The organism is Micromonospora sp. RV43, from assembly GCF_001029515.1.
In the GTDB taxonomy this organism is placed as follows: Bacteria; Actinomycetota; Actinomycetes; order Mycobacteriales; family Micromonosporaceae; genus Micromonospora; species Micromonospora aurantiaca.
This window is the reverse complement of the sequence record NZ_LEKG01000051.1, coordinates 1-40585: the sequence shown is the minus strand read 5'-3', so window position 1 is coordinate 40585 and position 40585 is coordinate 1. Positions and strand designations below refer to the sequence as shown.

General features: G+C 74.7%; 31 protein-coding genes and 1 pseudogene. 12 read left to right on the top strand and 20 right to left on the bottom strand.

Annotated elements, in window-relative coordinates:
• Positions 1-108: 108 nt before the first annotated feature.
• The gene (locus tag ABD52_RS15095) at positions 109-888 is read right to left on the bottom strand and encodes a hypothetical protein (RefSeq protein ID WP_047892225.1); all 780 of its coding nucleotides are present in this window, start codon (positions 886-888) and stop codon (positions 109-111) included.
• Complete coding sequence (locus tag ABD52_RS15090) at positions 885-3401, bottom strand: FtsK/SpoIIIE domain-containing protein (RefSeq protein ID WP_082171299.1); 2517 nt, start codon at positions 3399-3401, stop codon at positions 885-887. The genes ABD52_RS15095 and ABD52_RS15090 overlap by 4 nt, the downstream gene beginning before the upstream one ends.
• Positions 3402-3584: 183 nt before the next feature.
• On the opposite strand from ABD52_RS15090, the gene ABD52_RS15085 reads away from it, so the two are divergent.
• Positions 3585-4997: an alkaline phosphatase PhoX gene (locus tag ABD52_RS15085; protein ID WP_013475829.1), complete on the top strand. Its 1413-nt coding sequence runs from the start codon at positions 3585-3587 to the stop codon at positions 4995-4997.
• Between the two features lie 271 nt (positions 4998-5268).
• Here the strand turns inward: ABD52_RS15085 and ABD52_RS15080 are convergent, their stop codons facing one another.
• Positions 5269-5850, bottom strand: a complete 582-nt coding sequence (locus ABD52_RS15080; protein ID WP_030271987.1) for a TetR/AcrR family transcriptional regulator — start codon at positions 5848-5850, stop codon at positions 5269-5271.
• 274 nt (positions 5851-6124) lie between these two features.
• On the opposite strand from ABD52_RS15080, the gene ABD52_RS15075 reads away from it, so the two are divergent.
• Complete coding sequence (locus ABD52_RS15075) at positions 6125-7585, top strand: MFS transporter (RefSeq protein WP_013287541.1); 1461 nt, start codon at positions 6125-6127, stop codon at positions 7583-7585.
• A gap of 175 nt (positions 7586-7760) precedes the next feature.
• Here the strand turns inward: ABD52_RS15075 and ABD52_RS15070 are convergent, their stop codons facing one another.
• Both ABD52_RS15070 and ABD52_RS15065 read right to left on the bottom strand, forming a co-directional pair.
• Entirely contained in the window at positions 7761-10439 is a 2679-nt protein-coding gene (locus ABD52_RS15070) for a hypothetical protein (protein WP_047892224.1), read from the bottom strand.
• A 113-nt stretch (positions 10440-10552) separates the two neighbouring features.
• Positions 10553-11338, bottom strand: a complete 786-nt coding sequence (locus ABD52_RS15065; protein ID WP_013287543.1) for an SGNH/GDSL hydrolase family protein — start codon at positions 11336-11338, stop codon at positions 10553-10555.
• 197 nt (positions 11339-11535) lie between these two features.
• Between ABD52_RS15065 and ABD52_RS15060 the strand changes: the two genes are divergently transcribed.
• On the top strand, positions 11536-13071 hold the full coding sequence (locus ABD52_RS15060; protein WP_047892223.1) for a M1 family metallopeptidase: 1536 nt from the start codon (positions 11536-11538) through the stop codon (positions 13069-13071).
• A 108-nt stretch (positions 13072-13179) separates the two neighbouring features.
• Here ABD52_RS15060 and ABD52_RS15055 read toward each other — a convergent pair whose 3' ends face one another.
• A complete protein-coding gene (locus tag ABD52_RS15055; protein WP_047892222.1) occupies positions 13180-14685 on the bottom strand; it encodes a glutamate synthase subunit beta in 1506 nt (501 codons plus the stop codon).
• Complete coding sequence (gltB, locus tag ABD52_RS15050) at positions 14678-19345, bottom strand: glutamate synthase large subunit (RefSeq protein ID WP_047892221.1); 4668 nt, start codon at positions 19343-19345, stop codon at positions 14678-14680. Before gltB ends, ABD52_RS15055 begins: the two co-directional genes overlap by 8 nt.
• Before the next feature lie 145 nt (positions 19346-19490).
• On the opposite strand from gltB, the gene ABD52_RS15045 reads away from it, so the two are divergent.
• Positions 19491-20333 carry a GNAT family N-acetyltransferase gene (locus ABD52_RS15045; protein WP_047892220.1) on the top strand — a complete coding sequence of 281 codons (843 nt, stop codon included), beginning with the start codon at positions 19491-19493 and terminating at the stop codon, positions 20331-20333.
• 121 nt (positions 20334-20454) lie between these two features.
• Here ABD52_RS15045 and ABD52_RS15040 read toward each other — a convergent pair whose 3' ends face one another.
• Both ABD52_RS15040 and lgt read right to left on the bottom strand, forming a co-directional pair.
• On the bottom strand, positions 20455-21642 hold the full coding sequence (locus tag ABD52_RS15040; RefSeq protein ID WP_013287548.1) for an NAD(P)/FAD-dependent oxidoreductase: 1188 nt from the start codon (positions 21640-21642) through the stop codon (positions 20455-20457).
• A gap of 11 nt (positions 21643-21653) precedes the next feature.
• On the bottom strand, positions 21654-22895 hold the full coding sequence (lgt, locus tag ABD52_RS15035; RefSeq protein WP_047892219.1) for a prolipoprotein diacylglyceryl transferase: 1242 nt from the start codon (positions 22893-22895) through the stop codon (positions 21654-21656).
• 102 nt (positions 22896-22997) lie between these two features.
• Between lgt and ABD52_RS15030 the strand changes: the two genes are divergently transcribed.
• Complete coding sequence (locus ABD52_RS15030) at positions 22998-23558, top strand: NUDIX hydrolase (RefSeq protein ID WP_235437471.1); 561 nt, start codon at positions 22998-23000, stop codon at positions 23556-23558.
• A 32-nt stretch (positions 23559-23590) separates the two neighbouring features.
• Here ABD52_RS15030 and trpA read toward each other — a convergent pair whose 3' ends face one another.
• Genes trpA through trpC form a run of 3 tightly spaced genes read right to left on the bottom strand, consistent with a single transcriptional unit; the run spans position 23591 to position 26463 of the window.
• Positions 23591-24394: a tryptophan synthase subunit alpha gene (gene trpA / locus ABD52_RS15025; protein ID WP_013287551.1), complete on the bottom strand. Its 804-nt coding sequence runs from the start codon at positions 24392-24394 to the stop codon at positions 23591-23593.
• A 4-nt stretch (positions 24395-24398) separates the two neighbouring features.
• Positions 24399-25625, bottom strand: coding sequence for a tryptophan synthase subunit beta (gene trpB / locus ABD52_RS15020; RefSeq protein ID WP_013475819.1), 1227 nt, complete (start codon positions 25623-25625; stop codon positions 24399-24401).
• 34 nt (positions 25626-25659) lie between these two features.
• Entirely contained in the window at positions 25660-26463 is an 804-nt protein-coding gene (gene trpC, locus ABD52_RS15015; protein ID WP_030271968.1) for an indole-3-glycerol phosphate synthase TrpC, read from the bottom strand.
• Between the two features lie 445 nt (positions 26464-26908).
• Here trpC and ABD52_RS15010 point away from each other — a divergent pair, with 445 nt between their 5' ends.
• Positions 26909-27184, top strand: coding sequence for a hypothetical protein (locus tag ABD52_RS15010; RefSeq protein WP_013287554.1), 276 nt, complete (start codon positions 26909-26911; stop codon positions 27182-27184).
• On the opposite strand, the gene ABD52_RS15005 is transcribed toward ABD52_RS15010, so the two are convergent.
• From ABD52_RS15005 to ABD52_RS14990, 5 genes and pseudogenes are all read right to left on the bottom strand, one after another.
• Entirely contained in the window at positions 27177-27734 is a 558-nt protein-coding gene (locus ABD52_RS15005; RefSeq protein ID WP_013287555.1) for a Trp biosynthesis-associated membrane protein, read from the bottom strand. The genes ABD52_RS15010 and ABD52_RS15005 overlap by 8 nt on opposite strands.
• Positions 27731-29284 carry an anthranilate synthase component I gene (locus ABD52_RS15000; RefSeq protein WP_047892218.1) on the bottom strand — a complete coding sequence of 518 codons (1554 nt, stop codon included), beginning with the start codon at positions 29282-29284 and terminating at the stop codon, positions 27731-27733. The genes ABD52_RS15005 and ABD52_RS15000 overlap by 4 nt, the downstream gene beginning before the upstream one ends.
• Positions 29281-29694 carry a phosphoribosyl-AMP cyclohydrolase gene (gene hisI, locus ABD52_RS40815; protein ID WP_047892227.1) on the bottom strand — a complete coding sequence of 138 codons (414 nt, stop codon included), beginning with the start codon at positions 29692-29694 and terminating at the stop codon, positions 29281-29283. The genes ABD52_RS15000 and hisI overlap by 4 nt, the downstream gene beginning before the upstream one ends.
• Positions 29695-29874: 180 nt before the next feature.
• A pseudogene (locus ABD52_RS40810) lies at positions 29875-30525 on the bottom strand (phosphoribosyl-AMP cyclohydrolase); the annotation flags it as partial.
• A 162-nt stretch (positions 30526-30687) separates the two neighbouring features.
• A complete protein-coding gene (locus tag ABD52_RS14990) occupies positions 30688-31077 on the bottom strand; it encodes a MerR family transcriptional regulator (protein WP_053065389.1) in 390 nt (129 codons plus the stop codon).
• A 110-nt stretch (positions 31078-31187) separates the two neighbouring features.
• Here ABD52_RS14990 and ABD52_RS14985 point away from each other — a divergent pair, with 110 nt between their 5' ends.
• Genes ABD52_RS14985 through ABD52_RS14975 form a run of 3 tightly spaced genes read left to right on the top strand, consistent with a single transcriptional unit; the run spans position 31188 to position 33255 of the window.
• Positions 31188-31910 (top strand): ABC transporter ATP-binding protein, encoded by a 723-nt coding sequence (locus ABD52_RS14985; RefSeq protein WP_013287559.1) that lies wholly within the window; start codon positions 31188-31190, stop codon positions 31908-31910.
• On the top strand, positions 31907-32662 hold the full coding sequence (locus ABD52_RS14980) for an ABC transporter permease (RefSeq protein WP_013287560.1): 756 nt from the start codon (positions 31907-31909) through the stop codon (positions 32660-32662). The genes ABD52_RS14985 and ABD52_RS14980 overlap by 4 nt, the downstream gene beginning before the upstream one ends.
• Positions 32659-33255 (top strand): TetR family transcriptional regulator, encoded by a 597-nt coding sequence (locus ABD52_RS14975; protein ID WP_047892217.1) that lies wholly within the window; start codon positions 32659-32661, stop codon positions 33253-33255. Before ABD52_RS14980 ends, ABD52_RS14975 begins: the two co-directional genes overlap by 4 nt.
• Positions 33256-33319: 64 nt before the next feature.
• On the opposite strand, the gene ABD52_RS14970 is transcribed toward ABD52_RS14975, so the two are convergent.
• On the bottom strand, positions 33320-34051 hold the full coding sequence (locus tag ABD52_RS14970; protein WP_030271961.1) for a DUF2470 domain-containing protein: 732 nt from the start codon (positions 34049-34051) through the stop codon (positions 33320-33322).
• Positions 34052-34118: 67 nt separating this feature from the next.
• On the opposite strand from ABD52_RS14970, the gene rpsD reads away from it, so the two are divergent.
• Complete coding sequence (rpsD, locus tag ABD52_RS14965; protein WP_047892216.1) at positions 34119-34727, top strand: 30S ribosomal protein S4; 609 nt, start codon at positions 34119-34121, stop codon at positions 34725-34727.
• 28 nt (positions 34728-34755) lie between these two features.
• On the opposite strand, the gene ABD52_RS14960 is transcribed toward rpsD, so the two are convergent.
• Together ABD52_RS14960 and ABD52_RS14955 are read right to left on the bottom strand one after the other, a co-directional pair.
• Positions 34756-36537 (bottom strand): ABC transporter ATP-binding protein, encoded by a 1782-nt coding sequence (locus ABD52_RS14960; RefSeq protein WP_047892215.1) that lies wholly within the window; start codon positions 36535-36537, stop codon positions 34756-34758.
• A gap of 55 nt (positions 36538-36592) precedes the next feature.
• Positions 36593-38461: an ABC transporter ATP-binding protein gene (locus ABD52_RS14955; protein ID WP_225319626.1), complete on the bottom strand. Its 1869-nt coding sequence runs from the start codon at positions 38459-38461 to the stop codon at positions 36593-36595.
• 193 nt (positions 38462-38654) lie between these two features.
• Between ABD52_RS14955 and ABD52_RS14950 the strand changes: the two genes are divergently transcribed.
• Together ABD52_RS14950 and ABD52_RS14945 are read left to right on the top strand one after the other, a co-directional pair.
• On the top strand, positions 38655-39284 hold the full coding sequence (locus ABD52_RS14950) for a TIGR03085 family metal-binding protein (RefSeq protein WP_047892214.1): 630 nt from the start codon (positions 38655-38657) through the stop codon (positions 39282-39284).
• Positions 39285-39412: 128 nt separating this feature from the next.
• Positions 39413-40363, top strand: coding sequence for a terpene synthase (locus tag ABD52_RS14945; protein WP_047892213.1), 951 nt, complete (start codon positions 39413-39415; stop codon positions 40361-40363).
• Positions 40364-40585 lie beyond the last annotated feature (222 nt).

Here is a 40585-nt window from a genome sequence, read left to right as displayed (position 1 = left end):
CCCCTCCCTCCCACCTTCGCGATCTTGCAGTTTCCGCCCGTCCAAAAGCCACCAATGCCGCACCTCGGGGGCCGAAACTCCATCATCGACGGACCGGTAGGGGCGAGGTCAGCGGAGGAGGCGGAACAGGAGGAGGTAGAGGCAGAAGAAGGACGGGGAGACCAGCGCGCAGATCACGAAACCCAGCGGCACGTACCGTCCGGCCGAGGGCGCGTCGCCCTCCACCGCCGGGCGGCCCCAGCGGGCGAGCACCACCTGACCGGCCACGAAGGACATCAACGGCACGCCCGCGCAGCTCAGCGCCGCCACCAGGTCCAGCCCGCTCACCGGCAGCGACGAACCCACTATCGCGATCAGCATCAGCAGCGAACCGGCGAGCGCGCAGCCCGCGTACACCACCACCGCCCGCGCCGGCGCGGACCAGGTGGGCAGCAGCACCGGCGTGCGGGCCAGCGCGTCGGCCTGCTGCCCGAACACGTCGGCCTCCTCGGCGAGCCGCCCCGCCGCCGCCAGCTCCCCCGCCGGGTCGCCGGCCCGCGGCGCCGGAACACCACCCGATGGGTACGCCCCGACCTCCGGCCGCCCCGGCGCGTCGGCTACGCCGCCGGTCACCCCGTCCCCCGGTCCGGGCGCGGGACCTGGTGCTCCCCCACCGGCCACCATCGCCGGTGCCGGCTCCTCCGCCGGGACCGAGGTCATCGGCACACCGATCGCCTGCCCGAGCCGGTCGAGGTGCTGCCCCTGGGCGGCGAGCCGCTGCCCGACCGAGTCGACGGCGGCCTGGAGGCCGCGGCGGCGCTCCGCCTCGGCGGCGATCTCCCGCTCCCCGCCCCGCTGCCGGGTGGACAGCTCCCGCAGCAGCGCCGCGTACTCGTCGAACCCGCTCATGGAACATCACTCCCGGCGGCGAACGGCACGATCAGCGCGGTGCGGTGCTCGTGCCGGTCGACGAGCAGGGCGCGTCCCTCGCGCGGGACGTACGCGAGGTCGTGCACGCCGAGGTGCAGGCCCAGGTCGGCGGCGGGGACGTTCAGCGCGACCAGGCCGGTCACGTCGTCGCGGTGCCCACTGCCGCCCAGGTCGTCGGCGAGCCGGCGCAGCCCGCGCCACCAGCCGAGCACGTGCACACCGCGCGACGGTCCCTGGCGCAGCACGGCGCGCAGGTCGTCGTACCCGGATCGGAACGTCGCCGGGTCGGAGGCGGCGAGCGTCGTGGCGGCGGCGTCCATCCCGAACACCACGAGGTAGGTGCGCCCGGCCGCCGGGGCGTCCCCGGCGGCGGCCTCGGCGAGCTGGGCGCGCAGCGCGCCGGCGTCGAGGCGCCGGACCGGATGCCCGGCGGCGGCCAGTGTCATGGCCAGGTCGTCGGCGGCGTCGGTAGTGCCCGGTGCCAGCGGCGCGAACAGGAACCGGGCGGTGCCGGGGGCGTGCTGGCGGGCCAGGGACAGGGTCGCCGACCGGAGCACGTCCGCGCCGGCCGCGGCGGTGCCGACCACCGCCAGGTGCCGGCCGGGGCTGGCGTCGAGCGCGAACCCGGCCGGGCTGCCGGGGACGTCGACCACGCGGCCGACGAGCGCGTACGGCGGGTCGGCGCCCGGCGTCAGCGCCGCCCAGGCGGGGTCGTCGGTGAGCCGGGGCGTCTCGTGTCCCCGGAAGACGGCAGGCGGGCGTGACCCGGCCGGGCGGGCCGCGTGCAGCTCGTGGCGCAGCGCCGCGAGGTCGGCCGAGGCGGCGTGCGCGTCCGGGAACCGCACCTCGGCGTCCGAGCCGGGCGCGCCCGCGCCGGTGTTCACCACTGCGGTGCCGACGGTGAGCCCGCGTGCGGCGTCGTTGCGCGGATCCAGCACGGCGTCGCCGCCGGGCAGCGCGATCCGCAGCGGGAACTGCCCGAAGATCGCCTCGGCCCGGCCGTAGAGCGCCTCGATGCCGGTGGTGCTCTGGCTCGCCAGCACCAGGTGCAGGCCGTACGAGCGGCCCTTGCGGGCCAGTTCCTCGATCAGGTCGACGGCCTGCCGGGCCAGCGCGTCGTTGCCGGCGAACAGCACGTGGAACTCGTCGACGACTGTGACGATCCGGGGCGGCCGGGCGTTCGGCGGCAGGTCGGCCAGGCGGCTGACGCCGTGCCGCTTCAGCAGGTCGGCGCGGCGGCCCAGTTCGGCGCGCAGCTCGCGCAGCACCGCCACGCCGTACTCGCGGTCGGACTCGATGCCCACCGCGTCGGCGTGCGGCAGCCAGGTGGGGTCGCGGTCGGTGGGCACGAACTCGGTGAAGCTGACGCCCTCCTTGAAGTCGAGCAGCATCAGCCGCAGCTCGGCCGGGGAGTAGCGGGCGGCCAGCCCGTACAGCACGTCGAGCAGCAGCACCGTCTTGCCGGCGCCGGTCCGCCCGCCGATCAGCCAGTGCGGGGTGGCGTCGTCGAACGCCACGCTCAGCGGACGGCGGCCGGCCCGGCCGAGCACGGTACGCAGCCCGGACGCGGCGGACCCGGCCCAGCGCTGCGCGGGCAGCAGGTCGGTGAACGTGACGCCGTCCTGATCGGCGGCCTCGGCGTACCGGCGGGCCAGCGCGGTGACAGTGGCGTGCGAGGGGTCGCCGTCGAGCACCACGGGTGCGGCCAGCCCGCTGCCGTCGGTGCTGAACGGGCGCCCGGGCGGGTCGCCGACGAGCGTGTACCGCTCGGTGACGCGAAGCTGGGTGGTGGCGCCCAGCGGCGGAGCCGCGCTCGGCCCGGCCGGTGGGTGGCCGGCCAGCAGCACGCAGACGGCCGCGGCCGGGCCAGCGTGGGTGAGCGCGGCAAGCCGGGCCAGCTCCCGGGGCGGTGGCGCGGACGCGGCGACCACCACCAGCAGCTCGCGGTCCTCCGGCGCGGACCGCTGGGCGGTACGGGCGTGCCGCTCGGCCAGGTCGAGCAGGGCCGTCGTCTCCGCCTCGGTGGTCGCCGCCGCGGCGAGCACCCCGGCGTCCTGGAGCGGGCGCAACGGCAGGAACGCCGCGCCGAAGGCGGCCTGGTCGATGCCGGCCACCCGGATCGCGCCGGCCGGCGCGGCGGTCAGCAGCCGTACCACCACCGCCCGCAGCAGCTCGCCGACGCGCGGGTCACGGGCGTCCGCGTCGACGGCCAGGTGCGCGCCCGCGCCGACCGGCACGAGCACCGGGAACGCGCCGTCGACAGTGGTCGCGGCGCCGAGGCGTACCGGAACGGGGTGGGTCGCGACGCGGGCGGTGCCGGGCACCGCGGCGGCCAGCTCACCGCCGAGGCGGGCCAGCCGCGCCACCAGCTCCGGGCTGCCCACCGGCGCCGGGCCCGCGGCGCCCAGCAGCCGCCGGGCCGCCTCCCAGTGCCGCACCGCCTGCCGATGCCGATCGACCGCCTGCCGGTACGCCGCCGCGAGTCTGCCCACCGTCCGCCCTCCGACGTTTGCGATCGAAGGGAACCCTAACGGACGCGCGCCGCACCGGCACGGGGCGCTCCGCACCGGGGATTCGTCCACTGTTCACCCGGCTACGGACGGGCGCGCCGCACGCCGTTCCCCCGGCCCGGTTTGCCTTCCCCCAGGCAATCGTGCGCACAGGAAGGCAACGACGTGACCACCTCACCTCTCTCCCGGCGGTCCCTGCTGCGCGGCGGCGTGGCCGGCGGACTCGGCATCATGGTGGCCGGCAGCCTGGAGGCGATCGCCGGACCGGCAGCGGCCCGGCCCGCGTGCCGCCCCGCCGTCGGCTACGGCGACCTGGTGCCGGACCCGGCCGGCCTGCTGGCGCTGCCGCCGGGCTTCTCGTACACGGTCGTCGCGCAGGCGGGCGCGACGCTGCTGGAGTCCGGGCAGCCCACCCCGAGCGACGCGGACGGCACCGGCTGCTTCCGCGGCCCGCACGGCTCGGTGCTGGTGAACAACCACGAGATCGGCGGCGACGAGCCGTACCCGGTGCCGGCACTGCCCGGCCTCACCTACGACCCGGGCGCCCGCGGCGGCACCACCACCATCGAGGTGGACCGGCACGGGCGGCGGCTGCGCGAGTACGTGAGCGTGGCCGGCACGCACAACAACTGCGCCGGTGGCATCACCCCGTGGGGCACGTGGCTGACCTGCGAGGAGACCGAGCAGCGGGCCGGTGGGCGGTTCCTGAAGGACCACGGGTACGTCTTCGAGGTCGACCCGCACGACCGGTCCGCCAACACCGACCCGGTGCCGCTGACGTTCCTCGGGCGGTACTCCCACGAGGCGGTGGCCGTCGACCCGTACACCCATTCGATCTACCTGACCGAGGACGCGAGCGGGCCCAACGGCCTGTACTTCCGGTGGACGCCGCCGCCCGGCTTCCGGGCCGGCAAGGGCGCGCTGCGGGCGCTGGCCCAGCGACCCGACGGCGGCACCGCCGGCAGCCTCGCGGCGATGCGCTGCCTGCGCGGCGACGACCACGTGGCCGACCTGTCCGAGGCCACCACGCCCGGCACCCGCTACCGGGTGGAGTGGGTCGAGGTGCCGGACCGCGACGCCCGGACCGTGTCGGTACGCAAGCAGTTCACCGACGCCGAGGTGACCCGCAGCCGCAAGCTGGAGGGCGCCTGGTGGGGCGACGGCGGCGCGTACTTCGTGGCCAGCTACGCCCGACACGACGACGGCAGCGCCAACGAGCACGACGGGCAGGTGTGGTTCTACGACCCGCGCCGCCAGACCGTGACGCTGAAGACCATCTTCGGGGTGAACACCGACCCGGAGGCCGACACCGGCAACTACGACGGGCCGGACAACATCACCGTGTCGCCGTACGGCGGGGTGATCCTGGCCGAGGACGGCGAGGGCGTGTCGCACCTGGTCGGCGTCACCGAGCAGGGCAAGGCGTACCCGCTGGCCCGCAACGAACTGAACGACAGCGAGTTCACCGGGCCGACGTTCAGCGCGGACGGGAAGACTCTGTTCGCCAACATCCAGTCACCGGGGTACGTGTTCGCGATCACCGGACCGTGGGGGCGGCCTGGTAACGGGCACCGCTGAGCGGGTGGCCGGCGGTTCCCGGGCGGGAGCCGCCGGCCGATCCGCCTCTCCTCGGCGATCTTGCACCTGCGGCCCCGAAGAATGGGTGCATGAGCCGCATTTCGCCGCCCGAAAGTGCAAGATCGGCGCACTGGACCGCGCCGACGGTTGTCCGCGCGACGCTCTCGGCGATCGCGGAGTACGGCGGGGTCGGCTGAACCCGGCCGCACCCGCCCCTTCCTCCCGCACAGAGCAGCCCTTGATGCGTCACGTCAACAAACGGCCGGACGTATCAATTCATGCCCGCCGGCGGGCGCAGGCCGTCCAGCGCGATGGCCAGGACGCGGTCCCGCTGGGCCGGGTCCGGGAACTGGTACGCGGCGAGGCCGCTGATCAGCCGGATCACGTCGTCGAAGCCGGCGTCCGGCCGAGCTTCCCCGGCGGCCTGGGCGCGGCGCAGCAGCGGCTCGCCGGTCGCGTAGATCTCGGTGCGGCAGCTGCGGAACACCTCGGAGTCGTGCACCAGCTCCTCGGCCAGCGCCCGCTTGGTGGCCACGTAGGCGACGAACCGGTGCAGCCAGCCGACCAGGGCGTCCCACGGGGGCTCGTCGGCCAGGTCGGCGGCGGAGGCGCTGAGCGCGCGCACCTCCTCGACGTAGACCGCCTCGAAGAGGTCCCGCCGCTGCGGGAAGTTGCGGTAGAGCGTGCCGATGCCCACGCCCGCCCGGCGGGCGATCTCCTCCAGCGACGCGCCCGCGCCGTGCTCGCCGAAGACCTCGCGGGCGGCGGCGATCAGCGCGTCGTAGTTGCGGCGGGCGTCGGCCCGCTTGGGGCGGCGCGCGAAGACCTCGCCGGACACGTCGGCGTCAGCCATGAGGCGCGTCACCCCTTCCGCCTTGCAACCGGAGGCACCCCTCCGCTAGGTTAATGGAGGCAAGCCTCCGGTTACTGACCGGAGCCACCCCTCCGGATAGCTTACTCCGGACTTCCGGCCGCCCTCCGGCCACGCGATCCTCGCGCCACGACACGGACCCGGGAGGTCCCACCATGCCCGCCGACCGCTGAGCGCCCGCACGACCCGGCCGCCACCGCCGCACGACTGCGCGAGCGGCCACCAGTCTCGTACCGACAACGGGGAGTTCTCCCACATGATCCACTCATCAGGGCGCGGCTCGCGCCGACTCACCTTCCTCGTGCTGGCCGCCGGCACCGGATTCTTCGCGATGCTCCAGTCGCTGATCACTCCGGTGCTGCCCACCATCCAGCACGACCTGCACACCTCGCCCAACACGGTGACCTGGGTGCTCACCGCGTACCTGCTCTCCGCGTCCGTCTTCACGCCGATCGTCGGCCGCATCGGCGACATGGTCGGCAAGGAGAAGACACTCGTCTTCTCGCTCGCCGCGCTCGCGCTGGGCTGCCTGCTGGCAGCCGTCGCCCCCAGCATCGGCGTGCTGATCGCCGCCCGCGTGGTGCAGGGCATCGGCGGCGCCGTCTTCCCGCTCTCGTTCGGCATCATCCGCGACGAGTTCCCGGCCGCCCGGGTCAGCTCGGCGGTGGCCTCGATCTCCGCGGTCGTGGCAGTCGGCGGCGGGCTGGGCGTGGTGCTGGCCGGGCCGATCGTGGCCACCCTGGGCTACCGGTGGCTGTTCTGGATCCCGCTGGTGGTGGTCGGGCTGACCGCGCTCGCCGCGCACCGGTTCGTGCCGCGCTCGCCGGTACGCACCCCGGGCCGGATCAACTGGCTCAGCGCCGTACTCCTGTCCGGCTGGCTGGTGGCGCTGCTGCTGCCGGTCAGCAAGGGCGCCGCGTGGGGTTGGGGCTCCGGCCGGGTGGTCGGGCTGCTGGCGCTGGCCGCGGCGCTCGCGGCCGCCTGGCTGGCGACCGAGGCCCGGGCCGCGAACCCGCTGATCGACCTGCGGATGATGCGCCTGCCCGCGGTCTGGACCACGAACCTCGTCGGGCTGCTCTACGGCGCCTCGATGTTCGCCGTCTACGCGTTCCTGCCGCAGTTCGCGCAGATCCCGACCAGCGCCGGCTACGGCTTCGGCGCCAGCGTCACCCAGGCCGGACTGCTGATGCTGCCGATGCTCGTCGGCATGTTCGTGGCCGGCCTGCTGGCCGGACGGCTGCAGTCCCGGTTCAGCGCCAAGGCGCAGCTGAGCACCGGCGCGGTGTTCAACGTGGCGGCCGCCGCCATGCTGACCGTCGCGCACGACACCCGCTGGCAGGTCGGGATCGCCGGCGGTCTGGTGGGCCTCGGCATCGGGCTGGCGTTCGCCTCGATGGCCAACCTGATCGTGGCGAACGTGCCGGCCGGGCAGACCGGCGCGGCGACCGGCATGAACGCCAACATCCGTACCATCGGCGGCGCGATCGGCGCGGCGCTCGCCAGTGCCGTGATCACCGCGAATCCGCAGCCGAGCGGGCTGCCCCGGGAGGCCGGTTTCACGGCGGGCTTCCTGCTGCTCACCGGCATCTCGGTGGCCGCGGCGCTGGCCGCGCTCGCCGTACCCTCCGGTCGCCGCCGGTGGCCCCGGCGGCGGATCGGGCCGGCGGTGCCGGACCTGGCGCCGGTGCCGGCCGCGGAGCTGGTCCCGGCCCGCTGACCTCAAGGGGTACGAGCAGACGAGAGCCCCGCCCGGCGCGTGCCGGGCGGGGCTCCGCGGTGCCGGCCGCCTTCGCGGCTACGGTCCGAGCGGCGCGAGAAATGATCCTTGCCTCCCTGGCTGCCCAGCACGGCGACCTCGAACCCCAACCATGATCACGAATGGCGGCTGTGCACTAGCGTGGTGCGACGCGGCAGCCGGGGTCGGGGCCGGTGTCGGCCACGCCGCAGTGGAACACCTCGACCGGGGCGGCGTCCACGTCGGGCACCTTCGCCACGGTGAGCAGCGCCAGCCGCTTCGCCACCGGTTCGCCTGAGTCCGGGGCGTACCGGATGAGGCCGCTGACCCCCGGGTAGCCGCCGGCGGCGTTCTGCCGCAGCACCTCGGCGTGCACCCCGACCGGGTTGACCGAGCGGGGCTCCCAGCGGCGGCCGGTGTCGGCGTGGCGCAGCCGGGCGGCGAGGCTCTCCAGCGCGCGTACCGTCATCATGGTGGCGTCGTAGGCCAGGCTGACCCGCTCGCCGACCGGCGGGCCGGTCCCGGCGCGGCATCGGGGCGGGTCGAGCAGGCCGTCCGCGCCGATCCAGGTGAGGAAACTGCCCCGGGCGTCGTCGCGCCCGGCCTGCGCGGCCCGCAGCGACGCGCAGGTGGCCAGCGCGGCCTTCGACACGTACGTGACCGGCAGGTTGCCCGGCGCGCTGGCACGCAGCCCCGGGTTGGCCATGTAGCGGTTCACCGAGTCGTCGGCGACCAGGTGCCGGGGCGGATTCGCGCCGCACTCCTTGAGCGCGCGCATGAACCCGTCGAACTCCGACCAGCGGCCGGCGAAGAAGAGCATCCCCGGGTAGCCGCACTCCTGGGTGAGCCGCCGCCCGCTGCGCCACTCGTCGAGCCGGGTGATCCGGTCGCCGAAGCGTTCCCGCAGGCCGTCGACGAGGGTGGCGACGTACAGGTCGTCGGTGAGCGAGCTGCCCTCGCCGGTGGTCCAGTAGACGTGCGCCTCCCCCACCCGCAGCACCTGCCGGGCGTACGCCTCGACCATCCGGGCCTGGTCCCGGTTCGGCGCCGACATGGCCAGGTAGAGGCTGGAGTTGGCGTCCATCCGGTCGGCCGACAGCGTGGGGGCGAGCACCGGCAGGCCGACCCGGTTGAGTTCGCGCAGCGCCGCCGCCGTGCTGGTGCGGCTGTCCACCAGCCCGACCACGCCGAGCACTGTGGGGTCGTCGCGGGCCAGCCCTTCCAGCATCCGCACCGCGTCGTCGGCGTGCCGCATCTGCCGCCCGGCGTTCGCCACCACGATGTGCAGCAGCGCCGCGTCGTCCGCCGCCGCCGACTCCTGGAGCAGGGCGTACTGGGCGGTGGCCATGCCATCCAGTTCCTCCCGCTCGGAGACGTAGGACTCCTCGTCCGCGCGGGTCCGGTTGCCGGTGAGGCTGCCCAGGTAGACAAGCGTCAGGTAGGGGCGGCGGTGCTCGCTGCGCCGCCACACCTCCTCGGCGGCCCGGTTCTGGGCGAAGATGCGCCGCTGCACGGCGCGCAGCCGGTCCTGCCCGGGTTCGCTGTTGAAGACCTGCCCGGCGGTGTCGCTGTACCCGACGCACTCGCCGCCGACGAGCCGGACGGCGACCCGGTCGGTGGGCCAGGGGCGGCAGTCAGGCGCCCACCGCCCGTGCGCCCACACGCCCAGCCCGGCGACGAGCGCCAGGGCCACCGCGGCGGGCAGGAACCGCCGCGCCCACCAGGGCGGGTCGGGTGCGACAAGGGCCGGCGGGATGCCTCCCACCGGGGCGTCGACGTCCCGGTCGTCCGCCTCCAGCAGCATCAGCCAGGCGCCGGAGCGACGCAGCCGGCGGTTCTCCGGCAGCGCCTCGGCCCACTCCTCGTACGCCTCCTCGGCCTCGGCCAGCGGCCGGGAAGCGGCCGGTTCCGGCGGCGGGTCGGCGGCGACCGCGACGACGAGCAGCGGGTCGTTGCGGCCGGTCTCGTTGCGCACCTCGTCGACGAGCCGGACCAGCGTGTGCCCGACGTTGTCCGGCCGCGCGCCGTCGAGCACCAGCACCGGATAGGCGGTGCGGCGCCAGTCCCCGGGCCGCCAGAACCGCCGCCGGTACGCCAGGCGCAGGTCCTCCAGGAACGCGTGCAGCAGCAGCTTCTCCACCTGGGCCGGGTGTTCGCCGTCGCGCCAGCCGGCGGTGAGCCGCTCGGCGAAGCCGAGGAACGTCACCGACTGCCGGGGCGCCAGGTACTGCTGGCGCATGAACCAGCGGTACTGCCGTCCGACGAGCGGCACCCGGCCGGAGACGGCGATCCGGAACACGACGCCGGGCACGGCCCGCCACAGCAGCCAGAGCAGCAGGTGCAGCGCGGCGCCGAGGCCGGAGTCGCCGCCGACCTGGGGGTCGTCACCGGTCCGCCGTCCCCGCCAGTCCCGCAGCCGGCGGACCAGCGCGGCCCGGCCGCTGTCGGCGGCGTCCAGGTCCACGGCGAGCGTCTGGTGCATCAGCCAGTCGGCCAGCGGGTAGTGCCGGAACCGCAGCCGGGGCGCGCCGAACGCCTCCACTGAGAGTTGCCGGTGCAGTTCCTGCAGCACGGCTGCGACGTCGTCGCCGGCCGGGCGGCCGGTCAGGTCCAGCACTACGTGCGGCACCCGGCGCCCGGCCCGGCGCGCCGCGAAACGCCGTAGCAGGGCCGCGACCGCGCCGTCCCCGGTGGGCCGGACCAGCCAGAGCAGCGGGAGCCGGCGGTCGCCGCGGCGTGGACGCCGCAGCAGCCGGGCCAGCAGGGTGAGCAGTTCCGGGCCACCGGCCGGGAGTTGCTCGCGGACCGGCCGCGGCCGGGTCGCCGGTTCACGCATGGTCACCTCCGGGTCGCATGCGGTGTCGCACCATTGTCGACGTTCGATGCAACCCGGCACGGCGGGGCCCCGCTCGACGGACGGGTGTCGAGCGGGCCCTCCTCGCGTGCGGATCAGCCGATGGCGGCGGTCAGCGCGGCCAGGTAGCCGTAGCGGTAGCCGTTCGCGTTCGGGTGGTACGCCTCGATGACGCCGCTGACGTCGCGGATCCACGGCTCGGCGGCGCACACGCCGTGCCCGGCGAAGAACGGCCGCGCGTCGACGAAGGTGCCCCCGGCGGCGGCGGCCCGGCCGGAGATGACGCCGTTGAGCGTGTCGGCGGCCTGGTTGAGGATGGTGCGCTTGTAGCTGCTCATGGCGAGCAGTCCACAGGAGCCGGTCTCGAACAGCCGCGGGTAGCCGAGCACCACCAGCCGGGCGTTCGGGGCCCGGTTGCGGATCGCGGTGTACGTGGCGTCGAGCCGGGCGGGCAGCGTGGCGGTGGCGAACGCCTTCGACTCGTTCACCGCGCTCTCGCAGCTGGACGTGCTGCCGAAGCGGCAACTGGTCATCACGTCGGCGAAGCCCGCGTCGTTGCCGCCGATGGTGATGGTGACCAGCGTGGTGCTGCTGCTGAGCTGGCCGACCTGGTTGGCCAGCACGTCGGCGGTGACCGCGCCGCCGCAGGCCGGGAACTTGAAGCTGGTGACCGAATGGGCGGCCGCCCAGAGCGGGGCGTACGACTTCTGGCTGCGCAGGCAGGTGGACAGGTCGTACGGGCCGGCGCCGACCCCGGAGGAGTAGGAGTCGCCGAGGGCGACGTAGTTGACGGTGGCCGCCCGGGCGGCGCCGGGCAGGAGCACGGCGCCGAGTACGGCCGCCAGGAGGGCGGCGAACACGGTACGGACGCGACGGGGCATGGCAGAGCCTCCACGGGGCAGGGGTGGTGGAGCCCGTTGACCGCGCGCGTGGCCGAGGGATCGGTGCTGTTACTGGTCGGTAATGCTATCGAAACATTCGTCGAAATTGAATAGCCCCGATCGGCCGGACAGGACAGATACGTTCACATGTGTCGATTAGTTTGACGGTGACGACACCCGACGGAGGGAGTCCCACCGTGCGACGCGCACTCACGGCGGCCATCGCCGCCCTGACCCTCACCGCAGCCGGCACCACAGTGACCGGTGCCCCCGGCCAGGCCGCCCCCACCGGGTGGGGCCGGCCGCAACCCGCGGCGGCCACCCCGACGCCGGGCAGCCCCGGGCTGGGCGACAGCTACTTCCCCGACTACGGCAACGGCGGCTACGACGTCGGCCACTACGACATACGGCTGCGCTACGAGCCGGCCACCGACCGGCTCAGCGGCACCACCACGATCCTCGCCACCGCCACGAAGGACCTGTCCCGGTTCAACCTGGACTTCGCCCTCGACGTCGAGTCGGTGCGGGTGAACGGGTGGGTCGCCGGGTTCGCCCGGGCCGGCGACCACGAGCTGGTGATCACTCCGGCCCGGCCGCTGACGAAGGGCCAGCAGCTCACCGTCGTGGTGAGGTACGCCGGCGTGCCGTCGCAGACCACCGTCTACGGCTACACCGCGTGGACGCGTACCGCCGACGGGGCGCTCGCCGTCAACGAGCCCGAGTCGGCCTGGTGGTGGTACCCGAGCAACGACCACCCGAAGGACAAGGCCACCTGGGACGTCTCGGTGTCGGTGCCGACCGGCGTCGAGGTGATCAGCAACGGCGTGCAGCCGCGCGACCCGCTGCCCGAGGCCGGCAACCGCACCCGGTGGAGCTGGCGCAGCGTCAAGCCCGGCGCCACGTACCAGGCGTTCCTCGCGATCGGGCAGTACGACATCGTCACCGGCACCGCGCCGAACGGGCAGCCGGTGGTGAACGCGTACAGCACCACGCTCGGCGAGCGCCTGCCGGCCGCGCGGGCCAGCATCGAACGCACCGCCGAGATCGTCGACTGGGAGAGCGGGCTGTTCGGCCCGTACCCGTTCGAGGCGCAGGGCGGCGTGGCCGGGCCCGTCGACGGCATCGGCTTCGCCCTGGAGACGCAGACCCGCCCGGTGTACGGGCCGGGCTTCTGGCGGCGCGGCGCCAACACGTACGTGGTGGTGCACGAGAACGCCCACCAGTGGTTCGGCGACTCGGTGTCGGTGGCGGACTGGCGGCACATCTGGCTCAACGAGGGCTTCGCGTCGTACGCCGAGTGGCTCTGGTCGGAGGAGCAGGGCGAGGGCACCGCGCAGGAGCTGTTCGACTTCACGTACGACAGCTACCCGGCCGACTCCGAGTTCTGGCAGGTGCGCCCCGGCGCCCCGGGCCCGAGCGGCATCTTCGACGCCGCCGTCTACGACCGGGGTGCGATGGCGCTGCACCAGATCCGGCTCGCCGTGGGCGACGCCGCGTTCTTCCGCATCCTGCGCACCTGGACGGCCAAGCGGCAGTACGGCGACGGCACCGTCGCGCAGTTCCAGGCGCTCGCCGAGCGGATCTCCGGACGGGACCTCGACGCGGTGTTCACCACCTGGCTGTTCACCCCCGGCCGGCCCGGCGTGGCCACCGCCGCGCGGACGACAGCCGCACCGGCGCAGCCGGCCTCGTGGGCGAAGATCCGGGCGGCGCACGACCTGCTCGGCCGCTGACCTCCGCCGCCGTCGCGGCGCGTCGTCCGCGGACGGCGGGCCGCGCGGCGGCGGATGTTAAGAAGGGCCCCCTCCTCTACCTGAGGCGTTAAGAGGGGGCCCTTCCTTTCACCTGGCGGCGAGCGGCTGGCGGGCCGGGTCGACAGGGGCGGGCAGCTCGCCCACCCCACCCAGGTACGCGTGGATCGCCGCCGCCGCGGCGCGTCCCTCGGCGATCGCCCAGACGATCAGCGAGGCGCCCCGGTGCATGTCACCGGCGACGAAGACGCCGTCGGCGGCCTGCCAGTCGGGGCCGGAGTCGATCGCGCCCCGGCGGTTGCGGGTCACCCCGAACTGGGCCAGCAACGGCTGCTGCTCGGTGCCCTCGAAGCCGATGGCGAGCAGCACCAGGTCGGCCGGGATCTCCCGCTCGGAGCCGGGCAGCGGCGTGACGATGCGACGACCGTCCACCTTCTCCACTGTCACCTCGGCGATCCGGACCGCGCGGACCCGGCCGGTGCCGTCGTCCACGAACTCCTGCACCGCGACGGCGAAGACCCGCTCGCCGCCCTCCTCGTGCGCCGGGTAGTTGCGCAGCACCCACGGCCAGGTCGGCCACGGGTCGCGCTCCGCGTCCCGCTCCGACGGCGGCTCCGGGTAGAGGTCGAGCTGGTGGACGCCGGCCGCGCCCTGCCGGTGCGCCACACCGAGGCAGTCCGCGGCGGTGTCGCCACCACCGATGATCACCACGTGCTTGCCGGCGGCGTCGATCGGCGTACCGTCGGGCAACGTCGCGAGAGCGGGCCGCCCGTCCCCGGCGGCGGCCACCACCCGGTTCGCGGCAACCAGGTGCGCCATCGCCTGGTGCACGCCGCGCAGCTCCCGGCCCGGCGTCTCCGGGGTGTCCCGGCCCTGCAACGCGCCGCAGGCCAGCAGCACCGCGTCGTGCTCGGCGCGCAACTGCTCGGCGGTCACGTCGACGCCGACGTCGACGCCGGTCCGGAAGTGCACACCCTCGGCGGTGAGCTGGGCCAGCCGCTTGTCGATGTGCTGCTTCTCCAGCTTGAAGTCGGGGATGCCGTAGCGGAGCAGGCCGCCGATCGCGTCGTCGCGCTCGTACACGGTGACCGTGTGACCGGCGCGGGCGAGCTGCTGCGCGGCGGCCAGCCCGGCCGGGCCGGAGCCGACCACCGCCACCGACCGCCCGGTCGGGGCGGAGGCGGGCCGGGGCCGCAGACCGTCGCGGGCCACCGCCGCGTCGGCGATCTCCACCTCGACCTGCTTGATGGTGACCGGCTGCTGGCCGCCGAGGCCGAGCACGCAGGCCGCCTCGCACGGCGCCGGGCAGAGCCGGCCGGTGAACTCGGGGAAGTTGTTCGTGGCGTGCAGCGACTCCACCGCGGCGTCCCAGTTGCCGGTGCGGACCAGGTCGTTCCAGTCCGGGATGCGGTTGCCCAGCGGGCAACCGTCGTGGCAGAACGGGATGCCGCAGTCCATGCACCGGGTGGCCTGCTCGCGGATCAGCTCCTCACCGGCCGGCGGGTAGACCTCGCGCCAGTCGGAGATGCGCACCGGCACCGGACGGCGGGCCGGCAGCCGCCGGTCGTAGCGCAGGAAACCGTTCGGGTCAGGCACGAGCCACCTCCTGGGCGACCGCCCGGGGCGCGGGCGGTACCGGCGCGGCCGACGGCACGCTGAGCGCGCTCATCACCGCGTCGTCGACGTCTCGGCCGGCGGCTTCGGCGGCCCGCATGATCTCCATGACCCGGCGGTAGTCCCGGGGCACCACTGCGGTGAACTCCTCCACCGCCTGCGGCCAGCGCTTGAGCAGGTCCTCGGCGACGGCCGAGTCCGTCTCGGCGAAGTGCCGCTGGACCAGCTCGTGCAGCCGGTCGCGTTCCTCGTCGCGCAGCGGCGACAGGTCGACCAGCTCGGCGTTCACCAGCCGCTGGTCGAGCCGGTGCACGAACGCGGTGCCACCGGACATGCCGGCGGCGAAGTTGCGCCCGGTCGGCCCGAGCACCACGACCGTGCCGCCGGTCATGTACTCGCAGCCGTGGTCGCCGAGGCCCTCGACCACCGCGACCGCGCCGGAGTTGCGCACCGCGAACCGCTCCCCCACCCGGCCGCGCAGGAACACCTCGCCGCCGGTGGCGCCGTACAGGATGGTGTTGCCGGCGATGATCTGGTCCTCGGCGCGGCGGCCCGGCGTGGCGTCCACGCCGACGAACGGTGCGTCGGCGTCCGGCCGGACCACGATCCGGCCGCCGGACAGTCCCTTGCCGACGTAGTCGTTGGCGTCGCCGTACAGGCGCAGCGTGACCCCGCGCGGCAGGAACGCGCCGAACGACTGGCCGGCGGTGCCGCGCAGCCGGAACTCGATCGTGTCGTCGGGCAGCCCGTCGCCGCCGAAGCGGCGGGTCACCTCGCCGCCGAGCATCGCGCCGACGCTGCGGTGCTCGTTGCGGACCTCGACCTCGACCCGGACCGGGGTACTGTCACGCAGCGCCGGCCCGGCCAGCTCGATGAGCCGGTTGTCCAGCGCCGCGTCGAGGCCGTGGTCCTGGGCGCGTACGCCCCGGCGGGCCGCGCCCTCGGGCAGTTCCGGCAGGTGCAGCACGCGGCTCAGGTCGAGCCCGTGGCCCTTCCAGTGGTCGATCGCGCCGGCCACGTCGAGCAGCTCGGTGTGGCCGATCGCCTCGTCGATGCTGCGGAAGCCCAGCTCGGCCAGGTAGCCGCGGACCTCCTCGGCGAGGAACAGGAAGAAGTTCTCCACGAACTCCGGCTTGCCGGTGAAGCGCTCACGCAGCACCGGGTTCTGGGTGGCGATGCCGACCGGACAGGTGTCCAGGTGGCACACCCGCATCATCACGCAGCCCTCGACGATCAGCGGCGCGGTGGCGAAGCCGAACTCCTCGGCGCCGAGCAGCGCCGCGATCAGCACGTCCCGGCCGGTCTTGAGCTGGCCGTCGACCTGCACCGTCACCCGGTCGCGCAGCTTGTTGAGCAGCAGCGTCTGCTGCGCCTCGGCCAGGCCCAGCTCCCACGGGGTGCCGGCGTGCTTGAGCGAGTTGAGCGGGGACGCGCCGGTGCCGCCGTCGTGCCCGGAGATCAGGATGACGTCGGCCTTGAGCTTGGCCACGCCCGCCGCGACGGTGCCCACGCCCACCTCGCTGACCAGCTTGACGTGCACCCGGGCGGCCGGGTTGACGCACTTCAGGTCGTGGACGAGCTGGGCCAGGTCCTCGATGGAGTAGATGTCGTGGTGCGGCGGCGGGGAGATCAGGCCGACGCCGGGGGTGGCGTGCCGGGTGCGGGCGATCCACGGCCAGACCTTGTTGCCTGGTAGCTGCCCGCCCTCGCCGGGCTTCGCGCCCTGCGCCATCTTGATCTGGAGGTCGTCGGCGTTGACGAGGTATTCGCTTGTCACGCCGAACCGGCCGCTGGCGATCTGCTTGACCGCGGAGCGCCGCGCCGGGTCGTGCAGCCGCTCGACGTCCTCGCCGCCCTCGCCGGTGTTGGACTTGCCGCCGAGCCGGTTCATCGCGATGGCGAGCGTCTCGTGCGCCTCCGCCGAGATCGACCCGTACGACATGGCGCCGGTGGCGAAGCGCTTGACGATCTCGGAGGCCGGCTCGACCTCGTCCAGCGGCACCGCCGGGCGTACGCCGGTGCGCAGCGTGAACAGCCCGCGCAGCGAGCCCGCCTGCGCGGCCAGCTCGTCGACCTTGGCGGTGTACTGCCGGAACACGTCGTACTGGCGGCTGCGGGTGGCGTGCTGGAGCAGGAAGACCGTCTCCGGGTTGAACAGGTGCAGTTCGCCCTCGCGGCGCCACTGGTACTCGCCGCCGACCTCCAGCCGGTCGGTGGCCTGCGCGCCCGGTGCCGGCCAGGCCCGCGCGTGCCGGGCCGCCACCTCGGCGTGGATCTCGTTCAGGCCGATGCCGCCGATGGTGCTCGGGGTGCCCCGGAAGTACCTGTGGACCAGGCGGGTGTCCAGGCCGACCGCCTCGAAGACCTGCGCGCCGCAGTACGACGACACGGTCGAGATGCCCATCTTGGACATGATCTTCAGGACGCCCTTGCCGAGCGCCTTGACGTAGTTGCGGACGGCCTTGACCCGGTCCACGCCGGCCAGCACGCCGGTGGAGATCATGTCCTCCACCGACTCGAAGGCCAGGTACGGGTTGACCGCCGCCGCGCCGTACCCGATCAGCACCGCCGCGTGGTGCACCTCGCGGCAGTCGCCGGACTCGACGATCAGCGCCACCTGGGTACGGGTCTGCTCGCGGACCAGGTGCTGATGCACCGCGGCGGTGAGCAGCAGCGACGGGATCGGCGCCAGGTCGGCGTTGGAGTCCCGGTCGGAGAGCACCAGGATGCGGACGCCGTCCTCGATCGCCTCGGAGACGTGCCGGCAGATCTCGGTCAGCCGCGCCTTGATGCCGGCGCCGCCGTCGCGCAGGCGGTAGAGCCCGGAGACCCGGACCGCCTTGAAGCCGGGCAGGTCGCCGTCCTCGTCGATGGACAGGATCTTGGCCAGCTCGTCGTTGTCGATCACCGGGTACGGCAGCACGATCTGCCGGCAGCTCGCCGGGCCCGGGTCGAGCAGGTTGCCCTCCGGCCCGATGGTGGACGCCAGGCTGGTCACCAGCTCCTCCCGGATGGCGTCCAGCGGCGGGTTGGTGACCTGCGCGAAGAGCTGATGGAAGTAGTCGTAGAGCAGACGCGGCCGGGTGGACAGCGGGGCGATCGGCGTGTCCGTGCCCATCGAGCCGATCGGCTCGGCGCCGCTGCGGGCCATCGGGCCGAGCAGGATCTTCAGCTCCTCCTCGGTGTAGCCGAACGTCTGCTGGCGGCGGCGTACCGAGTCGTGGGTGTAGACGGTGTGCTCGCGCGGCGGCAGGTCGTCCAGCTCGATCAGGCCGGCGTGCAGCCACTCCTGGTACGGCTGCTCGGCCGCCAGCTCGGTCTTGATCTCGTCGTCGGAGACGATCCGGCCGTTGACGGTGTCGACCAGGAACATCTTGCCCGGCTGGAGGCGGCCCTTGGCGACCACAGTGGCCGGGTCGAGGTCGAGCACGCCCGCCTCGCTACCGAGCACCACCAGGCCGTCGGCGGTGTGCCACCAGCGGCCGGGGCGCAGGCCGTTGCGGTCCAGCACCGCGCCGACGATCTCGCCGTCGGTGAACGCGACCGACGCCGGGCCGTCCCACGGCTCCATCAGGCTGGCGTGGAAGCGGTAGAACGCGCGCTTGTCGGCGCGCATGTCCGGGTCGTTCTCCCACGCCTCGGGGATCATCATGAGCACCGCGTGCGGCAGGCTCCGCCCGGCCAGGTGCAGCAGTTCGAGCACCTCGTCGAAGTTGGCCGAGTCGGACGCCGCGGGTGTGCACACCGGGAAGACCCGGCGGATGTTGCCCGGAATGCTCGGGCTGCGCAGCAGCGCCTCGCGGGCCTGCATCCAGTTCCGGTTGCCGCGGATCGTGTTGATCTCGCCGTTGTGCGCGATGAAGCGGTACGGGTGCGCCAGCGGCCAGGACGGGAACGTGTTCGTGGAGAAGCGCGAGTGCACCAGCGCGATGGCGCTGACCACCCGCTCGTCGGTCAGCTCCGGGTAGAACGCCGGGAGCTGGTCCGGGGTGAGCATGCCCTTCCACACCATGGTGCGGCCGGACAGCGACGGGAAGTACGCCGGCACGCCCCGCTCGGCGGTCTCCCGCTCGACCTGCTTGCGCAGGCAGAACGCCACCCGGTCCAGGTCGAGCCCGGTCAGCGGGGAGCCGGCCGGGCCGTCCGGCGAGCCGGTCAGCCGGTGCGCGGCCACGAACAGCTGCCGGACCCGGGGCATCGCCGCGAGCGCGGTCTCGCCCAGGCCGGACGGGTCGGTCGGCACCTCGCGCCAGCCGAGCACGTCGGCGCCCTCGACCAGCGCGTACTTGTCGACCACCTGGCGGGCGCGGGCCTCGGCCGCGTCGTCGTCGGGCAGGAACACCAGGCCGGTGGCGTACTGGCCGGCCGGGGGCAGCGGGAAGTCGACGGTGCCGCGCAGGAACGCGTCCGGCACCTGGATCATGATGCCGGCGCCGTCCCCGGTGTTGTGCTCCGCGCCCCGGGCGCCCCGGTGGTCCAGCCGGCACAGCGCCCCGAGGCCGTTCGCGACGACCTGGTGCGAGCGCCGCCCGTGCAGGTCGGCCACGAAGGCCACACCGCAGGCGTCGTGCTCGTACGCGGGGTCGTAGAGCCCGGTCGCCTGTGGGGCCGACTGCGGGCTGTGAGGGTACGGAAAGGCCACCGGGCCTCCTGTCGTCACTCAGGATGGATCATGATGGGGACGACGTCGGCCCTCTGCGGTTTATTGAGTCTACGTTAGGGCTTCCGGCGCAAGGCCAGTTCAGATTGATCACACTTCCAGATGCTGGGACGTGTAGTCTCGCGCGGTGGATCTCGCACGCGCTGACGTACTCGACCGGTTGGAGCGGTTCTACGACGCGGTGCCCCGCGACGGGGCCCGGACCGAGGATTACGGCGCCCTGGTGCTGTTCGTCCGCGACGGGGACGGCTGGCCGTTCTACGCCCGGCCCCGGATCGACGCCACCGAGGCGCCCACGCTCGCCGACGTGACAGCGGTCCGCGCCCGGCAGCGGGAGCTGGGCCTGCCGGAGGCGTTCGAGTGGGTGCACGAGCACCAGCCCGACCTGCTGGCGGTGGCCCGCTCGGCCGGGCTCAGCGTGCTGGAGGCGCCGCTGATGCTGCTGGAGCCGGAGCGGCTGCCCGATCCGGGGACGTTCAGCGACGTACCGGTGCGGGTGCTGGACCCCGGCGACCCCGGCTTCGCGGCGGACATCGCGCTGCGACGGGCCGTCGCGGCGGTCGGCTTCGCCAACGGCGGCACCGCGCGCGGCGACGCCGGACCGGCCGAGCGGGACGCCGCCCTCGCCCAGCTGGACGTGGCGGCGCTGGAGGAGGAGGCGACCCGGGTCGCCGACGGGCGGCGTATCTCGGTGCTCGCCGAGACGCTCGACGAGGGCGCGCTCGCCAGCGGGATGGCGATGCGGGTCGACGACGTGGCGGAGATCGCCGGGGTGGCCACGCTGCCGTCCGCCCGGCAGCGCGGACTGGGCGCGGCGGTGACCGCCACGCTCGCGCGGGAACTGCGCGCCGCCGGCACCGACCTGATCTTCCTGAGCGCCGGCAGCGAGGACATCGCCCGCGTCTACCTGCGGGTCGGATTCCGCCGGATCGGCACCGCCTGCATCGCCGAGCCCGCCGCCGTCATCTGACTACTTACCCGGCTGTCGGGCCGGGCCGGTCGCCCGGGGACCGCGCCGACTGAGGGCCGGGCCGCCGGGGAGCCGGGCCGCCCGAGGGACGTCCGCACGCGGACAGGCCGCGCGCGGACGGTCAGGACGGCGGCTGCCAGGCGGCGGCCGCCGCAGCGGCGGTGTTGCGCAGTCGCGGGCTGATCGTGCCCAGAGCCGCGTCCCGCGCGCGCAGCGCCAGCCGGCCCCGGGCCTGCAGGACCGCCGACATCCGCCGGGTCTGCCGGACCATCGTGGCCGCGCGGGGGCGGCGCAACCTGTCGTACGCGGTCACCGCATCAGGCAGCCGCGACTCCCGTAGCAGCCCGGCCAGCGTCGCGGCGTCCTCGAACGCCAGGCAGGCGCCCTGGCCGAGGTGTGGCGGCATGGCGTGCGCGGCGTCGCCCAGCAGCACCACGCCGCCCGGACCGGCCGGGAAGCCGTACGCCTTCGGTAGCGGGCGCAGCTCGCGGATCTCCTGCTGGACGACGTCCTCCGGGTCGGTCGCCTCCAGCAGCGTGCCGATCGGGGCGGGCCAGCCCGCGAACCAGCGCTTCAGCAGCGCGAGCTGGATCTCCGGCGGCTCGGGGCGGGGCGCGCCCGCGGCGGTGGCGACCCAGTAGACGCCGCCCCGACGGGACGCGCCCGCGGTGCCCCGCTCGCCTAGCGAGGCGGCCAGGAAGCGGTATCCGGCGCCGAGCGTCTCGCCGTGCACCGGCTGGTCGTCGGGCAACTGCGGGGCCCGGTACCAGGGGATGACCGCCCGCCAGGCCGCGCACCCGGAGCTGACCACGGCGGTCTCCGGGGCGAGGTGCCGCCGGATCTCGCTGTCCGTGCCGTCGGCGGCCACCACCAGGTCCGCCTCGTAGGTGTGCCGGCCGTCGCCCACCGCCGGACGCTCGCCCGACGCCGCGCGTACGGTCCGCACTGTCACCCCGGTACGCAGCTCGACCCGGTCACCCAGGCCGGCGATCAACGCGTCGTGCAGGTCCTCCCGGTGCACCACCACCGGCATCCGCTCGGCCGGCGTGGACCGGGCCTGCACCAGCCAGTGCCCGTCCGGGCGGCGCACGCCACCGTCGGGCAGCGGGGTGGCGATCGCGTCGAGCCCGTCGCCCAGACCGAGGGCGCGCAGCGCGCGTACCCCGTTGGGCCAGAGCACCACGGCGGTCGCCTCCGGGCGGACCCGGTCGGCGCGTTCCAGCAGCGTGACCTGCCAGCCCGACCGGGCCAGCACACCGGCCGCCGCCATTCCGCCGAGGCCGGCGCCGACCACCACCGCGCTGCGCATGACTCCCCCGCTCAGCTGTCCCGGTCCGCCGGGCGCCCGCCGCTGTCGGCCCGGCCGGCGTTCGTGCGCTCCGCGTCGGCCCGATCCGGGTCCGTGTCGTCGCCGTCCGCGTCCGCGCGGCCGGTGGCGTCCGCACCCTCGGTGGCGGCGGAGCCGGTGCTCGCGCGTCCGGCCTCGTCCGCGTCGTCCGTGGCGGCGTCGGCCCCGGTGGCGGCCTCCGGCCGTTCGTCGTCGACCGGGGGCAGCACACCGGTCTGCCGGTACGCGTCGAACTGTTCCTCGGTCACCACCCGGTAGCCCTCGGGCGCGGCCGGCCGTTCGGCGGCCTCCCGGGCGGAGAGGTCGACCTGGGACACGTCCCCGGCCGGGCCGGTCGCGGGGGCCGGCTCGCCCACCGGCACCAGGTATTCGCGGGGACCGCGGACCCGGATGAAGTAGGCGAGCGCGCCGAGGAAGACCAGCGCGGCGGTCCAGACGTTGAGGCGTACGCCGAGGATCAGGTTCGCCTCGTCGGTGCGCATCAGCTCGATCCAGAACCGGCCCGCCGTGTAGCCCATCACGTAGAGCGCGAACGCCCGGCCGCGGCCGAGCCGCAGGCGACGGTCGAGGAACAGCACCAGCGCGGCGACGCCGACGTTCCAGAGCGCCTCGTAGAGGAACGTCGGGTGGTAGAGCCCGGGCTGGAGCACCGGGTTGCCGGCGTCGTCGCGCAGCGCGTGACCCGGGTTGTCCGGGTCCATCACGTGCACTTCGAGGCCCCACGGCAGCGTGGTCCGCCCGCCGTACAGCTCGTTGTTGAACCAGTTGCCCAGGCGGCCGACGGCCTGCGCCAAAGGCAGCCCCGGCGCCAGCGCGTCGGCGATGACGGTGAACGGGATGCCGAGCTGCCGCGCGGCGAGCCACGCGCCGACCGCGCCGCCGGCCACCGCGCCCCAGATGCCGAGGCCGCCCTCCCAGATGTAGAGCGCCTTGATCGGCTCACCGCCGGCGCCGAAGTATTTCTCCGGCGAGGTGATCACGTGGTAGATCCGCGCGCCGATGATGCCCGCGGGCACGGCCCAGACGGCGATGTCGAGCACCGCGCCCGGCGCCACACCGCGGCGGCGCAGCCGGTACTCGGTGACCACGCAGGCCACCACGATGCCGAGGATGATGCAGAGCGCGTACGCCCGGATCGGAACCGGACCGAGCTGCCAGACGGCGGTGCTGGGGCTGGGCATGGCCGCCAGTGGGGTCATCGGGGCGAGGGTCACGGGTGCACACGGTACCGGTGCGGACTGTGTGTGCGGCACCCCGGGCCGCCTGCCGCGCGGGTCGGATGACTTCTGTTTTGCACGGTCGTAGGCTGTTTGTCCATGAGCCCGCTCACCTGGGCGGTCGCCGCTGTCGTCACCGACGGGTCCGGCCGGCTGCTGCTCTGCCGCCGGTCCGAGGGGGCCCGGCGCTGGGGCCTGCCGGGCGGGCGGCTGCGTCACGACGAGAGCCCGGCGGACGCCGTCGTCCGGGCGGTCCGTGCGGAGACCGGCTGGGCGGTGACGCCGGTCGACCTGGTCGGCCTCTACCGGGTGATCGGCCGGCAGGCGCCTCCGCCGCCGGCCGGGCGCTGCGGCGGGCGGCCGGACGTGCTGGTGCACGTGTTCCGCGCCGCGCCGGTTGATGCCGGGCCCGCGGGCGATCCGGTGGCCGGGTGCCTGCCGCGGTGGTGGCCGCCGCAGGAACTGCCCGACGTGCTGACCCCCGCCACGCGCGCGGCGATCGCGGACGCGCTCGCCGGCCGCGCCGGCGTGCTGCGGCACACGACCGCCGCCGACGCGCTCACGCCACCCGGCGACGGACAGCCGCGCTCGCGCATGATCGACACCAGTTCGGCGAAGTGGCGAGGTCCTGGCGTCTATGACCACGCCAGCTCGGCGTAATGGAGTCGATCAAGGGCATGGCGAGCCGGCGGTCAGCGAGCGGGGTTGCGGACGCCCTCGGCGAGTTCGGCGCTGAGCTTGCGCAGCGCGGTCAGGCCGGCAGCCTGGTCCGGAGCGTCCAGCACGCAGCGGACCAGCGCGCTGCCCACGATCACCGCGTCGGCGTACCCGGCGACTGTGGCGGCCTGCGCGCCGGTGCCGACGCCCAGCCCGACGCCGACCGGGATGTCGGTGACCTCGCGCAGCCGGGAGACCAGGATCGGCGCCGCCTCGGAGGTCTGCGCGCGGGCGCCGGTGACGCCCATGATCGCGGTGGCGTAGACGAAGCCGCGGCAGTGCTCGACTGTCATCCGCAGCCGCGCGTCGGTCGAGGACGGCGAGACCAGGAACGTGCGGTCCAGGCCGTGCGCGTCGGAGGCGGCCAGCCACTCGGCGGCCTCGTCCGGGATCAGGTCCGGCGTGATCAGGCCGGTGCCGCCGGCGGCGGCCATGTCGCGGGCGAACGCGTCCACGCCGTACTGCTCGATCGGGTTCCAGTAGGTCATGGTGACCACGCTCGCCCCGGTCGCCGCGACCGCCTCGACGACGCGCAGCGCGTCGGCGACGCGGACACCGCCGGCGAGCGCGATGTCGCTCGCCTTCTGGATGACCGGGCCGTCCATCACCGGGTCGGAGTACGGGATCTCCACCTCGATGACGTCCACGCCCGCCTCGACCATGGCCTTCATGGCGGCGATGCTGCCCTCGACGGTCGGGAAGCCCGCCGGCATGCAACCGACCAGCACCGCCCGCCCGTCCGCCCGCGCCTTGTCGAAGGCGACCCCGATGCGGCTCACGCTGTCACTCCTTGTCGAGGATGCCGAAGTACGCGCCGGCGGTGTGCACGTCCTTGTCGCCCCGCCCGGACAGGTTGACCACGATCACCGGCTCCCGGCCCAGCTCCTCGGCGAGCCGGGGGGCGATCGCGCGGGCACCGGCGAGCGCGTGCGCGCTCTCGATCGCCGGGATCACGCCCTCGGTGCGGCAGAGCAGCTCGAACGCGGCCATCGCGTCGGCGTCGTCGACCGGCAGGTAGGTGGCCCGGCCGGTGTCGTGCAGCCAGGCGTGCTCCGGCCCGACGCCCGGGTAGTCCAGGCCGGCCGAGATCGAGTGCGACTCGATGGTCTGGCCGTCGGCGTCCTGGAGGACGTACGTGCGGGTGCCGTGCAGCACGCCGGACGAGCCGCCGGTGATGCTGGCGGCGTGCCGGCCGGTGTCGACGCCCTCGCCGCCGGCCTCGAAGCCGTAGAGCCGGACCCCGGCGTCCGGCACGAACGCGTGGAAGATGCCCAGCGCGTTGGAGCCGCCGCCGACGCAGGCCGCCACCGCGTCCGGCAGCGCGCCGGTCAGGTCCAGGCACTGCCGGCGCGCCTCCTCGCCGATTCCGCGCACGAAGTCGCGGACCATCTCCGGGAACGGGTGCGGCCCGGCGGCGGTGCCGATCAGGTAGTGGGTGCTGTCGACGTTGGCGACCCAGTCCCGCATCGCCTCGTTCATCGCGTCCTTGAGCGTGCGCGAGCCGGTGGTCACCGGGACGACAGTGGCGCCGAGCATCCGCATCCGCGCCACGTTCAGCGCCTGCCGCTCGGTGTCCACCTGGCCCATGTAGACGACGCATTCCAGGTCGAACAGCGCGGCGGCGGTGGCGGTGGCGACGCCGTGCTGGCCGGCGCCGGTCTCCGCGATGACCCGCCGCTTGCCCATCCGCTTGGTGAGCAGCGCCTGGCCCAGCACGTTGCGGACCTTGTGCGCGCCGGTGTGGTTGAGGTCCTCCCGCTTGAGCAGGACCCGCGCGCCGATCTGCGCGGAGAACCGCCGGGCCTCGTAGAGCATCGAGGGCGTGCCGGCGTAGTCGCGCAGCAGCGCGTCGAACTCGGCGAGGAAGTCCTCGTCGCCCATCGCCTTCCGGTACGCCGCGTCCAGCTCGTCGAGCGCGGCGACGAGCGCCTCGGGGACGAACCGGCCGCCGAACCGGCCGAAGTGACCGGCGGCGTCGGGGACCTGGCCGGTTGCGGGTGCGGCGCTCATCGCGGGCGTCCTCTCGGATCGGGTGCCCGGCGGCTCAGCGCACCGGGCGGGGCGTGGCCGGGTGGTTACCGGCGTTGACCAGCTCGGCGACGGCTTCGCGCGGGCTCTTCTGGGTGACCAGGCCCTCGCCCACCAGCACGGCGTCGGCGCCGGCGGAGGCGTACCGGATCAGGTCGTGCGGACCGCGCACCCCGGACTCGGCGATCTTGACGACGCTGCTGGGCAGGCCGGGCGCGATCCGCTCGAACACGGAGCGGTCGACCTCCAGGGTACGCAGGTCGCGGGCGTTCACGCCGATGACCTGCGCGCCGGCCTCCAGGGCGCGGTCCGCCTCCTCCTCGGTGTGCACCTCGACCAGCGCGGTCATGCCGAGCGACTCGATCCGCTCCAGCAGCCCGACCAGCACGTTCTGCTCCAGCGCGGCCACGATCAGCAGCACCAGGTCGGCGCCGTGCGCGCGGGCCTCGTGCACCTGGTAGCTGGAGACCACGAAGTCCTTGCGCAGCACCGGCACGTTCACCGCGGCCCGCACCGCGGCGAGGTCGTCGAGCGACCCGCCGAACCAGCGGCCCTCGGTCAGCACGCTGATCGCCCGCGCGCCACCGGCCGCGTAGTCACCGGCCAGGTCGGCCGGGTCGGCGATCTCGGCCAGCCGCCCCTTGGACGGCGACGAGCGCTTCACCTCGGCGATCACGGCCACGCCGGGGCGGCGCAGGGCCGCGTACGCGTCGAGCGGTGGCGGCGCGGCGGCGGCCAGTTCACGGATCCGCTCCAGCGGAACCTGCTCCTGGCGCCGGGCCACGTCCTCGCGCACGCCGGCCAGGATCTCGTCGAGCACCCCTGCGGACGGCGCCGCTCCGGCGTCGTCCCCCTCCGCGTGCGCATGCTCAGCAGTCACCAACGGACTCCCCTCTCCGGGCGTCATGGGCCGATGCTAGGGGGCGCCACCTGGCGACGAGTGCCGGGGGGTATGGCGCACCTCACGACATGGGCTGTGGCATGATGGCCGACTTCCGGTGAACGCCATGTCACGCAGCGCCACCGCTGGCATCGACCGTCACCCATCCCCTATCTCACCACGATCGTTCCGGCCCCGCAGGACGGGTTCCGGCCGTGGGCTGTGACCAAGCTCAAGGACCTCCGGCCCTGCCCAGGTCGTCCCCGGTGCGACAGCGTTGACCTGTGCTTCACGGCGGCGAAACGTCCGCCCGGAAGCATCGTCGTCGGGCACACTCGACGGCGGCGGCTGCCGACCGTCGCCAACGATCTCGTATGGGGTGACCATGAGCGCCAACGGGCCGACCCAGACCATCGGCTTGACCACCATCTCCCGTACCGTCGCCTCCCTCGCCGTCGGCGTGGTGGACACGCTCGAACGCGCGGTCGCCGGCGACGGCCGGACGCGTACCGCCCGCGGCAACGCCTGGGAGGCGGTCTGCGCCGACCGGGCCCGCGCCGCCCAGCGCCGCGAGCTGGAGCGGCTGGTGGCCGAGCTGGCCGCCGCGCGGGCCGCGGCCCGGCAGCGGCGCGACGCCCGCGAGGCGCAGCCGGTCAGCTGACCGTCGGGTCCTCGCCCCGGTCCAGCGCGTCCCACGCGTCCCGGGTGCCACGCTCGACGGCCGGCCGGCCGGGCTCGTCCGCCGGGGCGGACCGCCGCTCGTACCGGGCGCCCATCGCCGGCCAGCCGTCGCCGCGCAGCGCGGTGAACGCGCCGCCGGCCGCCAGCGCCAGGCCGCCGGCCAGCACCAGCGCAGGCCACTGCCGGCTCACCCCGGCCTCGGTCAGGCCGATCCCGCCGCCGACCGTCACGGCCACGCCGACACCGGCCAGCAGCACACCCAGCAGCCGGCGCAGCCGGCCCCGGGTGGCGAGCACCGCGCCACCGCCGGCGAGTCCCACGTAGGTCAGCGCCAGCACCCAGGGCAGCAGGTCCGTGCCGGTGCGCTCGGCCCGCCCGGACGGCAGCGACCCCCGGGCGGTCACCTCCACCGCCCAGGTCCGGGTCACCGCCCAGCAGGCCAGGCCCGCGCCGGCCAGGCAGAGCAGCACCGCGTACGCGAGTTCGCGCCGGCCGCGGGCCGCCGGCGCGGTGGTGCCGGGCGCGCTCACCGGGCCGCCCGCAGCGTCTCGGCGGCCGCGATGGCGGCGAGGACGGCGGCGGCCTTGCTCCGCGTCTCCTGGTCCTCGGCGGCGGGGTCGGAATCGGCCACGATCCCGGCGCCGGCCTGCACGTAGGCGCGGCCGTCGCGGATCAGCGCGGTCCGGATCGCGATGGCCATGTCCAGGTCGCCGCCGAAGGCGAAGTAGCCGACGGTGCCGCCGTAGACGCCGCGCCGCACCGGCTCCAGCTCCTCGATGATCTCCATGGCGCGCACCTTGGGCGCGCCGCTGAGCGTCCCGGCCGGGAACGTCGCGGCCAGCGCGTCGAACGCGGTGCGGTCGTCGCGCAGCCCGCCGACGACAGTGGAGACGATGTGCATGACGTGGCTGTACCGCTCGATGGTGGCGAACTCGGGCACCTCGACGGTGCCCGGCCGGCACACCCGGCCCAGGTCGTTGCGGCCCAGGTCGACGAGCATCACGTGCTCGGCGCGTTCCTTGGGGTCGGCGAGCAGCTCGGCGGCGAGCTTCGCGTCGCCGTCCGGGGATCCGCCGCGCGGCCGGGTGCCGGCGATGGGGTGCAGCAGCGCCCGCCGCCGCCCGTCCGGCCCGGCGCTGACCTTGAGGTGCGCCTCGGGGGACGACCCGACGATGTCGAAGCCGTCGAAGCGCAGCAGGTACATGTACGGGCTGGGGTTCGTGGTGCGCAGCACCCGGTAGACGTCGAGCGGGTCGGCGTCGGTGGGGCGCTCGAAGCGCTGGCTGAGCACGATCTGGAAGCACTCGCCGGCCCGGATCGCCTCCTTGGCCGCCTCCACCGCCTCCGGGTAACCGCCCTCCGGGGTGCGGCTGACCACCTCGCCGACGCCGGGCCGGCCGACTGTCGAGACCATGGGCGGAATCGGTCGGGACAACGCTGTGGTCATCGCGTCGAGGCGGCCGACGGCGTGGTGGTACGCGGCCTCGACCCGCTCCGCCCGGTCGGGGTCGTCCAGCGGCGGCAGCACCGCGTTGGCGACCAGGATCGCGGACCCCTCGTAGTGGTCGAGGACCACCAGGTCGGTCGCGAGCATCATGCCCAGCTCGGGCACGTCCAGCTCGTCCTCGGTCAGCTCGGGCAGGCGCTCGAAGCGGCGGACCAGGTCGTACCCGAGGTAGCCGACCAGGCCACCGGTCAGCGGCGGCATGTCACCGGCCGGATCCCAGCCCGGCCCGGCGAGCGCGGCGACTGTCTCGCGCAGCACGGTGACCGGGTCGCCGCCGGTGGGCACGCCCGCGGGTGGCGTGCCGGTCCAGCTCGCCGCGCCGTCGCGCTCGGTGAGCGTGGCGCTGCTGCGGACGCCGATGAACGAGTAGCGCGACCAGGCCGTGCCGGCCGAGCCGACGCCCTGCTCGGCGGACTCCAGCAGGAACGTGCCGGGGCCGCCGGCCAGCTTGCGGTAGACCCCGACCGGCGTCTCCGCGTCGGCGAGCAGCCGCCGGGTCACCGGCACGACCCGCCAGCGGGCGGCCAGGTCGGCGAAGGTGGTCCGGTCCGGGCTGACCGTGCCGTCGGTCACGGGGTCGCCTCCGGGAAGCTGACCGGCAGTTCGGTGAAGAAGCAGGTGCGCTGCCCGGTGTGGCAGGCCGCCCCGACCTGCTCCACGCTGACCAGCAGCGCGTCGCCGTCGCAGTCGAGCGCCACCGAGCGGACGTACTGGTGGTTGCCCGAGGTGGCGCCCTTGACCCAGTACTCGCCGCGGCTGCGCGACCAGTAGGTGGCCTGGCCGGTGGTGAGCGTCCGGTGCAGCGCCTCGTCGTCCATCCAGGCGACCATCAGCACCTCGCCCGAGTCGTGGGCGCGGACCACGGCGGCGACCAGGCCGTCCGGGGTGCGGCGGAGCTTGGCCGCGACGGCCGGGTCGAGCCGGGACGGACGGGCCGGTCCGGGAGCGGGGGCGCCGGTCAGCGGCGCGTCAGGGGCGGGCACGGTTGACCATTCTCCCGCACGCGGCCCGGGCACCGCCGACGTGTCCCGGGAGGCGGGCGTCACCGTCCCCAGCGCCCGGCCCAACCGGCCGAGGTAGCGGTCCACCCGGCCGTCGACCAGCGCCTCGGCCAGGTCCGCCCCGTGGGTGGCGGCGATCTCGTCCGCGTACGGGCGGATCAGCGGCAGGATGCCGGTGACCAGCCGTCCGGCGGCGGCGCCGACCTCGGCCGGGTCACCGGCGCGCAGCCCGAGGCAGAGCAGCATGTCGTGGCGGTAGCCGGGCGGGGCGACCGGCAGGTCCAGCGCGGCGGCCAGGGCGGCCCGCCGGGACACCACGCGCACGCTCGGGTTGGCCGGCCGCAGCACCGAGGGGCAGAGCCGGGCCAGGTCGGCCGCGGCGAGCCGGACCCCGACCGCGTCGTCGGCCACACGGGCCGCGGCGACCTTGCCCAGCGTCGCGATCAGCTCCTCCAGGCGCGGCTCGTCGGCGGGCTGGCAGAGCACCGGCAGGTCGATCCGGCGGCGCCATTCCGGTACGGCCCACAGCAGCCGGGCGGGCGCGGTGACCGGGAGGCCGAACGCCCAGTCGGCGGGCTGGCCCAGCCGGCGCACCCACGAGCGGACGTCACGGGCGGCCACCGACACGTGCACGAGGCGACCGGCGAACTCGGTCAGGTACGCCCGCCGGGCCGCGTACGGCGTGCCGCGGCGGGACGCTGCCTGCCGGGCGCCCGTGCCGGCGGTCCGTCCGTCGTCGGCGACCACGAGCACGTCCACGTCCACGTCGCTGTGCTCGGTGGCGGCCCGCCGGGCATGGCTGCCGCGCAGCATGATCCCGACGACCGGCCGGTCGGCGGCCTGCCGCAGGCGGGCGGCCCAGTCGTCGAGGAACGCGGTGTCGGGCAACTGCGCTGGACCCACGGCGTCATGGTGCCGAAATCCGATCTTCACCGCAATGACCGTTGCCGGACCCACTGTCCGCCACTGGGGCGTTCAGCCTGATTCCTCCTCGGCCCGGCGGTACGCGTCGATCTTGTGTTCGAGGACCTTCAGGTCCTCCTCCAGCTCGGCCATCCGGGCCAGCACGCGGGCCCGGTGCGCCTCGAACAGCGCCCGCCGCGCGCCGAGCGTGCTGTCCCCGTGCCGGGCCAGTTCGGCGCAGCGGCGCATGTCGCGAACCGGCATCCCGGTGCGCCGCAGCCGGGTGAGCAGGAACAGCCAGTTGACGTCGGACTCGGTGTAGCGCCGGCGGCCCGACGAGTCCCGCCCGACGCGGCCCACCAGCCCCTCCTGCTCGTACCAGCGCAGCGTGTAGGTGGTCAGGCCGACCCGTTCCGCCGCCTCACCCACCGTGAGGCTCATCTCCCGCGTGCTGATGTCCACGCCCTCCAGGCTTCCAGTTCGAGCGCACTCGAAGTCAAGTCCCTCATTGCCAGGCGCACGCAATTCACCTATCGTTGAGTTCAACGGGTGATGAATTGATGGAGGCGAGCATGGACGACGCGGTGTCGGTCCGCGAGCTGGTGGTCGACCGGGGCGGGCGGCGGGTGCTGCACGGCATCAGCTGCGAGGTGCCCCGGGGCACGGTGACCGGGCTGCTCGGGCCCAGCGGCAGCGGCAAGACCACGCTGATGCGCGCGGTGGTCGGCGTGCAGACGGTCGGCTCCGGCACCGTCGACGTGCTCGGCCGCCCGGCCGGCTCGGCCGACCTGCGCCGCCGGGTGGGCTACCTGACCCAGGCCCCGAGCGTCTACGCCGACCTGACGGTGCGGGAGAACGCCCGCTACTTCGCGGTGCTCCAGGGCCGGGGCCGCGCCGAGGCCGACCGCGCGGTGGCCGACGTAGGCCTCGCCGAGGCGGCCGACCAGCTCGTCGGCACGCTCTCCGGCGGCCAGCGCAGCCGCGCCTCGCTCGCCTGCGCGCTCGTCGGCGAACCCGAGCTGGTGATCCTCGACGAACCGACAGTCGGCCAGGACCCGGTGCTGCGGGCCGACCTGTGGGCCCGGTTCCATGCCATGGCCGCGAACGGCACCACGCTGCTGGTCTCCAGCCACGTGATGGACGAGGCCGCCCGCTGCGACCGGCTGCTGCTGATCCGCGAGGGACGGCTGGTCGCCGACGACACCCCGGCCGCGGTCCGCGCCGCCACCGGGACCGACGACCTGGAGGAGGCGTTCCTGCGCCTGATCCGCGACGCCGAGGGAGAGGCGCGATGAACGGACGGATCCTGGCCGCCACCACCGGGCGCATCCTGCGCCAGCTCCGGCACGACCGGCGGACCGTGGCGCTGCTCGTGGTGGTGCCGTCGGTGCTGCTCACGCTCGTCTACTTCATGTACGTCGACCAGCCCGCCCCGCCCGGCGGGCCCAGTACGTTCGACCGGGTGGCCCTGATCATGCTGGGCTTCTTCCCGTTCATCATCATGTTCCTGGTGACCAGCATCGCCATGCTCCGCGAGCGCACCACGGGCACGCTGGAGCGGCTGCTCACCACGCCGCTGGGCAAGCTCGACCTGCTGTTCGGCTACGGCATCGCGTTCGGCCTGGCCGGGGTGCTCCAGTCCACAGTCGCCTCGGTCGTCGCGTACCGGGTGTTCGGGCTGGAGACCGCGGGCAGCGCGTGGCTGGTCGTGCTGATCGCCGGGGTGAACGCGGTGCTCGCGGTGGCGCTCGGGCTGTTCTGCTCGGCGTTCGCCCGCACCGAGTTCCAGGCGGTCCAGTTCATGCCGGTGGTGGTGGCGCCGCAACTGCTGCTGTGCGGCCTGTTCGTGCCGCGCGGCGAGATGGCCGGCTGGCTCCAGGCGGTCAGCGACGTGCTGCCGCTGTCGTACGCGGTCGAGGCGTTGCAGGAGGTCGGCGCGCACGCCGAACCGACCGGGACGATGTGGCGGGACCTGGCGATCGTGGCCGGGGCGGCGGTGGCGGCGCTGGTGCTGGCCGCCGCGACGCTGCGCCGGCGCAGCGGGTGAACGCGCGGCGCACCGGGCGGCGGCCCGGCAGCCCGGACACCCGCGAGGCCATCCTCGCCGCGGCGCGGGAGGCGTTCGCCGAACGCGGCTTCGACGCCGCGTCGATCCGGGCCATCGCCGCCGCGGCCGGCGTGGACCCGGCGCTCGTGCACCACTACTTCGGCGGCAAGGAGGAGCTGTTCCGGGCCGCGACGGCGTTCCCGGCCGACCCGGGACGGCTGCTGCCGGCGGTGCTCGCCGGCGGCCCGGACGCGCTCGGCGAGCGGATGGTCCGGGTGTTCCTGGAGGTCTGGGACTCCCCCACCGGCACGGCGGCGGTGGCGCTGCTGCGGTCGGCGGTGAGCAACGACTGGACCGCGCGCCTGCTGCGCGAGTTCCTGGTCACGCAGGTGCTGCGCCGGGTGCTCGACCAGCTCGACGTCGACCCGGCGCAGCGCGCGCTGCGCGGCGGGCTGGTCGCCACGCAGCTCGCCGGGCTGGCCATGATGCGGTACGTGCTCCGCCTCGACGCGGTCGCCACGGCCGAGCCGGCGACGCTGGTGGCAGCCATCGGCCCGACGGTCCAGCGGTACCTCACCGGCGACATCACCTGAGCCGGCCCGGCCGACGGCTCCGACGGCCGGGACCGCGCTGCTCGGGCAGCCGGGCCGGCGCTGCTCAGGCGGCGGCCCGGGGGCAGAGCATCGGGTGCAGCAGGCGGGACAGCTCCGCCACGTCGGCGACGGGCCGGGGGAAGGCAAGCCGGGCCCGCCGGGTCGCGCCGGGCCGCCCGTGTGCGACCAGCAGCCCGTACCTGTCGATCCGGACCACCTGCGGCGTCTGGTCGCCGGGCAGGTCCAGCCGCCGCCGCAGGTAGTCGCCGACCTGCTCGGCGTGGTGGTCGGCCAGGTCGGCGAGGAGGTCGGCCTCGACCGGGTGCAGCGGGTCCGGCTCGGCCTCCGCGTACGCCTCCGGGTCGACCCGGCGCACGCGCCCGGCGCGTTCCCAGCGGGCCTCGGCCACCTCGAAGCGGTGCAGGTGGAAGCGGCTGCCCACGTCGAGCAGGTCGCCGACAGGGTCGGTGGCGGCGAAGTCGACTGCCGCGTCGCGCGCCTCGTCCCCGTCCAGCCGCTCGGCCCAGCCGGACACCCAGGCCCGGCCGAGCGAGGGCGCCCCGGCCGCCGGCGGCAGGTCGAGCACGTCGAGCACGGTGGCCACGTCGGTGTCGCCCGCCGGCGGCACGAGCGCCGCGGCGAGGTCACTGACCACGGGTACGAGCAGCAGCACCCGCCCGTCGGGGTCGACGGCATGCCGGACCTGGTGCGGGCCGGGGTGCCGGGCCAGGTGGACGAGGGCGGGCAACCGGCCCGCGACAAGGGTCCGCACGATCTCCGCCGGGCTGGGCCGCATGATCCCGACCTCCTCAACATAGGTTAGGCTTACCTAAGAAGCAGGCTAGACGATCGGAGACGTCGACGTGAACCACCCCCGGCCCAAGGCCCGGCTCTCCCGCGCCCTCGGTATCCCGCTGACCCGCAAGTGCGTGCGGTACTTCGAGCGGCGCCCCTATCCCCCGGGTGTGCACGGCCGGTCCCGCCGCACCACCTCCGACTACCAGGTGCGGCTGCTGGAGAAGCAGCGGCTGCGCCACCAGTACAACGTCAGCGAGGCCCAGCTGCGCCGCCTGTTCGACGAGGCCGCCCGGGGCGCCGGCAAGACCGGCGAGACGCTCGTCGCGCTGCTGGAGCGACGCCTCGACGCGGTGGTGCTGCGGGCCGGGCTGGCGCGCAGCATCTACCAGGCCCGCCAGCTCGTCGCGCACGGCCACATCACAGTCGACGGGCGCAAGGTCGACCGGCCGTCGTACCGGCTGCGGCCCGGCCAGGTGGTCGGCGTACGCGAGCGCAGCCGCGCGCTGCCGCCGTTCCAGCTCGCCGCCGCCGGCGCGCACGCCGACGCGCAGCCCCGGCCGTACCTGTCGGCGCAGCCGGCCGAGCTGCGCGCCACGCTGGTGCGCGAACCGGCCCGGCACGAGGTGCCGGTGGTGTGCGACGAGCAGCTGGTGGTGGAGTTCTACTCCCGCTGACCGCCGCTCCCGAGCAGACCCGCCAAGGTCAGCGGGTCTGCTCCAGCCAGGACGCGTACAGCAGGGCGTACACCGAGTCGGCGTCGCGGACCAGTTCCTCGTGCGGGCCGCGCTGCACGATCCGGCCCCGGTCCACCACGATCACCTCGTCCGCCGCCTGCGCGGTGGACAGCCGGTGCGCGATGGCGAGCGTGGTCCGGCCCCGGGTCACCGCGTCGAGCGTCCGTTGCAGGCGGACCTCGGTGGCCGGGTCGACAGCGCTCGTCGCCTCGTCCAGCACCAGCAGGTCCGGGTCCGCGACGTACGCCCGGGCCAGCGCCACGAGCTGCCGCTCGCCGACGCTCAACGCCTCCCCGCGCTCACCGACCGGTGTGTCCAGCCCGGACGGCAGGCCGTCCAGCCAGTCGGAGAGGCCCAGCTCGGCGAAGGCGGCGGTGAGTCGCTCGTCGGTCAGGTCGGGGCGGGCGAAGCGGACGTTCTCCCCGACCGTGGCGTCGAACAGGAAGCCGTCCTGCGGCACCATCACCACCCGGGAGCGCAGCGAGTCGAAGCGCACCTGCCGCAGGTCGACCCCGGAGAGCAGGACCTGCCCCTCGGTGGGGTCCATCAGCCGGGTGAGCAGCTTGGCGAAGGTGGTCTTGCCGCTTCCGGTCTCGCCCACCACCGCCACCCGGCTCTTGGCCGGGATGTCCAGCGTCACGTCGTGCAGCACCGGGGGCCCGCCCGGATAGGCGAACGTGACACCGGCGAAGCGGGCGTCCAGCGGCCCGGGTGGCAGCTCCCGCCCCTGCTCGCCCGGGTCGGCGACGTCCGGGGAGACGTCCAGCACGTCCAGCACCCGGCGCCAGCCGGCGATCGCGTTCTGCGCCTCGTTGAGCACCTCGGTGGCGATCTGCACCGGCTGGATGAACAGCGTGACCAGGAACAGGAACGCGGTGAGCTGGCCGACCGTCAGCGTGCCGTCGACGCCCAGGCTGACCCCGACCACCACCACGCCCGCCAGCGCCAGGCCGGCGGCCAGCTCCCCCACCGAGCTGCCCATGATGCTGATCCGGATCGCCCGCTGCTGGGCCACCCGCTGCCCGTCGATGGCCGTGTCCAGCCGCCGCGCGGTGCGCCCGGCGATGCCGTACGCCCGGATCACCGGCGCGCCCACCACGCTCTCGCCGATCGCGCCGAGCAGCGTGCCGGTGCGCTGCCGCACCAGCCCGTACGCACCGGCGAGGCGGCGCTGCAACTGCCGGATCACCAGCACCGCGGGCGCGAACGCGACGAGCACCACGAGCGTCAGCTGCCAGGAGTACGCGAGCATCACGGCGGTGGTCACCAGCAACTGGCCCAGGTTGACGATGAGGATCACGCCGCCCCACTGGAGGAACTGGGTGATCTGGTCGACGTCGCTGGTGACCCGGGAGACGAGCGACCCGCGCCGCTCGGACTGCTGGTGCAGCATGGACAGGTCGTGCACGTGCCGGAACGCCCGGGTGCGCACCCCGGCCAGCGCGGTCTCGCTCACCGTGAACAACCGGCGCATCATCAGGTACCCGCAGGCGGTGGTGACCACCAGCACGCCGGCGGTGATCGCCACGGTCAGCGAGATGACGTTCAGGTCGAGGCCGCCGACGATGCCGTGGTCGATGCCGCGCTGCACCGCCACCGGCACGGCCACCCGGCCGACCATGTAGACCAGCGCCAGCGCCAGCGTGCCGGCGAGGCCGGTGCGCAGCTCCGGGGAGAGCGCCAGCCCGCGCCGCAGCGTCCGCCAGGTCGACTCGGTGGCCTCGGTGGTCTCGCCCGTGGTCGTACTCACCGGGCCCGCCGTTCGTTCGCGACTGCGGGGCTCCGCTCCGCTGCACTCCTCGCGCTCACCGGTCCACCTCCAGGCCCGAGGTCAACGGCGTGACCTCGTCGTACGTCCGATTCTGCTCGCGTTCCTGCTCGGCCTGCTCGTACGCGGTGACGAGGTCGGCGTAGCCGGGCACGGTGGACAGCAGCTCGGTGTGGGTGCCGCGGGCGACCACCCGGCCCTGCTCCACGTAGATCACCTCGTCGGCGAGCGCGATGGTGGCCCGGCGGTACGCCACCACCAGGATCGACGCCGGGGCGCCGCCGTCCGCGGGCGCGCGCAGCCCGGCCAGGATGGCCGCCTCGACCCGCGGGTCGACAGCGCTCGTGGCGTCGTCGAGCACCAGCAGCCGGGGTCGCCCGGCGAGCGCCCGGGCCAGCGTCAGCCGCTGGCGCTGACCGCCGGACAGCGACGTGCCCCGCTCGCCGACCATGGTGTCCAGCCCGTCCGGCAGCGCGGCCACGAAGCCGTCCGCCTCGGCCAGCCGCAGCGCCGCCCAGACCTCGTCGTCGCCGATGCCGGCCCGGTCGAGAGCGATGTTGGCCCGGACCGTGTCGTCGAAGACGAACGGCACCTGCGCCACGAGCGCCGCCGTGGCCGCCAGCGAGGCGGCGGTCAGCTCCCGCACGTCCACGCCGTCCAGCGTGATCCGGCCGGCGCCCGGGTCCACCAGGCGCACGGCGAGCGACGCGATCGTCGACTTGCCCGCGCCGGTGGGGCCGACCAGGGCGACCGTCTTCCCGGCCGGGACTGTGAACGTCACCTCGCCGAGCACCTGTGCGCCGGGCAGGTGCGCCTCGGCCGGCTCGTACGCGAAGTGCACGTCGTCGAAGGCGAGCGTGGCCGGCTCGCGGGTGGCCGGGTCGAGCGTCGTCGTGCCGTACGGCATCTCGCCGGTCGCGTCGAGCACCCGGCGGACCCGGTCCCACCCGGCGACGCTGCGCGGCAGCTCGGCCAGCACCCAGCCGATGGCGCGTACCGGGAAGGCCAGCACGGTGAACAGGAACGCGACGCTGACCAGCTCGGTCACGGTGATCGCGCCCTCCCGCAGCCGCAGCGCGCCGACCACCAGCACGGCGAGCGTGCCGAGGCTGGGCAGCGTCTCCAGCATCGGGTCGAACACGCCACGCAGCCGGCCGACCGAGATCAGCGCGTCGCGCAGCTCACCGGCGCGGGAGGCGAAGCGGGCCGTCTCCTGGGCCTCGCGGCCCATCGTCTTGACCACGAGCGCGCCGTCGAAGCTCTCGTGCGCGATGCCGCTGACCTCGGCCCGCAGCCGCTGCGCCCGGGCCTGCCGGGGCGCCATCCGGCGGGAGTAGACCACGTTGAGCGCGAACAGCGCCGGGAACACGGCGAGGCCGACCAGGGCCAGCGCCCAGTCGGTGAAGAACAGTGAGGCCACCGCGCCGACGAGCATCACCAGCGTGCCGACCGCGAACGGCAGCGGCGCGATCGGGTACCAGGCCGCCTCCACGTCGGAGTTGGCGTTCGACAGCAGCGTGCCGGTGGAGTTGCGGTGGTGCCAGGCCAGCGGCAGTTCCAGGTAGCGGCGGGTGACCCGGCGGCGGTAGGCGGCCTGGAGCCGGTACTGCATGTAACCGGCGCCGAGCCGGCGGCCGAAGATGCCGACGACACGCAGCACGCTGATGCCGAACAGCGCCGTCGCGGCGAGCGCCAGCGCCCCGCGGGCCACCTCGCCGCGCTCCACGGCCGGCACGACGACGTCGCCGACCACCCCGCCGACCACGTACGCGCTGGCGATCACCAGGAGGCCGAACAGCACGCTGCCGCTGACCGCGACCGCGAAGATCCGTGGCTGTTCCCGGATGGCCCGGCCGAGCACCCGTAGCCCTCTGCCGAGCACGTCCCGACTTGTCCCGCTCGCCACGCTCTCCCCCGCCGTAAGCCGCAGTTTTCTCCCCCATCCTTACCGCTCGCCGCCCGTCCCGCCGACCCGGCCGGGATATGTCCGCCGTCACGTTCCCGCCGGAGCTGGGCCGACGGCGACCGGAGGCGGTCCGGCGGCGTGGTCGCGCCGGGCGTGGCGCGCCGATCGGCCGGGACCGGCCTACGATCGGGCCATGCCGCGGTACGCCCGAGCGGAGCGCGAGGCGCTCGCCGACCTGATGCTGGAAGTGGGACCGGACGCACCGACTGTGAACGAGGGGTGGACCACTCGTGACCTGGCGGCGCACCTGCTGGTGCGGGAGCGCCGGCCGGACGCGGCGGGCGGGATCCTGCTGCCGCCGCTGCGCGGCTACGGCGAGTCGGTCCGTCGGCGGATCGCCGCCGGGCCGTACGCCGACCTGATCGCCCGGGTACGCCGTCCCCCGGTGTGGAGCCCGGTGAGCAACCCGCTCACCGACGAGCTGGCGAACGGGATGGAGTTCTTCATCCACCACGAGGACGTGCGGCGCGCCCGTCCGGGCTGGCATCCGCGCAACCTGCCGGCCGGGCAGCAGGCGGTGCTGTGGAAGCGGGTCGCGCTGCTGGCCCGGATGGCGCTGCGGCGGTTCCCGGCCGAGGTGCTGGTGCAGGCGCCGGGCTACGGCGAGCTGCGGGCCGGCGGCGGCGGCGAACGGCTGCGGCTGGTCGGTGCGCCGGGCGAGCTGGTCCTGTTCCTCACCGGACGGCAGCGGGTGGCCCGGGTCCAGGTGGACGGTCCGGCCGACCGCGCCGAGCGCCTGCGCACCGCCGAGCTGGGACTCTGACCGAGGGTGTGTAGCCGATCGCTCGCTGACTGTGGAAAGTGGACGGACCGGCTTCGATAACGGTTACGTCCTCCCGTACGCTCCTGCGCACCGGCCCGACCCCGCGGGGCGGCGGACAGGGGACGACGATGCGCGACTTCGCCCTCTCGGCACTGCACGAGCCACCCTTTCCCTCCCGGCGCCACCCCGCCGTCGACCAGACGGCCGCGGAGAGCGCGGCCTGGGTACGCGACTTCGGCCTGGTGGAGGACCAGGCCGGGCGCCGGCGGCTGGCCGGGGCGCACGCCGCGGAGCTGGCCGCTCGCGCCTGCCCCGAGGCGTCGCCGTCCGGATTGCGCCTGCTCACCGACCTGGTCAACTGGCTGTTCGTGGTGGACGACGCCTGCGACGACGACGGGCTCGGCGCGACGCCCACGCTGCTGGCGCCCACGCTGGCCGCGCTGCTGGCGGTGCTCGACCGGCACGGCGACCCGGAGGCGCCCGCACCGGCCGACGGCGGGCCGATCGCCCTGGCGCTGCACGACCTGTGCCGGCGGGCCCGCGACCGGGGCCGGCCGGCCCACCTGCTGCGCCTGATCAGCCAGTTGCGGGAGTACCTGCTGGCGCTGCTCTGGGAGGCCGCCAACCGGGAACGCCGGCGGGTGCCGGGGGTGGCCGAGTACACGCAGATGCGCCGCCACACCGGCGGGGTGCGCCCCAGTTTCACTGTGACCGACCTGGCCCGCCCGTCCGCGCCCCGCGCCGACCAGCGGGTCGCGCCGGCGCTCACCGTGCTGGACGCCCTCGCCACCGACCTGATCTGCTGGTGCAACGACCTGTTCTCCTACGGCAAGGAGCGGGGCGCCACCCCGGAGGCGCACAACCTGGTCACCACGATCGCGGGCGAGACCGGGCAGGACGAGTCGGCGGCGCTGTACGCGGCGGCCGACCGGTTCAACAAGACCCTCGCCACGTACGCGGAGCGGGACGCGGCGCTGAGCGCCGTGGCCGATAAGGGGATGCGGGCGTTCCTGGACACCCGCCGGGACTGGATCCGGGCCACCTACGACTGGTCCCGCGCGGCCAGCCGGTACGCCTGACCGGTTCCAGCAGGCGGGACCGCTGACGACTCGGCCGATCGGGGCTAGCCGCTGGCCGGGTGCACGCAATACCCTTCGGTAACCGCAGACCGGCGTGACCCCCGTCACGTCCCTCCACCCCTGAAGGCGGCTACAGCGATGGCTCTCGATGTACCGTACCGTTCCGTACCGGACATGTTCCTCAAGCGTGTGGCGGACTCCCCCGACCGGCACGCCTTCGCC

Excerpts from the sequence above, each read along its gene's own strand:
- ABD52_RS15070 (WP_047892224.1), bottom strand. The coding sequence starts at position 10,439 with ATGCGTGAACCGGCGACCCGGCCGCGGCCGGTCCGCGAGCAACTCCCG.
- ABD52_RS15075 (WP_013287541.1), top strand. The coding sequence starts at position 6,125 with ATGATCCACTCATCAGGGCGCGGCTCGCGCCGACTCACCTTCCTCGTG.
- ABD52_RS15095 (WP_047892225.1), bottom strand. The coding sequence starts at position 888 with ATGAGCGGGTTCGACGAGTACGCGGCGCTGCTGCGGGAGCTGTCCACC.
- ABD52_RS14945 (WP_047892213.1), top strand. The coding sequence starts at position 39,413 with ATGCGCGACTTCGCCCTCTCGGCACTGCACGAGCCACCCTTTCCCTCC.
- trpB (WP_013475819.1), bottom strand. The coding sequence starts at position 25,625 with ATGAGCGCCGCACCCGCAACCGGCCAGGTCCCCGACGCCGCCGGTCAC.
- ABD52_RS15030 (WP_235437471.1), top strand. The coding sequence starts at position 22,998 with ATGAGCCCGCTCACCTGGGCGGTCGCCGCTGTCGTCACCGACGGGTCC.
- ABD52_RS15010 (WP_013287554.1), top strand. The coding sequence starts at position 26,909 with ATGAGCGCCAACGGGCCGACCCAGACCATCGGCTTGACCACCATCTCC.
- ABD52_RS14985 (WP_013287559.1), top strand. The coding sequence starts at position 31,188 with ATGGACGACGCGGTGTCGGTCCGCGAGCTGGTGGTCGACCGGGGCGGG.
- ABD52_RS14950 (WP_047892214.1), top strand. The coding sequence starts at position 38,655 with ATGCCGCGGTACGCCCGAGCGGAGCGCGAGGCGCTCGCCGACCTGATG.
- ABD52_RS14970 (WP_030271961.1), bottom strand. The coding sequence starts at position 34,051 with ATGCGGCCCAGCCCGGCGGAGATCGTGCGGACCCTTGTCGCGGGCCGG.
- ABD52_RS15065 (WP_013287543.1), bottom strand. The coding sequence starts at position 11,338 with ATGCCCCGTCGCGTCCGTACCGTGTTCGCCGCCCTCCTGGCGGCCGTA.
- ABD52_RS15080 (WP_030271987.1), bottom strand. The coding sequence starts at position 5,850 with ATGGCTGACGCCGACGTGTCCGGCGAGGTCTTCGCGCGCCGCCCCAAG.
- ABD52_RS15040 (WP_013287548.1), bottom strand. The coding sequence starts at position 21,642 with ATGCGCAGCGCGGTGGTGGTCGGCGCCGGCCTCGGCGGAATGGCGGCG.
- ABD52_RS14980 (WP_013287560.1), top strand. The coding sequence starts at position 31,907 with ATGAACGGACGGATCCTGGCCGCCACCACCGGGCGCATCCTGCGCCAG.